Source organism: Stenotrophomonas sp. YJH_SMC_122 (assembly GCF_059369535.1).
This window is the reverse complement of the sequence record NZ_JCAFST010000002.1, coordinates 340405-395602: the sequence shown is the minus strand read 5'-3', so window position 1 is coordinate 395602 and position 55198 is coordinate 340405. Positions and strand designations below refer to the sequence as shown.

Here is a 55198-nt window from a genome sequence, read left to right as displayed (position 1 = left end):
ATTGCCGCCAGCCTGCTGCTGGCGTGGCCGCTGGGCCTGTACCTGGCCCGCGTGATGCGTGGCACGCCGATGAAGGTCGACGTGCTGTTCCACTGGATCGAGAAGCCGCTGTACAGGGTGTTCGGCGTCGATCCCTCGCGCGCGATGTCCTGGCGCGGCTACGTGCTGGCCTTCGTGCTGAGCAACGTGGTGGTCGCCGTACTGACCCAGGCGGTGTTCATGACCCAGGCCTGGCTGCCGCTGAATCCGGATCAGATCCCGAACATGCGCTGGGACACCGCGCTGCACACGATGATCTCGTTCCTGACCAACACCAACCAGCAGCACTATTCGGGCCAGGCGCAGCTGTCCTACCTCTCGCAGATGACCGGCATCACCGGCCTGCAGGTGGTGACACCGATGATGGGCCTGGCGCTGGCGGTGGCCACGCTGCGCGCGTTGTTCTCGCGTGCGCCGCAGGCTGCCGCGGCCACCGGTGCCGGCGACGACCGCCAGGTGGCGGTGGGCAACTACTACGTGGACGTGGTGCGCCTGTGCGTGCGCTTCCTGTTGCCGCTGTGCCTGGTGTGGACCCTGCTGCTGACCAGCCAGGGCGTGCCGTCGACGATGGCCGGTGGCCCGCAGGCCACGCCGATCGATGCCAGCGCCGGCATGGCCGCACAGAAGCTGCCGCTGGGCCCGGTGGCGGCGATGGTCGCGGCCAAGCAGCTGGGCGCCAACGGTGGCGGCTGGTACGGCCCGAACAGCAGCTTCCCGCTGGAAAACCCGACCCCGCTGTCGAACGCGCTGGAGATCGTCGGCATCCTGCTGGTGCCGATGGCGGTGATCTTCATGATCGGTGCGTTCACCGGCCGGCGCCGGTTCGGCGCCCTGGTGTTCAGCTGCATGCTGGGCATGTCGCTGCTGTCCACCGGCGCAATGATGTGGAGTGAAGGGCACAGTGCCAGCGCCGCCACGCCGCTGCTGATGGAAGGCAAGGAGGTGCGCTTCGGCGCCGACGGCACTGCGCTGTGGGCGGCGGTGACCACGCAGGTCTCCAACGGCTCGGTCGACGGCATGCATGACTCGCTGGCGCCGCTGAGTGGCGGCATCGCGATGGTCAACATGCTGGTCAGCGCGATCTGGGGCGGCATCGGCTGTGGCCTGCAGCAGTTCATCGTGTACCTGCTGCTGGGCGTGTTCCTGGCCGGGTTGATGACTGGGCGTACGCCGGAACTGTTCGGCCGCAAGCTGGAGACGCCACAGGTACGCCTGCTGGCCCTGCTGGTGCTGCTGCAGCCGATCACCCTGCTGGTGTTCACCGCGATCACCCTGGCCGTGCCCGGGCTGGCCGGTACCTCCAACCCTGGCTTCCATGGCATCAGCCAGGTGTTCTACGAGTACGTCTCGGCCTACGCCAACAACGGCTCGGGCTTCGAGGGGCTGGGCGACGCCACGCTGTGGTGGAACCTGAGCTGCTCGCTGGTGCTGCTGCTGGGCCGCTTCCCGCTGCTGATCATCCCGCTGGTGGTGGCCGCCCAGCTGGCCGCCAAGCGCCAGGCGCCGGAGTCTGCCGGCAGCCTGCAGATCGAAACCCCGACCTTCGCCCTGACCCTGGTCTCGGTGATCGTCATCCTGACCGTGCTGCAGTTCATGCCGGCGCTGGTACTCGGCCCGATCGCCGACCACCTCAGCCTGGGACTGCACTAAGGACACCCCGATGAGTACCCACGCAAGTTCCACCCGTAGTTCCCTTGCCCCGCGCCCTGCGCTGCTTGATGGCGCCGGCCTGCGCCGTGCGCTGGTCGAAGCAGTACGCAAGCTCTCGCCGATGCATCTGGTGCGCAGCCCGGTGATGGCGGTGGTGATGGCCGGCACGATCGTCGCCGCCATCGTCACACTGACCGGCAATGCGCCGCTGGGCTTCGGCCTGGCGGTGACCGCGATCCTGCTGGTGACTGTGTTGTTCGGCAATTTCGCCGAAGCAGTGGCCGAGGCGCGTGGCCGTGGCCAGGCCGCGTCGTTGCGCCGCGCGCGCCAGGATCTGGTGGCGCGGCGCCTGGCCGCACCGCAGCCGGGGGCTGCGGAAGCCCAGGTACCTGCCGCTGAGCTGCGCCCGGGCGACCATGTGATCGTCAGTGCCGGTGAGCTGGTGCCGGCCGATGGCGAGATCGTGCAGGGCCTGGCCACCATCAACGAGGCGGCGGTGACCGGCGAATCCGCCCCGGTGCTGCGCGAGGCCGGTACCGACCGTTCCGGCGTGATCGGCGGCACCAAGGTGCTGTCCGACCAGATCATCGTGCGGGTGACCGCCGAGCCGGGGCACAGCTTCCTGGACCGGATGATCGCGCTGGTGGAGGGTGCCAATCGTCAGAAGACGCCGAACGAGATCGCGCTGACCCTGTTGCTGGCAGCGATGACGCTGACCTTCCTGGTGGTGGTGGCGACGCTGCCGGCGATCGGTGCGGCGGTAGGCGTGCAGGTCGATCCGCTGCTGCTGATCGCGCTGCTGGTATGCCTGATCCCGACCACCATCGGCGGGCTGCTGCCGGCCATCGGCATCGCCGGCATGAACCGTGCGCTGGCCGCCAACGTGCTGGCCAAGTCGGGCAAGGCGGTGGAAGTGGCCGGCGACGTCGACGTGCTGCTGCTGGACAAGACCGGCACCATCACCTACGGCGACCGCCAGGCCAGCCACTTCCATCCGTTGGCCGGCATCGACGCCAGCCAGCTGCGTGAAGCGGCGCTGCTGTCCTCGCTGGCCGACCCGACCCCGGAAGGCAAGTCGATCGTGCGCCTGGCGCGCGAGCAGGGCTGCGCCACCGCCGAGCCGGACCATGCCGAGTACCTGGCGTTCAGTGCGCAGACCCGCATGTCCGGCGTCGATCTGGAACATGGCCGGCAGATCCGCAAGGGTGCCGCCGATGCGATCCGCGCCCATGTGCAGGCGCTGGGCGGCAACGTGCCGGCGGAACTGGCCGGTCGCGTCGAGCAGGTGGCGCGCAATGGCGCCACCCCGCTGGTGGTGGCCGAGGGTCGCCACGTGCTGGGCGTGATCGAACTGTCGGACGTGGTCAAGCACGGCATGCGCGAGAAGTTCGCGCAGCTGCGGGCGATGGGCATCCGTACGGTGATGATCACCGGCGACAACCCGCTGACGGCTGCAGCCATTGCCGCCGAGGCTGGCGTCGACGACTACATCGCCGAGGCCCGCCCGGAGGACAAGCTGGCGCGCATCCGCCAGGAACAGGCCGGTGGCCGGCTGGTGGCAATGGTCGGTGACGGCACCAACGACGCCCCGGCACTGGCCCAGGCCGACATCGGCCTGGCGATGAACTCCGGCACGCAGGCGGCGAAGGAGGCCGGCAACATGGTCGACCTCGATTCAGACCCGGCCAAGCTGCTGGCGGTGGTGGAAGTGGGCAAGCAGCAGCTGATCACCCGCGGCGCGCTGACCACCTTCTCACTGGCCAACGACGTCTCCAAGTACTTCGCGATCCTGCCGGCGCTGTTCGCCGCGGCCGTTCCGACCATGGCCGCACTGAACGTGATGCAGCTGTCGAGTCCGCGCAACGCGGTGCTGGCGGCGCTGATCTTCAACGCCCTGGTGATTCCCGCGCTGATCCCGCTCGCCCTGCGCGGCGTGCGCTTCCGCCCGGCCACCGCGACCGCGCTGCTGCGCCGGAACATGCTGGTGTACGGCCTCGGCGGCGTGCTGCTGCCGTTCGCGGCAATCAAGCTGATCGACCTCCTCCTTGTCCTGGTATTCGGCGCATGAACCGTTCTGTTCCCACCTCCACCTCCCTGCCCCGCGAAGCGAACGCCGAGGCCCGCGCGGCCAGCCTGCAGGACGACGCCCGCTGGCGCCCGGCGATCGGCCTGGGCCTGGCCACCCTGCTGCTGGCCGGCGCGGTCTATGCCGGCATCGCCACCGGCTTTGCCGGCCTGGCCTACCCGACCCAGGCCGAAGGCAGCCTGCTGCGCGATGGCAGCGGCCAGGTGCGTGGCTCGGCCTGGCTGGCGCAGCCGTTCACCGGTGACGGCTACTTCCAGGCGCGTCCGTCGGCGGCCAACTACGACCCGATGGCCGCGGCCGGTTCCAACCTGGCGCGCAGCAACCCCGCACTGGCCGAGCGCGTCGCCGCCAGCACCGCTGCGGTGGCCGCACGCGAAGGCATTGCCCCGGCGCAGGTGCCTGCGGACCTGGTCACCCAGTCCGCCGGTGGCCTGGATCCGCAGCTGTCGCCGGCGGCGGCGCAGCTGCAGGTGGTACGCGTGGCGCGTGCCCGTGGCCTGCCGGTGGAGCGCGTGCAGGCACTGGTGCAGGCGCATACCGAAGGGCGCCAGTGGGGCCTGTTCGGCCAGCCACGGGTGAACGTGGTGACGCTGAACTTCGCGCTGGACCATGCGGCCAAGACGCCGTGATGCCGGGCTGTACCCGCTGCGCGCACAATGGTGGCCATGACAGCGGCCCCCATGACTGATGCACGTACCCGCCAGGCCGATGCCCTGGTTGAAGGCCTGCAACGCGAAGCCGGCGGCAAGCTGACCGTGTTCCTCGGTGCGGCGCCGGGCGTGGGCAAGACCTACACCATGCTGACCCGTGCGCAGGAACAGCTGCGCCGCGGCGTCGACCTGGTGGTGGGCCTGGTGGAAACCCATGGACGCACCGATACCCAGGCCCTGCTGGAGGGCCTGCCGCAGCTGCCGCTGAAGGACGTGGCCTATCACGGCCATGTCCTGCAGGAGATGGACCTGGATGCCGTGCTGGCACGGCATCCTGCGCTGGTGCTGGTGGATGAACTGGCCCACCGCAATGCACCGGGCAGCCGCCATGAGCGGCGCTGGCAGGATGTGATGGAGCTGCTGGATGCCGGCATCGACGTCTGGACCACGGTCAACATCCAGCATCTGGAAAGCCTCAACGACGTGGTGATGCGGATCACCGGCGTGCGCGTCAGCGAGACCGTGCCCGACGGCGTGCTCGACCGCCTGCACGACATCGTGCTGGTCGATCTGCCGCCGCGCGAACTGATCGCTCGCCTGCAGCAGGGCAAGGTCTATGTGCCCGAACAGGCGGCACAGGCACTGCAGGCGTTCTTCTCACCGGCCAACCTGACCGCGCTGCGCGAACTGGCGATGCAGGAAGCCGCCGACCGCGTCGACAGCAGCCTGCGCGAAACCCGTGCCGCGCGCGGCGAAAGCAATCTGCCCCTGCGTCGCGGCGTTCTGGTGGCCATCGACGGGGGCGGCCAGAGCGAATACCTGGTGCGCGTGGCGCGGCGCATCGCAGAGCGCCGCGACGCACCGTGGACGGTAGTGACCGTGCAGGGCCGGCGCCAGGACGAGGCGACCCGGCGCGAGATCGATGCGGCCTTCGCGCTGGCACGGCGGCTGGGCGGCGACGCCGAACTGCTGCACGGATCGAGCATTGCCGATGCCCTGCTCGACCATGCCGCACACAACGGCGTGTCGACCCTGGTGCTGGGCCGGACCCGCGAACGGCCGCTGGCGCGGATGTTCAACCGCACCCTGACCCAGCAGCTGATCCAGCGTGGCGCGCATTACGAGATCACCATCATCAGCACGCCGCAGGCACGCGCACGCTCGCGCCGCGAGAGCCTGCTGCCGCCAATGCGCGGTATCAGTCATGAACCGGCACAAGCCCTGATCGCCACCGCGCTGGCCTGTGCGGTGGCGTGGCTGGCCGAACACTGGGTGGGCATGGCCGACCTGTCGATGGTGTTCATCGTCGCGGTGGTGCTGGTGGCTGCACGCACGCGCGCCAGCGTGGCGGTGATGGCCGCGATCCTGTGCTTCCTGGCCTACAACTTCCTGTTCATCGCGCCGCGCTTCACCTTCGCCATCGGTGCGCGCCAGGGCGTGATCACCGTGTTCCTGTTCCTGGCTGCGGCACTGGTGGCCGGGCGCCTGGCCTCGCGCCTGCGCATGCAGGTGATTGCGCTGCGTGCGGCCAACCGCCATGCGCGTGCGCGCCAGCAGCTGGGCCGTCAGCTGGCCAGTGCGGCCGGCAACGGCGAAGTGGCACAGGCGGGCCGGCATGCGCTGGAGCAGGCCCTGGACGTGCCGGCGTGGCTGCGGATCGGCACCGATACCGCCGCCGGTGGCCGCAGCCAGCCTGGCGATACCGACCTGGCGGCCGCCGACTGGGCACTGCGCCACGGCCAGCCCAGTGGGCGTTTCACCGATACCCTGGCCGGCGCGCAATGGTGGTTCCTGCCGCTGCTGGACGGCGAAGACCGTGCGATCGGCGTGGCCGGCCTGTACCTGCCTGGCGCACAGGCGCGCCTGCTGCCCGAACAGCGGCAGCTGGCCGAAGCGATGGTCGATGACATCGCACAGGCCGCGCTGCGTACGCGGCTGGTGGCGGAACTGGAGCAGGCACACGTCAGCAACGAGACCGAGCGGCTGCGTTCGGCGCTGCTCTCCTCGGTGTCGCACGACCTGCGCTCGCCACTGGCGGCGATGATTGGGTCGGCCGACAGCCTGGCCAGCTACGGTGCAGCGATGGATACGGCTGATCGCCGCGCCCTGCTGGACACCATCCTGGTCGAGGGCGAGCGCCTGGACCGCTACATCCAGAACCTGCTGGACATGACCCGGCTGGGTCATGAAGGGCTGAAGATCAACCGCGACTGGATCGGCGTGGACGAACTGATCGGCTCGGCGGCACGGCGCCTGCAGCGCTACCAGCCAAAGGTGCGGCTGGAGCTGGACATCCCAGCCACGCTGGCACCGATCTGGGTGCATCCGGCGCTGGTCGAACAGGCCGTGTTCAACGTGATGGAGAACGCGGCCAAGTTCTCGCCGCCCGACGCCGCCGTGCAGGTACAGGCGCGCGAGCTGGACGGCCAGCTGCGCATCGACGTGATCGATGCCGGCCCCGGCATTCCCGATGACGAGCGCGCGCGCATCTTCGACATGTTCTACAGCGTCGAGCGTGGCGACCGAGGCCGCCACGGCACCGGCCTGGGCCTGACCATCTGCCAGGGCATGATCGGCGCACATGGCGGCAGCGTGCAGGCGCTGCCCGGACGCGACGGTCGCGGTACCCTGATCCGCATCACCCTGCCCCTGCTCAAGCCAGCCTCCCACGATGAGCCCGACCCCGATTGATGCCAGCGTGCCGGCCGCGCGCGTGCTGGTGATCGATGATGAAACCCAGATCCGCCGGTTCCTGGACATCAGCCTGCGCGCGCAGGGCTATCAGGTGCGGGAGGCCGCCACCGGCCAGGAAGGCCTGCAGCTGGCCGCCAGCGAAGACATGGACCTGGTGATCCTGGATATCGGCCTGCCGGACATGGAAGGCCACGAAGTCCTGGAACAGCTGCGCCAGTGGAGCCAGGTGCCGGTGATCATGCTGACCGTGCGCGCCGGCGAAGCCGAGAAGGTGCGCGCACTGGATACCGGCGCCAACGACTACGTGACCAAGCCATTCGGCACGCAGGAGCTGATGGCGCGGGTGCGGGCGCTGCTGCGCACGCGCAGCGTGCCGACCGATGGCACGCCGCCGGTGTTCGACGATGGCCACCTGCACGTGGACCTGGTGCGTCGCGAAGTCGCCCTGCAGGGTGAACCGGTGGCGTTGACCCGCAAGGAATACGCGCTGCTGTCGCTGCTGCTGCGCAATGCCGGGCGGGTGGTGACCCAGCCGCAGATCCTGCAGGAGATCTGGGGGCCGACCCACCAGCACGACACCCACTACCTGCGCATCCTGGTCGGCAAGCTGCGGCACAAGCTGGGCGATTCGGCGCTGGATTCGCGCTACCTGTTCACCGAGCCGGGCGTGGGGTTGCGGTTCAAGGGGTAGTGCCGGCCGCTGGCCGGCAAGCCCAATTGCCGGCCAGCGGCCGGCACTACCCATTCTGCTGCAGCGTCCAAAGGGGTCAGAACCCCAGCGGGGTATCGCCCAGCACTGGTTGCAGCTGGCTGCGGAACAGGGCCTGGATGCGTTCCAGTGCGGCCTCGTCGTTGCCTTCGAAGCGCAGCACCAGCACCGGCGTGGTGTTGGAGGCACGCACCAGCCCCCAGCCATCGGCGAAGTCCACGCGCAGCCCGTCGATGGTCGACAGGCGGCCACCCACATACGGGTTGTCCGGCGATTGCGCCGCCGCCACCAGCATCGCCACCAGGGCATGCGGCGTCCCGTCGGCCACCGGTACCTTCAGCTCCGGCGTGGCGACCATTTCCGGCAGTTCGCCCAGCACCTCGTCCGGGGTTTCCTCGCGCTGGGCCAGGATCTCCAGCAGGCGCGCAGCGGCGTACAGACCGTCGTCGAAACCGAACCAGCGTTCCTTGAAGAAGAAGTGGCCGCTCATCTCGCCGGCCAGCTCGGCATCGGTCTCGCGCATCTTCGCCTTCATCAGCGAATGCCCGGTCTTCCACATCAGCGGGCTGCCACCGTTGCGCAGCACGTGGTCGGACAGCTTGCCGGTGCACTTCACGTCGTAGATCACCATCGCGCCCGGATTGCGCATCAACACATCGGCAGCGAACAGCATCAGCAGGCGATCGGCGTAGATGATCCGGCCTTCGCCGGTCACCACGCCCAGCCGGTCGCCGTCGCCATCGAAGGCCACGCCGAGATCGGCGCCAAAGCGCTTGACCGTCTGCACCAGGTCTTCCAGGTTGGCCGGTTCGCTCGGGTCGGGATGATGGTTGGGGAAGGTACCGTCGACATCGCAGTACAGCGGAATGACGTCGGCGCCGATCGCTTCCAGCAGCTGCGGCGCCAGTGCGCCGGCCACGCCATTGCCGGCATCGGCCACGACCTTCAGCGGGCGGTCCAGCTGCACGTCATCGGCGATGCGCTGGATGTAGTCGGCACTGACATCGCGCTGCTGGTAGTCACCGGGCTCGGCGGCCTGCACCAGGCGGCCCTCGACGATGCGCTGGTAGAGATCGGTGATGGCATCGCCGGACAGCGTCTCGCCGCCAATGACCACCTTGAAGCCGTTGTACTCGGGCGGATTGTGGCTGCCGGTGACTGCCACGCAGGTGCCGGTACGCAGATGGAAGGCGGCGTAGTACACGAGCGGGGTCGGCGCCAGGCCGATGTCGATCACCGCGCAGCCGGCACGGCGCAGGCCCTCGGCCAGCCCGGCCGTCAGCTCGGGTCCGGACAGGCGGCCATCGCGACCGATCACCACCTCGCGCAGGCCCTGCTCCAGTGCCACGGTGCCGATAGCCTGGCCGATCAGCGCCGCGGTCTTCGGTGTCAGTTCACTGCCCACCACGCCGCGGATGTCATAAGCGCGGAAGATGCCGGCGGCCAGCTCCTCGGCCGGCACCGGCGGGGGCGGCGGTGGCGTGGCATCGCCACTGCCGGTCACAGCGGCCACGGGTGGCGGCGCCTGCTGCAGGCTCTCGCTCAGGGTCGGGCCATGGTCGGCCTCGGACGCTGCGGCGCGGCGCGGCAAGGGCAGCGACTTCGGCAGTCGGTCACGTCCCACCACCAGCAACACGGCAATGAACGCCAGCAGCAACGCCACAATGGCGCTGGCCAGCGCGCCCAGGCCCAACGGACCGGCGTCGACATTCGGCACCGACGCGACCAGCCGCAGCGGCGTGCCTGCAACCGGGCGCGCCAGCGCTTCGGCACTTTCGGACAGGCCCGCGTCGCCCTGGGTGACCAGATCGAACCCACCCTGGCGCAGGCCAAGGAAGCCTGCGGACGGCGCACGCACCTGGTCCAGCGGCGAGGTCAGCCGCAGCAGCGGCTGGCGGACATAGATCACGGCCGGCCCCAGGCTGCCCAGCTGCACCGGCGCGGCCAGGCCCAGGCGATTGCCGCCACCATCGCGGACGACGCGCAGGCTGGGTTTGCCCTCAGCCACCGCCGCTTCCAGCAGAGCCAGGCGTGCATACCCGAAGGTGGCCGGATCGGCATAGGCGTTGGCCAGATCGGCCGTCAGCACCTCGACCTGCTCAACCCCGGTCCAGCTCTCGCGCACGGCCAGCGCCGCTGCAGCAGCATCGCCGGCCTGCAGCGCCTGCTGCACGCGATCGTTCTTCAACTGCTGCTGCAGCTGCTGCAACTGGCCTGCAGCGGCCTGCTGCAGGCCCTGCACGGCCTGGTCGCGCGCTTCTTCCAGCGCCTGGCCGTTGGCCTCCTGCCGCCATTGCTGCACCGCGCTCCATCCGAACCAGCCGGCCAGCAGGATCAGCAGCACCCCCAGTAGTGGTGCACTGCGACCCAACGACCGTCCCCGCTGTCCTTCCCCGATGCCGCTCATCGATGTCCCCTGTCAACGCACCCCGGTATGGCCGAATCCACCCGTGCCCCGCACGCTGTCGGTGAAAGTATCCACCACCTGCAGGCTGACGCGGGCAATCGGAACCACCACCAGCTGCGCGATGCGATCGCCGGGCTCGATGGTGAAGGCCTCGCGGCCACGGTTCCAGACGCTGATCAGCAGCGGCCCCTGGTAGTCGGCATCGATCAGGCCGGTGCCGTTGCCCAGCACGATGCCATGCCGATGGCCCAGCCCTGAACGCGGCAGGATCACCGCGCACAGGTTCGGGTCGGCAATGTGGATGGCCAGGCCGCTGGGCACCAGCGCGGTGTCGCCCGGCTGCAGGGTCAGCGCGGTATCCAGCGCGGCGCGCAGGTCCATGCCGGCGCTGGCTTCGGTGGCGTAGGCCGGCAGCGGCCAGCTGTCGCCGAAGCGCGGATCGAGCAGCTTGACCTGCAGCGGTTGGGAAAGGGATGCCTGGGTCATGCCTGGAGTCTCCGCGCGATCAGCGCCAGCAGTTGTTCGGCCAGTTCGCGCTTGGAGGTGGCCGGGAATACCTGTTCACCGTCCTGCCAGAAGGCCGTGGCGGCATTGTTGTCGCTCTCGAAACCACCGCCACTGATGCCGACCTGGTTGGCGATCACCAGGTCCAGGCGCTTGTCGATCAGCTTGCCGCGTGCATATTTCTCCACGTCGTGGGTCTCGGCGGCGAAGCCGACCACCAGCTTCAGCGACTGCGTCTGCGCGGCGACTTCGGCCAGGATGTCCGGCGTGCGCACCAGCTCGATCACCAGCGACTGGCTGTCGGCGGTCTTCTTCAGCTTCTGCGCGGCGACCTGGCGCGGGGTGTAGTCGGACACCGCGGCGGCACCGATATAGATGTCGGCGGGCAGCGACTTCAGTACGGCATCGCGCATCTGCGCGGCCGAGCGCACGTCGATGCGCTGCACGCCCGGTGGCGTCGGCAGCTGGACCGGGCCGCTGACCAGAACCACGTGCGCGCCCAGCGCGGCGGCGGCAGCGGCCAGGGCAAAGCCCATCTTGCCGCTGCTGCGGTTGCCGACGTAGCGCACCGGATCGATGTCTTCGTAGGTCGGGCCGGCACTGATCAGCAGGCGCAACCCCTGCAGGGCATGGGTTTCCGGCGCGGCAACCGTCGCAGCGGTACCGCCCTTGGCCACCAGCGCGGCCACGATGTCGCCCGGTTCGGCCAGCCGGCCGGGACCGGATTCACCTTCGGCCAGCGGGCCATCGACCGGGCCGATCACCTGCGCACCGCGCTGGCGCAGCAGGGCGATGTTGGCCTGGGTAGCCGGATGCAGCCACATCCGGTGGTTCATTGCCGGGCAGATCGTCAGCGGTGCGGTGCTGGCCAGGCACAGGGTGCTGACCAGGTCATCGGCATGGCCTTGGGCCAGCCGCGCCAGCAGATCGGCGGTACCCGGCGCGACCACGATGCGGTCGGCCCAGCGCGCCAGCTCGATGTGGCCCATGGCCTGCTCGGCGGCGCTGTCCCACAGCGTGGTGCGGGTCGGCTGCCCGGACAGGGCCTGGAAGCTGAGCGGAGTGACGAACTGCTGGGCACCGGCGGTCATCGCCACCTGCACCTGGGCACCGGCATCGCGCAGGCGCCGCACCAGCTCCAGGGCCTTGTAGGCCGCGATCCCGCCTCCGACGCACAACAGCAGTTTCTGGCCTTCCAGCGCGCGGGCCGGCGCGGGGGAAGCGTTGGGGGAGTCAGCCACCTGGAATTCCTGTGCAAACGAGGGCATTAGCTTACCCGATGGTCAGTAATGTCCCGGTACACGGCACACATAGCGGGCGGCTATCAGCAGATGGGACTTGCGCCACAACGCTTCCGGGGTTCAAGACACTGCGATTCGGAACTTTCCTATACCTGTTGCCCGGCCACGTTTGCAGAATCGTCGGTGGCCACCGCAGGTGTGCCGCTTCGCTTTTCGAGGATTCCGCGTGCACCCGCGCATCATCATCGCCGACGACCATCCCGTCGTCCTGCACGGCATCCGCATCGTGCTGCAGACCCATCTGATGGAGGTCGTCGGCAGCGCGCGTGACGGCGCCCAGCTGCTGCAGCTGGTCGAGCACCACGGCTGCGACGCGGTGCTGACCGACCTCTCCATGCCGGGCACCGGCCCGGATGGCCCGGAACTGATCGCTGAGCTGCGCGCACGCCACCCGGGCATGCCCGTGGTGGTGCTTACCGGCGCCCGTCACCCCGGCCTGCTCGATGGCCTGCTGCGTGAAGGTGTCAGTGGCCTGGTGGACAAGTGCGCCGATTTCGGCGAGTTGCCGCAGGCCCTGAACGCGGCCATGGCCGGGCAGGTGTTCGTCTCGCAGCAGCTGCGCCACCACCTGCAGGCGCGCGACCTGATGTTCGCGCGTGAGCCGGCGGCGCTGTCGGCCCGCGAACAGGAAGTGCTGGACCTGTTGGCCGCCGGGCTGAAAGTGAACGCCATCGCCGTCCACTGCGGCCGCAGCCCGAAAACGATCAGCCGGCAGAAGGCCGAAGCCAAGCGCAAGCTGGGGCTGCAGAACAATCAGGAGCTGTTCGCCTATCTGCAGTCGCGACGCGACTGAGGCAACCGCCGACCCGGGCGTGCGCCCTGCCCTGATGGGACGCATCACCCGCGCTGGCGATGATGCAGGCATGCCCATCCATGACTGGCCCGAGCAGGAACGTCCCCGCGAGAAGTTGATCGCCCGCGGCCCCGCCACGTTGTCCGACGCGGAACTGCTGGCGCTGTTCCTCGGCTCTGGCTTCGGTGGACGCGACGCGGTGCAGACCGCCCGCGACCTGCTGCAGGCGCATGGCCCCCTGCGTGTGCTGCTGGACCGCCCGGCCCGCGAGCTGGCCCGGTTGCCGGGGCTGGGGCCGGCACGAAGCTGTGCACTGGCCGCCGGCCTGGAACTGGCCCATCGCTACCTGGCCGCCGAGCTTCAGCAGGGCGAGGCGGTCGGCAACAACCCGGCCGCGGTCGGCCGCTACCTGCAGCACCGCCTGCGCGGCCAGGCCCGCGAGATCTTCATGGCGCTGTTCCTGGACAACCGCCACCGGCTGATCGCCTGCGAGGAACTGTTCCAGGGCACCATCAATGCCGCCCCGGTCTACCCCCGCGAGGTGGTGCGGCGAGCCCTGCTGCACAATGCCGCAGCGGTGATCCTCAGTCACAACCACCCCTCCGGCGACCCGGAACCCTCCGGCGCCGATACCCGGATCACCGATGAACTGCAGCAGGCGCTGGCACTGGTGGACGTACGCCTGCTGGACCACTTCGTGGTCGGCGAAGGCCGCCCCGTTTCGTTTGCTGAACGGGGCCTGCTGTCCCCGCCCCAGCCACGCCTGTTCGGCTGAGCGCGGCCCCTTCAGGCGCCATCGGCCGCCCCCACACGCATGTTCTGGTCAGCGTGGGCGCGGGTATCTGCGCTAAAATGGGCGATTCCGCCGCTCATTCTCACAGCAGGCCTCGTGAAAAATCTCCTCCGCGCCCTGATCAGCCAAGGCATCGAAGCCTTGCGCGCCAATGGCACCCTGCCCGCCGACTCCCTGCCGCCGGACTTCGTGGTCGAGCGCCCGAAGACCCGTGACCATGGCGACTTCGCCACCAACGCCGCGATGCTGCTGGCCAAGGCCGCGCGCAGCAATCCGCGCGCACTGGCTCAGGCGCTGGTCGAGGCGCTGCCGCGCAGCGAGGACGTCAGCAAGGTCGAGATCGCCGGCCCCGGCTTCATCAACTTCCACCTGGCTCCGGCTGCGTACCAGCGCGAAGCCGCGTCGGTCATCAAGGAAGCCCACGACTACGGCCGCAACCTGTCCGGCAATGGCCGCACGGTGGGCGTGGAGTACGTGTCGGCCAACCCGACCGGCCCGCTGCATGTCGGCCATGGCCGCGCGGCGGCGATCGGCGACTGCGTGGCCCGCGTGCTCGATGCCAACGGCTGGAACGCCAAGCGCGAGTTCTACTACAACGACGCCGGCGTGCAGATCGAGAACCTGGCACTGTCGGTGCAGGCCCGCGTGAAGGGCATTGCGCCGGACCAGGAAGGCTGGCCGGAAGGCGGCTACCGCGGTGAGTACATCGCCGATGTTGCCCGCGCCTACATGGCCGGCGCCAGCGTTGACCTGGAAGGCACGCTGGTAGTCGGCGCCAAGGACCCGGACGACATGCAGGCGATCCGTCGCTTTGCCGTGGCCTACCTGCGCAACGAGCAGAACCTGGACCTGGCCGCCTTCGGCGTCGACTTCGACATCTACTTCCTGGAAAGCTCGCTGTACGCCGATGGCAAGGTCGCCGAGGCCGTGGCCAGGCTGCAGGCCTCCGGGCACACCTACGAGGAAGGCGGCGCGCTGTGGCTGCGCAGCACCGATTTCGGTGACGACAAGGACCGCGTGATGCGCAAGTCCGACGGCACCTTCACCTACTTCGTGCCGGACGTGGCCTACCACCTGTCCAAGTGGCAGCGCGGCTACGAGCGCGCGATCACCGAACTGGGCGCCGACCACCACGGCTCGCTGGCGCGCGTGCGCGCCGGCCTGCAGGCGCTGGAAGTGGGCATCCCGCAGGGCTGGCCGGAATACGTGCTGCACCAGATGGTCACCGTCATGCGCGGCGGCGAGGAAGTGAAGCTGTCCAAGCGTGCCGGCAGCTACTTCACCCTGCGCGACCTGATCGAGGAGGCCGGCCGCGATGCGACCCGCTGGTTCCTGATCGCGCGCAAGCCCGATTCGCAGCTGACCTTCGACATCGACCTGGCCCGCCAGCAGAGCAACGACAATCCGGTGTTCTACGTGCAGTACGCGCACGCCCGCGTCTGCAGCCTGCTGCGCCAGGCCCAGGAAAAGGGCCTGGTGTACGAGCAGGGCAATGGCCTGGCCAATCTGGGCCGCCTGGCCGACGATGCCTCGCTGGGGTTGATGAACGAGATCTCGCGGTATCCGGAAGTGGTGGAAGCGGCTGGCGTGGCGCTGGAGCCGCACCTGGTGGCGCAGTACCTGCGTGAATTGGCGCATGCCTTCCACACGTGGTATCACGGGACGCCGGTGCTGGTGGACGACGCCACCGATCGCAACGCCAAGCTGACCCTGGCCTGCGCGGCGCGCCAGGTGCTGGCCAACGGCCTCGAACTCCTGGGCGTGAGTGCCCCGGAAAAAATGTAAGCATCAGGAGACGCAGTACACATGGCAGCACGACGCGGCAAAACCCAGGCACGACGCAACAGCAGCAGCCAGGGCACCCCCGGATGGGTGTGGCTGGTGGCCGGTGTGGCGATCGCCGCCGTGGTGTTCCTGGCGGCGCCGAACCTGTTCAAGGGCGAAGGCGATGGCTTCCTGCGTGCCGGTCCGCAGCCGAACCCGAACGCGCAGCCGGCCCCGGTCGCTGATGCCGACAGCGATGTCGGCAGCCAGCCGGCCGCGCAGCCGGCCACGCCGAAGCCGGCCGAACCGGAGAAGCCCGCCGCGACGCAGTACGACTTCTACACCCTGCTGCCGGGCAAGGAAGTGGAAATGTCCGACGCCGAACTGGCCGCCAGCGCGCGCGCCGAGGATCAGCGCCGGGCCAAGGCCGAAGCGTCGCGCGCGCAGGCCGCGCTGGAGGGCAGGCCGGTACCTCCGGCAAGCACGGCCACGCCGGCACCGACCGCAACGGCCAGCGTCGCAAGCACCGCGCCGGTAACCGCGACCAACCGTCCGCTGCCGGCACCGCTGAGCGAGCACCCGGCCGCGGCAACCCCGTCGGCCAGCACGGCGGCCGCCACTCCAGCGCCGCGCGCGGAAAGCGCGCCCGCCGCGTCGGCACCGCCGGCGTCCGCAGCTGCACCGGCGGCCGCCGACAACGCCCGCTACATCCTGCAGGCAGGAGCCTTCGGTGCTTCCGGTGACGCCGAAGCCACCAAGGCCAAGCTGGCCATGATGGGCCTGGCGGCACGCGTGGAGTCGGCGCAGATCAACGGCAAGACCGTGTACCGCGTGCGCATGGGCCCGTACGGCAGTGCCGGCGAGTTGTCCGAAGCCAAGCAGAAGCTGGATGGCACCGGCCTGCAGGCGATGGCGATCAAGGCGCAGTAAGCCTGCCGATGTGAATGAAAAAGCCGGGCAGTGCCCGGCTTTCTTGTTTCTGCAGAGTCGAGCCATGCTCGACTGCCGTTCAATGCAGTCGAGCATGGCTCGACTCCACAAAAAGCGATACGACTCCGGTCAGCCCTCGCGGGCGACCTGGAATCCGGCGAACGACTGGCTGACCGGCATCAGCTCCAGCCGGTTGATGTTCAGGTGCGGCGGCAGGCTGGCCACCCAGAAGATCTGCTCGGCGATGTCTTCGGCGGTCATCGGGTTGGCGCCGCTGTACAGCTTGTCCGAGGCGTTCTGGTCGCCATGGGTACGTACCACGGTGAATTCGGTTTCGGCCATGCCCGGCTCGATCGTGGTCACACGCACGCCGGTGCCGTGCAGGTCCGAACGCAGGCCCAGCGAGAACTGGCTGACGAAGGCCTTGGTGCCACCGTAGGCGTTGCCACCCGGGTACGGGTAGACGCCGGCCACCGACGAGATGTTGATGATCGCGCCCTTGCGCTCCACCAGCTGCGGCAGCAGGCGGTGGGTCAGGGTCACCAGCGCGGTGATGTTGGTGTCGATCATCGTGGTCCAGTCCGACAGCGTGGCGCTCTGTGCCGGCGCGGTGCCCTGCGCCAGGCCGGCGTTGTTGACCAGCAGGTCGATCTCGCCAAAGGCCGGCGGCAGCGCCAGCAGGGCCGCCTCCATCGCCACCGCATCGCGGATGTCGAAGGCGGCGGCATGCACCACGTCCTTGCCGTAGCGCTCGACCAGCGGCTGCAGGCGTTCGCCGCGGCGGCCGGTGGCGATCACTTTCCAGCCGGCCTGGGCGAAGCGGTGGACGGCGGCGGCGCCGAAGCCGGACGTGGCGCCGGTAATCAGGACAGTGCGGGTCATCAGGCAACTCCAGGGGGAAAAACCGGACGCCCATTCTGGCATTCCCGGCCCGTCCTGAGTTGCCCACCGTCCTGCCGTCCCCCCGGCTCAACGCACGCGAAACACTCTGGCCTTGGGCAGGTCTTCGTCGACCTGCAGGAACCAGCGCCCGGCAATTCCGGGAACAACGGCGATCTGCGGCGACTGCAACACCCTGCGCAGCTTCATCTGTCCCTTCATCACCTGCCATTGCTGGCCGTTATCAAGGGTGAACAGCGTGCCGGGCTGCCAGCCTGCGACCTCTCCGACCACACGGGCGCTGACCGGTTCGTCTTCCAGGCCCAGATGCATTGCTGCCGGTGCCGGCACATTGGCAGGCAGCGGCGCAGCGACCGGGGCCACCGCTGCCGTCGACGCGGCGGCCGTGCTCTCTGCCTCGCGCAGTACCCGGTTCAACGCCTGCAACTGCGCTGGGCTGAGCCCGACCTCGGCCAGTTGGGATGCACTGAGGCGCCGCTCGACGGGTACGAAGCGGTCCTGGGCGAAGGCAGCGAAGCTGCCGGCGAGCAGTAGTGCGGAAAACAGATACCGGCGCATGCGAGGGTCCCAGCGAACGAGTGCTCACGATGCTGCAGTTCGATGACAGTCCGGTGACACGCCAGAGGCCGGTACAATTGGGCCATGATCAACAATGATGTCCTGCGCAGCGTGCGCTACTCCCTGGACCTGGGTGACCAGCACGTGGTCACCCTGTGCCAGATGGCCGACCCGGCCTTTGCCGTGGATACCGGGCAGGTGAAGGCCTGGCTGCGCCGCGAGGACGAAGCCGGTTTCGAGGCGATGAACGACAGCGCGCTGGCGCACTTCCTCGACGGCCTGATCGTGCACCTGCGTGGCCGCGACGAGAGCCAGCCGCAGCGCGCAGTGGAAACCCGCATCGACAACAACCTGGTGCTGAAGAAGCTGCGCGTGGCGTTCCAGCTGCGCGACGTGGACCTGATGGAGATCTTTGCCAGCGCAGGTTTCAATGTCTCCAAGTCGGAAGTGGGCGCGCTGTTCCGCCAACCCGGGCACGCCAACTACCGGCGTTGCCTGGACCAGATGCTGCGCAACTTCCTCAAGGGCCTGAGCCTGCGCCTGCGCGGCTGAGCACGGCGTCGACGAACGCCCGCGCCGCTGGTGTCGGCAGGCGCTGCCAGACCAGGTGCACGCGCCGGGTCGGGGTCGGCTGCAGCGGAATCTGCACCACGCCCTGGAACCCATCGGCGATCAATGCCGGCACGATGCCGACCGCCAACCCATGGCGGACGAAGCGCTCGACCAGTTCCATCAGGTTGACCTCGAAACGGACCGTGTGCGGCAGTCCGGCTGCGGCAAAAGCATCATCGGTCTGCCGGCGTGCGCCGGTGCCGCGCGGGAAGTCGACCAGTGCTTCATCCTGCAGTGCGGTCAATGGCAGCCGCTTGCGCCCGGCCAGCCGGTGCGATGGCGCCAGTACCGCTACCAGATCCTCCTCCTGCAGCACCTGGTGGCAGACACCGTCCAGCGCTGCCGAAGGCGCCAGGCCGACCAGTGCCACATCCAGCGCGCGCGACTGTACCTGCGCGATCAGGTCCTCGCTCTTGTCCACGCGCAACTGGAACTCCACCTGCGGGTGCACGCGCTGGAAGGCCGCCAGCATCGCCACAACGTCGATGTCGGTCAGCGAGGAAATCTGCCCTATGGCCAGCAACCCACGCACTTCGCCACTGACGGCGGCCACGTCGGCGCGCAGGTGGCGCACGCTGGCCAGCACCTGGCGTGCGTGCACCAGCAACGCCTCGCCGGCGGCGGTGGCCCGCACCTGGCGCGGCAGGCGCTCGAACAGCGTGGCACCCAGTTCCTGTTCCAGGTAGGCGATCTGGTGGCTGAGCGCGGATTGCACCACGTGGCAGCGCTCGGCGGCACGGGTGAAATTGCCCTCTTCGGCCAGCGCCACGGCGAATTCGAGCTGCTTGAGGTTCATACAACTATCTTGTTTTCAGATGGCTCGGATGATGATGATTCATTTCCATCATGCTCGCAGCAGGCGGACACTGTGCCCCCCGTTTCCTGGAACATCGCGTGAACCCGTCCCTTCCCCCTCTGCAGCGCTGGCAGGTGCTGCTGATGTCGGTCGCCACCGGCGTGGCCGTGGCCAGCAACTACTATGCGCAACCGCTGCTGCACACCATCGCCGACGCCTTCGGCGTGCCGTTCGGCCAGGTCGGCATGGTGGTTACCGCCGCGCAGCTGAGCTATGCCGCCGGCTTGATCCTGCTGGTGCCACTGGGTGACCTGTTCGAACGCCGCCGCCTGATCGTGGTGATGAGCCTGCTGTCGGCGGGTGGACTGGTGATCAGTGCCTGCGCACCGTCGCTGACCTGGCTGCTGGTGGGCACCGCGATCACCGGCCTGTTTTCGGTGGTGGCCCAGGTGCTGGTGCCGTTCGCCGCCACGCTGGCCGCGCCGGAACACCGTGGCCGCGTGGTCGGAACATTGATGAGTGGCCTGCTGCTGGGCATCCTGCTGGCGCGCACCGTGGCCGGCCTGCTTTCCAGCCTGGGCGACTGGCGCCTGGTGTATGCGATCGCCGCTGCCACCCTGGTGCTGACCGCACTGGCATTGCAGCGCGGCCTGCCGCGCTTCCACCACAGCGCCGGCCTGGGCTATTTCGCATTGCTGCGCTCCATTGGCGAACTGTTCGTGCAGGAACCGGTGCTGCGCCAGCGCACGCTGCTGGGGGCCTGCAGCTTCGCCATGTTCGCGATCTTCTGGACCCCGCTCGCGTTCCTGCTGGCACAGCCGCCGTACGCCTACAGCGACGCCACCATCGGCCTGTTCGGGCTGGTCGGTGCGGCCGGCACGCTGGCGGCGGGGCTGGCTGGCCGCATGTCCGACCGTGGCCAGACCGGACGTGCCACCGCCATTGCACTGGCGCTGTTGCTGCTGTCGTGGCTGCCACTGGGGCTGTCGGCCCACTCGCTGCTGGCGCTGCTGGTCGGCGTGGTGGTGCTGGACCTGGCCGCGCAGCTGCTGCATGTCAGCAACCAGAACCTGATCTATGCGCTGCAGCCTGCGGCACGCAACCGCCTCAATGCCGGCTACATGACCGGCTATTTCATCGGCGGCTCGCTGGGCTCGCTGCTGTCTGCACAGGTCTACCAGCGCTTCGGCTGGACCGGCGTCTGCGTGGCCGGTGCCGCCGTGGCCGTGCTGGCCCTGCTGCTGTGGCTGCCCGGCGCGCTGCGTGCGCGCCAGGCGGCATCGTCGAATTAGAAACTGCCCTGCAGCGCCAGCTCCCAGCGCCCACCGGCGTTACCCGGGAACAGGCGCTTGGCCGCGTTGTCGGTGTCGTGCACGGTGGCACGCAGCTCCCATGCCGGGGCCAGCGTGGCAATGGCACTGAGCTGGCCATGCAGGTAGTCCGGGCCCTGCGCGGTGGCCAGCCAGTACTGGCCCACCGCCGCTTCCAGGCGGACGCGTTCGTGCAGCGGCACACGCACTCCCAGCTGGGCATAGGTGCCGCGATGGCCACCGGCCAGTGCATCGCTGGAATGGGCGACCTGCAGCCAGGCACGCTGCTTCCAGGTCAACGTGGTGTTGAGTTCGGTCCAGTCCAGCGTGCGGCCGGTGCCCGGGTACACGTAGCGGGTCAGGTTCGCATCCAGGTTCCAGGCCGGCGCCAGTGCGCCGGACCAGCCGGCCACCAGGTCGAACTCGCTGCGCGCGCCATTGTCCGGTTTGAACGAAACGTTCGAACCCCACACGCTGGCGTACCATCCCGACGGGATCGAGGCCTTCGCGCCGGCCTGCACCGCCGGGTCGCCATCGCTCTGCGAGCTGCCACGCCACACGTAGTCGCTGGTCAATGCAGCACTGCCACTGGCCTGCACCTGTGCCTGCGCGCTGCCGATCCCGAGCAGCCCTGCCAGGGCGGCCACCAGCGCCGCCATCATCCCCTTGCTGTTCACTGCACTGTGTTCCTTGTCGAAGGCGGTCGCGCCGCCGGGACGGCAGTGTCGGGCACGCCGCCGTAACGGATCGAGGGCGCTGCCCGGCCAGCGGCGCAAATTCGGCGTAAATCCCGTGGATGGAGGCTGCGCGCCAGCCGCGCGGTATCATGGCGCCTTGTTTCCAGGAACCAATCACGTGGACGCCATCCTGACCCCGGTATCGATCGGCGAGCTGATCGACAAGATCACCATTCTCGAGATCAAGGCCGAGCGCATCGATGATGCTGCCAAGCTGGCCAACGTGCGCACCGAACTGGATGGCCTGTTGCCCTTGCTGCAGCAGCAGCTGCAGGCGCAGCCGGCATTGGACGCGCTGAAGCAGCAGCTGAAGGCGATCAACGAGCGCATGTGGGACATCCAGGACCAGCTGCGCGACAAGGAAGCGGCCCAGGTATTCGACGATGCGTTCATCCAGCTGGCACGCGGTGTCTATGGCACCAATGGCGAGCGGGTGCAGGTGAAGAACGAGATCAACCGCGTGGCCGGTTCGGCGCTGGTGGAAGAGAAGCAGTACCAGGGCGAGTAAGGCCGCTCAGCCGCATTCCAGCAGGTGGCGGAAGCGGAACAGGTCGCCGTCGCCACGAATGCCGAGCTTGCGGTAGGCCGACGTCTTCTGCGAGCTGATGGTGCTGGCCGAGCGCCCTGAGCGCAGGGCCATTTCACTGGTGCTCACGCCCTTCAGCACCAAGCCGAGCACTTCACGCTCGCGCTGGCTCAGCGGCGCGAGCACCGGTGCAGATACCCGGCGTGTGCGTGGCAGCTTCAGCTCCTCACGCAGTTCCGGTGGCACGAAGCGGCCGCCACGGGCGATCACGTCAATGGCGCGCAGCAACGTCTCCGGTGGCATCGACTTGGACAGGAAGCCGCGCGCGCCGGCTCGCATCGCGGTGGTCACCGTGCTGGCGTTGCAGTGCGCCGAGAGCACCAGCACCGGCAGCGCCGGCCAGCGCTGCGACAGCACGCGCAGCAGGGCCAATCCATCGCCCAGGTCGCCCATCGGCAGCGCATCGATCAGCAGCAGGTCGACACACCTCGGGCTGCGCTCCAGCAGCTGCAGCAGGTGCGCCTCGCTGGACAGGCTCACGCGCACCTGCACACCACTGTGTTGGCGGAGCAGCACTTCCACGCCCAACCGCAGCACAGGATGCGGGTCCAGCAGCGCCAGGCGGCATGGCCGATCAGGCAGCAGGGGCGGGCGAGTGGGCGGCATCGCGGCATGTCCAGGCAACATGGGGCATCCACCGTAGGCCGGTGCCCGCAGCGGCGGAATCCAATTCCTTGCAATGCTCGGCCCGCGTGCGCCACCAGTCAGACGGCATTCTGTTTCGCGCGGCCACAAACGCAACAGGCCCGGCAAGAGCCGGGCCTGTCGAGACTTCTCCAGCGCGCAGGCGCGCGGGAACAGCAATTACCAGCTGAAGCGCGGGCCGACGGTGTATTCCTTGTCGCCGTCGCGGTTCATCTTCAGTTCGCCGTTCAGGCCCCAGTTCTGGTTCAGCTTGACCTGGCCACCCAGGCGGCCGTACCACTGGCCTTCCGGGTTGATGCCGTGCTTCTTCGAGAAATCTTCGTAGCCGACCATGCCGTAGACCTCGGCGTGGGCACCGAAGGCGGTGCGGATACCGGCTTCAGCGCTGTAGCCGTTGAAGTCCAGGCCGTGCTTCGGGTCGAACTTCTGGTAGGCGACGCGGGCAACAAAGTCGGTGGTCGGGGCGATTTCGACGTTGTAGCCGGCACCGACCTTCCACTGGTCAACCTTCAGGTTGGTGTGGTCGATTTCCTGGCGGCTGTACTCGCCGAAGGCGTGGAAGTTCGGCAGGAAGCCGTACGAACCCTTCACGCCCCAGCCGTCGGCCTTGATGCCTTCAACGTCGGTCTTGGCGTAGTCGGCTTCGGCGTAGTTGTAGGACAGGCTCTCAGCAGCCGAGGCGGTGAACGGCAGGGCAGCGGCCAGGGCCAGAGCAATCAGCGAATTCTTCATGGGGGTACACCTTTACTTTCTTATGGTGTGCAGCAGCGCCAGGGCGCCATCGCATCGGGAATGTAAATTCTCCGTTATTCGCCACAACGCTCCCTGAAAACAGCGGTCTTCGCATTGCTGAATTTTCTGGCTTGATTCAGGCTGCGTCTGGCATACGCGCGCGGCGCGCGTGCATTCTGCTTCCAGCTTTCACCCACCTTTCCCCAGATGTCGATCCGCGATGCCCGGGTTCGTCGGTTACTTGAAGGCCGTGCATGTGGCACGGTCCATCCGGAGGCAGGCAATGAGCTACATCGATGGTTTCGTCCTGGCGGTGCCCACCGCCAACAAGGAGAAGTTCCTCGCCCATGCACGCACAGGAGATCCGGTCTTCATCGAGTACGGCGCACTGCGCGTGGTCGAGTGCTGGGGCGATGACGTGCCGCACGGCAAGACCACCGACTTCTTCGGCGCGGTGAAAGCCACGCCGGACGAGACGGTGGTGTTTTCCTGGATCGAATGGCCCGACAAACCGACCCGCGACGCCGGGATGAAGAAGATGATGGAAGACCCGCGGTTTGATCCAACGAAGAATCCGATGCCGTTTGACGGCGCGCGGATGATCTACGGCGGCTTCGTGCCGATCTACGAGCTGACCCGCTGAACCCGGCGGACGTGCTCAGCGCGCGTCCGTTTCATCGCTGGCAGTGGCATGGCCGGCGCCCAGTGCGGCGCCGGCTCCGAGGCCCATGCCGCCCATGCCAGCGCCCATTCCGCCGCCCCCATCTCCGCCACCACCCGCACGGCCGCCCTTGGCATCGCCATCGTTGCGCCCCTTGCCGCCACCACTGGCCGCGGGGCGGGTCGGCCCCTGCGGCGGAATCCGCAGGTCGGGAGGAATCGGCGCCAGATCCAGCGCTTCGCGCACGAAGTCGCGCAGCGAGACCACCAGTTCGTGGATATGCACCGGCCGCCCCTGTGCCAGTTCGTTGGCGGCACGCGCCGCCAGTCGCACCTGTTCGTCGGTGCCCAGCAACAGGATGTCCGAGAGCGCGGCCTCGACCGCATCGCGGATGCGGCGCGTTCGATCCGAACGCGGTTCGGCGATGCCTTCGGCCGCTTCGCGCTGGCGCAGATCGCGGCGATGGCTGGGATCCACGCCCAGTTCACCAGTGAATGAACCGCCCAGGGTCTTGTAGGCCGCCATCAGCGTGCGCAGCCGCTCGTTGATCTGCCGGTTCTCGCGCTCGCGACGCTGCTGCAGGGTCTGCATCACCAGCAGGCGGATGCCCACGCCCAGCAGGGTGATCAGGACCAGGCCGGCCAACGTGGACAGCACGCCCTGCCAGGAACTGAAATCGATACCGCGCATGGTGGGGCTCCGGCGGGAAGAATCTGCATCTTGCCCCAGACCGCGCCCCGAAAACGCGAAAGGCCCCACCACCCGGTGGGCGGCAGGGCCTTCGGTCACGGCGCGATTACTTGCGCTTGGCGACCTTGCGCACGGCCTTGGCCGGGGCCTTCTTGGCAACAGCCTTCTTGGCCGGAGCCTTCTTGGCGGCGACCTTCTTCAGCGGTGCAGCCTTCCTGGCCACGGTCTTGCGGGTCGCGGCGACCTTCTTGCCGACAGCCTTCTTGGCAGCAGTGGTCTTCTTGGCAACGGCCTTCTTGGCGACGGCAGCCTTCTTGCCGACAACCTTCTTGGCGGCGGCGGTCTTCCTGGTGGCGACCTTCCTGGTGGCGGCAGCCTTCTTGCCGACAACCTTCTTCGCAGCCACTGCCTTCTTGGCGGCGACGGTCTTCTTGGCCACAGCCTTCTTGGCGGTGGCGACCTTCTTGCCAACCACCTTCTTGGCGGCCGCGGTCTTCTTGGCAACGGTCTTCTTCGCGACAGCAGCCTTCTTGGTGGCGGCCTTCTTCACGGTGGCGACCTTCTTGCCGGCAGCCTTGGTGGCGGCCTTGGTGGTCTTCTTGGCAGCGGCGGCCTTCTTGGTCACGGCCTTGCCCGCAGCCGCCCTCTTCTTCGCCACTTCCTTCTTCAGGGCAGCAGCTTCGGCCTTGGCGTTCTTCTTGGCCGCTTCCAGCTTCTTCTTGGCGTTGGCAACCGTCTTGCCGACCGACTTGGCAGCCTTCTCGGCCTTCTTGGCAACGGTCTTCTCGACCTTGGCCACGGCCTTCTTGGCCTTGGCAACGCGGGTACCGGCAGCCTTGCTCGCGCGCTTGACGGTCTTCTTGACCGACTTCACTGCGTCTTCGGCGGCGTGGGCGATGGTCTCGCCGACGTTGGTGGCGGTTTCTTTCACGTTCTCGACAGCGTCGGTCACGACCGACACACCATTACCGTTGCTCATGTTGCCCTCCTGCGGGCCTTAAGTATCAAAACGGGGCGATGCTATACCGACATTGACGATCGTGGAACGGGGCATATGCCAGCAATCGCATCTGTTGCGACGCCGATGGTGTACGCAGCAGTGCCCGTTGCCGCCTGCGGTTCGCAGCAAACCCCTTTTTTTCAGTGCTGCGCCACGCGAAACCAGCATTGTCTGGCCGTCGTCGCGCGCACGTGCACGGATGCCGCGTCCGGCATCCATCGTGGCGCATTGCGGCACCCGCCTGCGCGGAACTGCGCAAGTATCCGCCTGTGCCAGTGCGGCGCGCGTTGGCGTTGAGTGGCGCACCCATCACCTGCCCGGGTGTCGCCACAAGCGCGTTCCTGGCCCCTGCGCTCCCCCTTCGAGGCACCCGTTTTCATGGCGCATTTATCCAGATCGCGACACACTCATTCAGCTTGTTTTACCGTAGGCCCGAACGGCCCCACCCACGCCAGCGAACCGACTCCCATGCGACCGCTTCCCACCCTGCTCACGCTCGCAATCGCCGCCGCCTTCGGTGGCTTCGTTGCCACCGGCATCAATGCCCACCTGGACAACCGTGCCGACGCCGCGCCGCTGCCGGCGGTCCTACCGACCACCGCGGCGTTGCCGGCCTCGGTGGCCGGACAGGCGGTACCGTCACTGGCACCAATGCTGGAGAAGGCGATGCCGGCGGTGGTCAGCGTCAACACCAAGCAGGTGGTTCGCGTACGCAATCCCTTCTTCAACGACCCGTTCTTCCGCCGCCTGTTCCCGGACATCCCGCAGGAACGCATCAACGAATCGCTCGGCTCCGGCGTGATCATCGACGCCAAGGAAGGCCTGGTACTGACCAACCACCATGTGATCGAGAACGCCGATGACGTGCAGGTGACACTGGCCGACGGGCGCACGGTCAAGGCCCAGTTCCTGGGTTCGGACCGCGATACCGACATCGCCCTGATCCGCATTCCGGCGCAGAACCTCACCGACATCAAGCTCGGCAACAGCGACCAGCTGCGGGTCGGCGACTTCGTCGTGGCCATCGGCAACCCGTTCGGCTTCAGCCAGACAGTCACCTCGGGCATCGTCTCGGCCGTAGGCCGCAGCGGCATCCGCGGGCTGGGCTACCAGAACTTCATCCAGACCGATGCGTCGATCAACCCGGGCAACTCCGGTGGCGCGCTGGTCGACCTGCAGGGCCAGCTGGTCGGCATCAACACCGCCAGCTTCAACCCGCAGGGCAGCATGGCCGGCAACATCGGCCTGGGCCTGGCGATTCCATCGAACCTGGCGCGCAGCGTGGTCGACCAGCTGGTCAAGCACGGCGTGGTGGTGCGTGGCACGCTGGGGGTGGAAAGCCAGAACCTGACCGCGCAGATCGCGCAGGGTCTGGGCCTGGGCGAAACACGTGGTGCGCTGATCACCCGCGTGCTGGCCGGCTCGGCCGCGGCCGCAGCCGGGCTGAAGCCGGGCGACGTGGTGGTCTCGGCCAACGGCCAACGCGTGGACAGCGCCGAAGCCCTGCACAACGTGGAGGGCCTGGCCGCCGTCGGCAGCCCGATGACGCTGGACGTCCGCCGCGAAGGCAAGCCCGTGCAGATCAAGGCAACGCTGAAGGAACAGGCACGTGCGGTCAGCGGCGAGAGCCTGGACCCGCGGCTGACCGGCGCCACCTTCGTCGACCTGCCCGAGTCGCTGCGGCAGTCGGGGGTCGGCGGCGTGCTGGTCAGCGAGGTCAAGCGCGGCAGCCGCGCGGCCAGCAACGGCCTGCAGCAGGGTGACATCATCACCGACGCCACCGTGGGTGAATTCGCCGACCTGGCCAGCTGGCGTGCCAATTTCCAGCAACGCCCGCCGACCTTGGTCGTGCGCGTGCTGCGCAACAATGGCCAGCAGCAGGGCCAGCTCGTGATGCGCTGATCGCCCTGCCGTAACACCCCCTATACCCCGGCAATGCTATTGCTGTCAGTCCAGGTCGGCACCGCCGACGCCCGTTCCCCCATCGCAACAGGAGTGATTCGATGAGCCCCACCAATACCGAGAACCTGAAGGAACACCTGGGTGAAGCCGGTTCCCACCTGAAGCAGGCCGCCACGGCCGCCGGCGGTGCGATCAAGGGCGCAACCGGTGCCGCGACCGACGAACTGCGGATCGGCAAGGCCAACGTCAAGGCTGAACTGTCCGACAGCGCGCTGTCCGGCCTGGCCGCCGCCGAGTTCGGCGGGGCCGCTGCCAAGGAACAGGTCGATGCACTGATGGACAAGGGCAAGGACCTGATCGACAGCGCCGCCGAGCTGATCCGCGAACGTCCGCTGGCTTCGTTCGGTGTTGCCTTCGCTGCCGGCTGGATCATCGCCAAGCTGGCCCGCGGCAGCGGCGACAAGTAAGCTGCGGCGTGAGCGAAGACAACGCGCAAGCCCCTGATCCGGCGGCCACCCCGCCGCTGGATGAGAGCATCCGCCAGGTCGGCGCGGCCGGTCGCGCCGCTGCCGATTCGGCCAAGCACTCGCTGCGTTCGCTGCGCCGGCTGGCCTCGGCCGACTTCGCGCTGGCTCGCAGCGCATTCGGCCGTGCACTGGCCTGGGCCGGGGTAGCGATCGTATTCGGTGCGTCGGCCTGGCTGCTGATGGCCGCCACCCTCATCGCCCTGCTGCAAAGCTGGGGCCTGAGCTGGCTGCAGGCCCTGCTGATCACCTCGCTGCTGAGCCTGGCCGTCACCGGTTATGCGATCTGGCGGGTGTCCTACTTCTTCCACCACACCGGCATGCACGCCACCCGGCGCCAGCTGTCCCGCCTGGGCCTGTTCGACGAGCCCAGCGAAGACGACCCCGATGCCGATGTGCAGCTGCCAGAGGGCAAGCCATGAAGTTCGGTGCGCTGCAGCGGCGGGTGAAGCGCTGCGAACAGGTGGTGACCGTGCGTCTGGTCGAGACCCAGGACCACTGGTCCACGCTCAGCCAGGTCTGGCGCCAGGGCTGGTCGCCACTGCGCATCGTGCTGGTGGGCCTGGCCGGTGGCTTCATTGCCGGCAAGCTGGAAATGCCGGGCAAGGTCAACGGTGCGCGCTGGCTGCAGATGGTGGGTTCGGTCTCGAACCTGTTCGCCAGTGCGCAGGCGGCGTTCGCCACGGCGATGGCGGCGCAGGCTGCGGCCACCGCCGACGATGCGGCCGAAGAAGCCGACAACGCCAGCGAACAGGCACAGGCGGCCGCATCGGCATCAACCGCACGGCCCGCACCAGCGGCGGCGCCACGGCCCGCGGCAGAACCGGAGCCGCGCGAACCGCGCCCGGCCGAAGCCGCCACCGAACTGTCCGAACGTTGATCCATGGAATCCGCCGCGCCGATCGCGGCCGGCGGATAATGCGCTCCCCTTTCCGGCTGATGCGTCGATGAGCGAGTCCTCCCTGTCCCCGTCACCAGCCGATCCGCAGGACCCGGAGGCACCGCTGCCGCCTCCGTCTCGCCCACGCGGGCCGATGTCGCTGGTGGTGCTGGCGACCCTGGCGGTGGGCTACACGCTATGGGCTGCACAGGACATCATCCTGCCGGTGCTGCTGGCGATGTTCTTCGCACTGGTCGGCAACCCGATCCTGCGCCTGCTGCAGAAACTATGGATTCCGCGCGCGCTGGGCGCGCTGCTGATTCTCGGCGCCGGCCTGGGCGTGACCGGTTCGCTGGCGGTGCAGTTGATCGGCCCGGCGATGGAATGGGCGCAGGAAGCCCCGCAGCAGCTGCGCAAGGTCGCCCGCCAGGTGCAGGACCTGACCAAGCCGGTGCAGCAGGCCAACCAGGCGGCGGAGAACTTCGCGCGCGTCGCCGGCGGCGACAGCAACCACAAGGTGCAGGTGATCCGCACCCAGCTCGACGACCCGTACCGCATGCTGACCCGCGCGCCACGGCTTGCTGCCTCGGTGCTGGCCGTGGTGCTGCTGACCCTGTTCTTCATGATCTATGGGCAGAGCCTGCAGCGCGCGGCGATCGCGCTGTTCCCGAACCGCCAGCAGCAGCGCTTCACCGCCGACATCCTGCGGTCGATCGAACGCGAGGTCTCGCGCTATGTGCTGACCATCAGCGTGATCAACACCCTGGTCGGGCTGGTGTTCGCCGGCGTGCTGATGCTGCTCGGCATTGGCCTGCAGGAGGCGTTGCTGTGGGGCACGGTGGCCGCGCTGTTGAATTTTGCCCCGTACGTCGGCCCGCTGATCGGCGTGGCACTGATGCTGCTGATGGGCTTCGTGGAATTCCGCGACCCGCTGCAGGCGCTGCTGCCGGCGGCCGCGTACCTGGCCCTGCACACTCTGGAAGGGCAGATGGTGACCCCGATCGTGCTGGGCCGGCGCATGAAGCTGTCGCCGCTGGTGCTGATCCTGGCACTGATGGTGTTCGGCTGGGCCTGGGGCATGATCGGCCTGCTGCTGGCGGTGCCGCTGCTGGTCTGCATCAAGCTGGTGCTGGCACGGCTGGACGGCATGCAGGGCTGGGCACGGCTGCTGGAATGAAAGCCCGCGCGGGCAGGCGTAGAATGGAGGGGTGAATTTCCCCGTCCAAGCCATCACTCTCGACCTTGACGACACGCTGTGGCCGTTCGCTCCGATCGGCGCCCGCATCGACCTGGTCCTGCACGAATGGATGCGTGAACACAGCCCCGCCACCGCCGCGATGTATCCGGTGGCGGCGATGCGCGAACTGCGCGAGCGCCTGTACCACGCTCATCCGCACCTCCACCACGACCTGAGCGCGCTGCGTCGGCTGACCCTTCACGAAGCGCTGCACGCCAGCGGCGCCAGCCTCGATCTGCTGGAGCCAGCGTACGAAGTGTTCTACGCCGCGCGCAACCAGGTCGAGTGCTATCCCGATGCGATCGATGCGCTGGCGCGGATTGCCGCGCGGGTGCCGGTGGCAGCGCTGAGCAATGGCAATGCCGATCTGGAGCGGATCGGCCTGGCCCATCATTTCGCCTTCCAGCTGGGCGCGCGCGAACACGGCGCGGCCAAGCCGGAGGCAAGCATCTTCCACGCCGCCTGCACCCGCCTGGGTGTGGCGCCGGCACAGGTACTGCACGTGGGCGACCACGCCGAGATGGACGTGGCCGGGGCGATCGCCGCCGGCCTGCGCGGCTGCTGGATCAACCGCGAAGCAGCCACCTGGACCCATCCGCACCTGCAGCCGGACCTGCAGTTCGACACCCTCACCGGCCTGGCCGACTGGTTGGACGCCAACCTCGACACCGCCGCATCCCGGAGTAACTGACGCATGAGCGAGATCACTGGTTTCACCGCCGACAGCGCCGCGGCGCTGCCTCTGTACGTGCTGGACCGCGAGCAGTTCGCCGCCTGGAAGCAAGGCCAACCGGCCGCGATCCAGGCCTGGCTGGCCTCGCAGGGCTTCAGCGCCGGCGCGCACAGCGTGGCCCTGCTGCCCGGAAGCGATGGCCTGGCCGGTGCGGTGATGGGCGTGGGTGATCGCGCCGATGCCTACAGCTATGCACATGCGCCGCACGCCCTGCCGGAAGGCAGTGTCTGGCAGCTGGCCAATGAACTGCCTGCCGCCGAACAGGCGCTGCTGCAGCTGGGCTGGGGTTTGGGCAGCTACCGCTTCGACCGTTACCGCAAGCGCAACCGCGCCCCGGCGCAGCTGGTGGCCGCACCGTCCGGCGAAGTGGCCGACCTGATCGCCGCCAGCCTGCGCGTGCGCGACTGGGTCAACACCCCGACCGAAGACATGGGGCCGCAGCAGCTGGAAGACGCCGCGCGTGCACTGGCCGCTGCGCATGGTGCGCAGGTCGAGGCGATCACCGGCGATGAACTGCTGAAGCAGAACTTCCCGGCCATCCACGCCGTGGGCCGCGCTTCGCACCGCGCGCCGCGCCTGGTGGTGCTGCGCTGGGGCAAGGAAACCGACCCGGCACTGGTGCTGGTCGGCAAGGGCGTGTGCTTCGATACCGGCGGCCTGGACATCAAGCCGGCCGACGGCATGCGCAACATGAAGAAGGACATGGGCGGCGCCGCGCATGCGCTGGCCCTGGCCGGCCTGGTGATGGCGCGCGGACTGCCGGTGCGCCTGACCCTGCTGGTGCCGGCGGTGGAAAATGCGATCGGTCCGGATGCGTTCCGCCCGGGCGAAGTGATCGCCACCCGCAAGGGCCTGAGCGTGGAGATCGACAACACCGATGCCGAAGGCCGCGTGATCCTGTGCGACGCGCTGACCTTTGCCGGTGAGCAGAAGCCGGACCTGGTGCTGGACTTCGCCACCCTCACCGGTGCCGCGCGCATCGCGCTGGGTCCGGATCTGCCGGCGCTCTTCAGCAACGACGACACGGTGGCGCAGCAGTGGCTGCAGGCCGGCGACGCAACCCGTGACCCGGTCTGGCGCATGCCGCTGTGGCGCCCCTACCTGCGCTATCTGAGCAGCGGCATCGCCGACCTGGCCAATGCCGGTTCGCGCATGGCCGGCTCGGTGACCGCCGCGCTGTACCTGGAGCGCTTCCTGGAAGACGGCCAGCGCTGGGCGCACCTGGACGTGTACGCCTGGAATGATGGAGAACGCCCGGGCCGTCCGGCCGGTGGCGAAGCGCTGGCGCTGCGCTCGGCCTGGGCGATGTTGAAGCAGCGCTACAGCTGATCGAGTGGGTGCCGACCGTTGGTCGGCACGCCGTCCCCGGCAAATCTGACGAAAAATTGAATTTCGGCCCCGGCCGGGTTCTGCGAGGATGTGTGGGTCGACCACCCACACGCTCCGTGAAGGCAGGACTCCGACCATGTCGCTCTTCGGCTACACCCGTGCCGGCCAGACGCCGGGCGCACCGCGCAAGCATTCCCCCCTGCTCTGGATCGCGCTGATCGCGCTCATCCTGGGTACCGTGGCGCTGGCCTTCGCCTGGCTGGCCGGCTGGATGGGCGACCGCCTCACCGCGCAGCGCTTCACCGACACCATCGAGGCCACCGGCCCGGCCCATCCGGGCTTCCGCCGTGCACACAGCAAGGGCATCTGCGTAAGCGGCTGGTTCGAACCCAGCGCGCAGGCCCCTACCCTGTCCAGTGCCCGGGTGTTCTCGCAGACGCGCGTCCCGGTGATGGGCCGCCTGTCGATCGGTGGCGGCGACCCCTACGGCGCCGACAACACCGCACGCGTGCGCAGCCTGGCGGTGCAGATGGTCAGCGATGATGGTCAGGAATGGCGCATGGCGATGAACAGCTTCCCGTTCTTCGCGGTACCCACGGCCGAGGCGTTCTACGAGCAGACGCGCGCCTCGATTCCCGATCCAGCCACCGGCAAGCCGGACCCGCAGAAGATGGCGGTAGTGCTGGCGAAGTACCCCAGTGCGCAGGCGTTCCAGCAGTGGGCGAAGACGGCACCGTGGACCAGCAGTTGGGCCGACACTACCTTCAACAGCGTCAACAGTTTCTGGTTCACCAACGCGCAGGGCCAGAAGCGTGCGGTGCGCTGGCGCTGGCAGCCGCAGGCGCCGGTGGTGGCGATGGATGCGGAAGCGCGCAAGCAGGCCAGCGTCGATTTCCTCAGCCAGGAACTGCAGCAGCGCCTGGCCCGCGGCCCGGTGCGCTGGAACCTGGTCGTGACCACCGCCGAGCCCGGCGATGCCATCGATGATCCGTCGGTGCCGTGGCCCGAGTCGCGTGACCAGGTAGTGGCGGGCGTACTCAGCCTGGACCGCATGCAGTCACAGGAACAGGGTGCCTGCGGCCAGATCAACTTCGATCCCCTGATCCTGCCCAGTGGGGTGCGCGGCAGTAATGATCCGATCCTGGCGGCCCGCTCGGCGGTGTACTCGCAGTCCTTCAACCGCCGTGAACGCGAGCGCGCCACCGGCAACGTCGAACAACCGAAGGAGGCCGCACGATGAGCACCGGCAACGGCCACTTCAACCTGCTGGCGCGGGTGCTGCACTGGTCCATGGCGCTGATGATCGTCGCCATGCTGTTCATCGGCGTGACCATGGTCGCCTCGCTGCACCTGCGTCCCGTGCTGATCGACCTGCACCGCCCGCTGGGCATCGCCATCGGCGTACTGGTGCTGCTGCGCCTGTACAACCGGCTGCGCCATCGTCCACCGCCGCTGCCGGCGGACCTGCCCGTGTGGCAGGTGATGGCAGCCAAGGCCTCACACTGGATGCTGTACGCGCTGATGCTGGCGATGCCGTTGATCGGCTGGGCGATGCTGTCGGCCGGCGGATACCCGATCGTGCTGTGGGGAGGGCTGCACCTGCCGCCGATCGTGCCGCATACCCCGGCGTTGTATGCCGCCTTGCGCAATGCGCACAGCCTGTTGGCCTATGTGTTGTTTGCCACGGTGCTGATGCATGTGGGTGCGGCGTTGTTCCACCTGTGGGTGCGGCGGGATGGGGTGTTCCAGGCGATGGCGCGCGGGAAGGAGTGAGCGGGTTCGCCGGGCGTTCCCGGCGGATCGTTTCCGCGACCGCGGAGGGGTGTCACTTTCTTTGCGCGCAAAGAAAGTAACCAAAGAAACGCCCCGCCGGCCGCGAGCCGGCGTGCTTCGCACGCCGGTGCCCTGCGCTCCTCGGTCCGTCGAGGGACGGCGCGGGAACTCGCTGCGCTCAGACACCCGCACCTCTTCGCCCTCGCCGGACCTCCGGTGCTCGGCTCGCTTGAAGGCGGACTGGAAGGTCAAGATCAAGAGCAACAGCATCCACGCATGGCGTGGATCTACTGGGTGCAGCTGTGGCTTTTGACGTTGGGTCCGCCTTCTAGCGAGCCGAGCATCGCAGGGGAATCAGGGGCGTAGAGGCGCCGGTGTTTGAGCGAAGCGAGTTCGGCGCCGTCCCCTGATTCCCCGAGAAGCGCAGGGCACCGGTGCGTAGCACCGGCTCGCGCTCTGGCGGCGTGTTTCTTTGGTTACTTTCTTTGCACGAGCAAAGAAAGTGACACCTCTCCACAGGCGCGGAAATGATCCGCCGGGCAGCGCCCGGCGCTACCAGTGCGTCGGCGCACGCCGCTACAACCACCCCTTCTGCCGCGCCAGCCGGTACGCCTCGATCCGGTTGGCCACGCCCAGCTTGCCGATGCACTCGGACAGGTAGTTGCGCACTGTGCCGTGCGACAACCCCAGCTGCTCGGCGATCTCGCTGGCGGTGCGGCCCTCGCCCGCCAGCCGCAGCACGCGGCGCTCGCGGTCGGTCAGCGGGTCGGCCTGCGACCACGCATCCGGTGCCAGCTGCGGGTCGATCGCGCGGATGCCCTGCTTCACCTTGCGCAGTGCATCGGCCAGGTTCTCGGCCGGTGCGTCCTTCAGCAGGTAGCCCAGCACGCCGGCTTCCAGCGCGCGTCGCAGGAAACCTGCGCGGGCGAAGGTGGTCACGATCACCACCTTGATCGGCAGTTCATGGCGGGCAATGCGCTGGGCCAGTTCCAGCCCGGACAGGCCCGGCATCTCGATGTCGGTCACCAGGATGTCCGGCTGCAGCTGCTGCAGCATGCGCCACGCGGTTTCGCCGTCGGCGGCACTGCCCAGCACCTCGATATCCGGCTCCAGGCCCAGCAGCGCCGACAGTGCGCCGCGTACCATCGCCTGGTCCTCGGCCAGCAGGATGCGGATCATGCGGCACCGTCCTGTGCCAGCGACGGCGGGGTTCCCGGCGGCAACGGTGTGGTCGCGGCAGCCAGCGGCACGCGCACGGTCAGTAGCGTGCCCTCGCCCCTTGCGGACTGTACCTGCAGGCTGCCCCCCAGAGCGGCCACGCGTTCGCGCATGCCGCTCAGCCCGTTGCCCTCGGCCTGCACGCCGCCACGACCATCGTCGCGGATCTGCATCGCCAGCATGCGTCCCTCCAGCATGAACTCCACCCGTGCCTGCGTCGCTTGTGCATGGCGCACGATATTGGTCGCGGCCTCGCGCAGCACCAGCGCCAGCCCGCGTTCGACATCCACCGGCATCGCCGGCGGTGGTGCGTACTCAAGGTGGACCTGCTGGCACTCCAGCAGCAGCCGCGCCGATGCCAGCTCGCCGGCCAGGTCGCTTGCGCGGATACCGGTGACCGCGCTGCGGACCTGCGCCAGCGCCTCGCGGGCGATGGCCTCGGCCTCGCCGATCTCACGCCGCGCGCGTGCATCACCACGGTCGTGCAGCTTGCGCGCCAGTTCCAGCTTCAACGTGATCAGCGACAGGGTGTGGCCGAGCAGGTCGTGCAGGTCGCGGCCGATGCGTTCGCGCTCGGCGGTGGCGGCGAGCCGCCGCACCTCGTCCTGCGAAAGCTGCAGCGCCGCATCCTTCTGCTGGTTGAGTGCTTCCACGTTCACGACCAGGCCGACGATATAGGACACGGCGGGGATCCAGACCAGGCTCTGCCACGGGTACTGGAACAGCAGGGCGAGGCCGCAGAACAGGAGGTTCAGACCAGTGAGCTGCAGCAGATACTGCCACCAGCCTCCGCGACCGCTCACCCGCAGCAGCACGCAGCCGAACACGAAGTAGGTCAGCCCGGACGGGTACCAGGGCAGCAGCACCAGCGACATCGCGATCAGGCCCAGGGCATAGCGCGGGGCGTGATGGCGCGGCGCCACCATCACCTTGGCATACAGCAGCAGGAACACCGGATAGCTGGCCAGCGTCAGCAGCAGCCAGCGCAGGGTGAAGCCATGGCCAAGCAAGGGCGTCAGGAAGATCCACACTGACCACAGCAGGTGGATTGCCTCGCCCCAGGGGGACTTTCCCCGGCGCAGCGTATCGGCCACCGCCGAGTCCGGCGCGGGGCGCAGCAGCGAGGCAAGCCATGTCGACGGCACGGGCGGTTCCAGGCGGGGACGATCGCCGCCGATCATGCCAGTTCAGCCGCCTGCGCGCAGGCGCCACCACCGGCCGGGCGGCACCGGCGCAACCGAGCGCGGATCACGGTACGCTTGGCGGCGCCGCTGTGGCGGGCCAGCGACGGGGTGATCGGATCCATGGGCGGTACCGGTAGCGGGGACGTTGCCATCCTGTGCCGCCGTGGTCACGTTTCGCAGTTGCCGCCGTCAGTGTCATCGGGTGACAGCTGTCACTGCCGTCATCGCTGTGTCTGCCTTCATGCTGTGCCGCACGCTCCACCGCCGGAACCGCCGCCGCCCGCCCTTCCGGCCACACCCGCCCAAACGCCTGTGATGGAACGAATGAACGCTTCTGCCGAGCTGTTGAAGGAACTCCGTATCGACCGCAAATCGCCGCCGCCCGCCTCCGGCAGCAGTGGCGGTGGCCGCCGCTGGCTGTGGATCGCGATCATCGTGGTCGTGCTGCTGGTCGCCGCGGCCGTGGCCTTCCTGTTCGGTCGCGCACCGGCCGAAGAGGTGGAAACGGCTCCCGCCGTGGCCATCCAGCAGGGCAGCGCCAGCAGTTCGGTGCTCGACGCCAGTGGCTACGTGGTTGCCCGTCGCATGGCCACGGTGTCGGCCAAGATCACCGGCAAGGTGCGCGAGGTGATGATCGAGGAAGGCATGCGGGTCGAAGCCGGCCAGGTGATGGCCACGCTCGACCCGATCGATGCCGACGCGCAGCGCAGCCTGTACGCCTCGCAGCTGCAGGCTGCGCGCAGCCAGGTGGCCGGGCTGGAGGCACAGCAGAGGCAGGCCGCCGCCGAAGCCAGCCGCCTGCAGGCGCTGGTTGGCCAGCAGCTGGTCTCGCGCTCGCAGTACGACCAGGCCGTGGCCCAGCGCGACAGCCTGCGTGCGCAGCTGGATACCGCGCAGCGCAACGTCAAGGTTGCCAACGACCAGCTGGCCATCGCCGACCTGGGCGTAGACAACAACATCGTGCGCGCGCCGTTCTCCGGCGTGGTCACCGCCAAGGCGGCGCAGCCCGGCGAGATCGTTTCGCCGCTGTCGGCGGGTGGTGGGTTCACCCGTACCGGCATCGGCACCATCGTGGACATGGACTCGCTGGAGATCGAAGTCGAGGTCGGCGAGGCCTTCATCGGCCGCGTGCAGCCGAAGATGCCGGTGGAAGCCACGCTCAACGCCTACCCGGAATGGAAGATTCCCGGCGAGGTGATCGCCATCATCCCCACCGCCGACCGCGGCAAGGCCACGGTGAAGGTGCGCGTGGCGCTGAAGGTGAAGGACCCGCGCATCGTGCCGGAGATGGGCGTGCGGGTCAGCTTCCTGGAACAGGCGCAGCCGCAGGCGGCCGCCAAGCCGCAGGGTGTGCGCGTGCCGGGCGGCGCCGTGGTCCAGCGCGAGGGTGCCTCGGTGGCCTTCGTGCTGGGTGACGGGAACCGCGTGCAGCAGCGCACGGTCGAGGCCGGCCAGGCGATGGGCAAGGACCGCCAGATCCTCAAGGGCGTGAGCGCAGGTGAGACGGTGGTGGTGAACCCGCCGGACACCCTGCGCGATGGCGCCAAGGTGCAACAGAAACAAGCGCAGTAACGGCCTGGCGCCCATGGGCGCCGCCGGCAACACCGCTCGACGCACGCCTGCGGCCACCGCAGGTGCGCTTCCCCGTTTCCCGCCTTCCGTGGAGAACCACCCATGTCGACCCTGGTTTCACTGCGCAACATCACCAAGACCTACCAGCGTGGCCCCGAGAAAGTGCAGGTGCTGCACGGCATCGACCTGGACATCGCCAGCGGCGACTTCGTCGCGCTGATGGGCCCGTCCGGTTCGGGCAAGACCACCCTGCTCAACCTGATCGGCGGCCTGGACAACCCCAGCGGCGGCGAGATCAGCATCGAGGGCGAGCGCATCGACCAGATGAGCGGCGGCCAGCTGTCGACCTGGCGCAGCCACCACGTCGGCTTCGTGTTCCAGTTCTACAACCTGATGCCGATGCTGACCGCGCAGAAGAACGTGGAACTGCCGCTGCTGCTGACCCACCTCAGCGCGGCGCAGCGCCGCCGCAATGCCGAGATCGCGCTCACCCTGGTCGGCCTGGCCGACCGCCGCAGCCACCGCCCGAATGAACTGTCCGGCGGCCAGCAGCAGCGCGTGGCGATCGCCCGCGCGATCGTCTCCGACCCGACCTTCCTGATCTGCGACGAACCCACCGGCGACCTCGACCGCCAGTCCGCCGAGGAGATCCTCGGCCTGCTGCAGCAGCTCAACCGCGAGCACGGCAAGACCATCATCATGGTCACCCATGACCCGAAGGCCGCCGAGTACGCCACCCACACGGTGCACCTGGACAAGGGCGAGCTGGCCGACGCGCCGCTGGCCCACTGACGGAGGCCACGGCGATGAAATACTTCTCGTTGGTGTGGGCGCAGCTGTTCCGCAGCCGCACGCGCACGTTGCTGACCCTGCTCTCGGTGGTGGCCGCGTTCCTGCTGTTCGGCATGCTCGATTCGGTGCGCGTGGCGTTCTCGTCGGGTGGCAGCGTGGAAGGCGCCAACCGCCTGGTGGTGGCCTCGCGGCTGTCGATCACCCAGTCGCTGCCGATCCGCCTGGAAGCACAGGTCCGCCAGGTGGCCGGCGTGCGTGACGTGGCCTACGGCATGTGGTTCGGTGGCATCTACCAGGACCCGAAGAACTTCTTCCCGAACTTCTCGGTCTCGCCCAACTACTTCGACGTGTACCGCGAACTGCAGATCGACCCGGCGCAGCTGGAAGACTGGAAGCAGACCCGCACCGGCGCCATCGTCGGCGAGACCCTGGCCAAGCAGTTCGGCTGGAAGATCGGCGATACCATCCCGCTGCAGGCGACGATCTTTCCGCGTGGCGGCAGCAACGACTGGCCACTGGTGCTCAAGGGCATCTACCGCTCCAAGGACCGCGCGCTGGCCGCCAACGAAGAGCGCCAGCTGATGATGAACTGGAAGTACTTCGATGAATCCAACGACTACATCAAGAACCAGGTGAGCTGGTACACGGTGACGCTGGACAACCCGGACCACTCTTCGCGGGTCGCACAGGCGATCGATGCGATCTCGGCCAACTCCGACCACGAGACCAAGACCCAGACCGAATCCGCCTTCCAGCAGGCCTTCGTCAAGCAGTTCGCGGACATCGGCATGATCGTCACCTCGATCATGGGCGCGGTGTTCTTCACCCTGCTGCTGTTGACCGGCAACACCATGGCGCAAGCCGTGCGTGAGCGCGTGCCGGAGCTGGCCACGCTGAAAACGCTGGGCTTCAAGGACAGCACCGTGCTGACCCTGGTGATGGTGGAATCGGTGCTGCTGATCGGCCTCGGTGGCCTGATCGGCATGGGCCTGGCCGCCCTGATCCTGCCGGCGATCGGCCCGAAGAGCATGGGCATGCTGCCGCCGCACGTACCAACGCCGACCTGGCTGATGGGGCTGGGCCTGATCGTGGTGATCGGCATCATCGTCGGGTTGCTGCCCGCGCTGCGTGCCAAGCGCCTGAAGATCGTCGACGCACTGGCCGGCCGCTGAGGAGGATTGCAGATGAACAAGCTCAAGAAGTCGCTGGGCAACGGCGTAACCGTGCTGCTGCTTGCGATCGGCCTGGTGTTGTGGATCGGGCTGCCATGGTTTGGCGTGCTGGCCGTGGCCGTGCTGGTAGCGCTGTGGCTGCTGCTGACCCGCGGCGGACGGCTGGCGTTGGCCGCCACCCGCATCGGCGTGGCCAGCCTGCCGCAGCGCTGGGGCGCGTCCTCGGTGATCGTGGTCGGCATTGCCGGCGTGGTCGGCGTGCTGGTGGCGATGCTGGCGATGGGCGAAGGCTTCCAGGCCACGCTCAACAACACCGGCGATGACACCACCGCCATCGTGCTGCGCGGTGGCTCGCAGGCCGAGACCAACTCGGTGATCACCCGCGAGCAGGTACCGATGCTGTCCACCCTGCCCGGCATCAGCCGCGATGCGCAGGGCCGGCCGTTGCTGTCACCGGAACTGTCGCAGGTGGTCAATCTGGTGTCCAAGTCCGATGGCACCGACGTCAACGCGCAGTTCCGCGGCGTCGGCCCGCAGGCATGGGCCGTGCATGACAAGGTCAAGATCGTTGAGGGCCGCAAGTTCGCCACCGGGCTGCGCGAGATCGTGGTCGGCCAGGGCGCCAAGGGTCAGTTCCGCGACATGGAGGTCGGCAGGACGCTGACCCTGGGCAACCAGGCCTGGACCGTTGTGGGCGTGTTCGCCACTGGCGATGCGCATGATTCGGAACTGTGGACCGACGCCGATACGCTGGCCACCACCTACCAGCGCAGCGCCTGGCAGTCGATCAGCGTGCGCACCGAGGGCAAGGCTGGCTTCGATCAGTTCAAGGCGGCCGTCGCTGCCGACCCGCGCCTGAAGCTGGACGTGGAAACCACCCGCGTCTACTACAGCAAGCAGGGCGGCGGGCTGACCAAGCTGATCGACATCCTCGGCAAGGTGATCGGCACGATCATGGCGGTCGGTGCGGTGTTCGGCGCGCTCAACACCATGTATGCGGCCGTGGCCACGCGCGCCCGCGAAATCGCCACCATGCGTGCGATCGGCTTCCGCGGCCTGCCGGTGGTGACGGCCGTGATGCTGGAAACGATGCTGCTGGCGCTGCTCGGTGGCCTGCTCGGCTGTGCGGTTGCATGGCTGCTGTTCAATGGCTACAGCGTGTCCACCATCGGCAGCAACTTCAGTGCGGTGGTGTTCAAGTTCCACGTTTCGCCGGAACTGCTGTGGACCGGCCTGAAATGGGCACTGGGCATCGGCCTGGTCGGCGGCCTGTTCCCGGCGCTGCGCGCGGCACGTTTGCCGATCACCACGGCGCTGCGCGAAACCTGAGCCCCGGCTTCGCAGCGGCACACCCGCAAGGACGGAGCGAAGGCTCCGTCCTTTTTTCTGTCATGCGTCTGTGGATTGTTGGACACGATTCATCTTGGCGGCACGCTGCCGGACCGTTGCCAACGGAAACCCTCTAGAATCGCGCGCCCATCATCTGTATCCGCGTTCCCACCACGGCCATCTCTCTCCTGGCCATGGCTGGAAGCAGAACGGCGCCTTTCGGGGCGCCGTTCTTTTTGCGCGAAGGCGGGGTCAGAGCCCTCCGCGTTGCGGAGGGATCCGACCCCGTAGCCCCGCCTGCGCTACTGCTTGGCGCGCATCGTGCGGATGTTGTCGCCGACGAACAGGATCAGGCCGGCCCAGATCGCGGCAAAGCCGATCGCCTTGGCGGTATCGAACGCTTCGTGAAAGAAGAACACGCCCAGCAGCAGCTGCAGGCTCGGTGCGATGTACTGCAGGATGCCGACCAGCGACAGCGGAATGCGCTTCACACCGTAGGCAAAGCCGATCAGTGGCACAGCAGTCACTACGCCGCCGAAGATCAGCAGCAGGTCGTTGCGCCAGCCCCAACCATGGAAGAACGCACCGCCGTGGCCGTTCTCGGCCCAGATCGCAAACGCCAGCGCCGGCAGGAACAGGTACATGCTCTCCACCCCGAGGCCGGCCACCGGGTCGACCGAGACCAGCTTGCGCAGCAGGCCATACAGGCCGAACGAACAGGCCAGGCCCAGCGCGATCCACGGTGGCGTACCTGCATCGATGGTCAGCCAGGCCACGCCCACCGCCGCCATCGCCACCGCTACCCACTGCAGCCGGCGCAGCCGTTCCTTCAGCACCAGCACGCCCAGCAGCACGTTCACCAGCGGGTTGATGAAGTAGCCCAGGCTGGTCTCGATGACATGACCGGCGTTGACCGCCCAGATGTACAGGCCCCAGTTGAACGCGATGGTCAGGCTCGACACCAGCAGGATCGGCAGCGCGCGCGGCTGCGCGGCGATCTTCTGCCACCAGCCCAGGCGCGCACTGATCAACAGCCAGCCCAGCACCAGCACCGTGCTCCAGATGATGCGGTGGGCGATGATCTGAAACGAGGGCACCTCGTTGAGCAGGTGCCAATAGACCGGCACCAGGCCCCAGATCACGAAGGTGGATGCGGTGACCAGCAGGCCCCGGCGTTGTTCTTTCTCGTCCATGCTCACTTCTTTCTCGTCCTTGCCATTGTCAGCACCACCACACCCAGAAGAATCACCGCCATCGCCAGCAGATCGCGCCAACCGAAGCGCTCACCGTTGAGCAGCGCGCCCAGCAGCACCGCGATCACCGGATTGACATACGCGTAGCTGCCTGCGAGCGCCGGGCGCACGTTCTGCAGCAGCCACACGTAGGCAGTGAACGCGACGATGGAGCCGAACACGCACAGATAGGCCATCGCCAGCAGGCCACCGGTATCGGGCAGCGTGGTCGGGCGCTCGCCCACCGCCAGGCCGATCAGCACCAGCAGCACGCCGCCGCAGATCATCTGCCCGGCCGCGGTCATGAACGGACCCGGCAGGTCCAGGCCGCGTGCCCACACAGAACCGAACGCCCAGCCGATCGGCGCAATCAGCAGCAATACCAGCCCGGTCGGCGAGCCGGTCAGGCTGCTGCCGGCATTGAGCCAGACCACACCGAGGAAGCCGATGGCGATACCCAGCCACTCACCACGGCTGGCATGTTGCCCGCGCAGCGCCGAGAACAGCGCCATCCACAGCGGCACCGAGGCCACCGCCGTGGCGGCCAGGCCCGAAGACACCTCACGCTCGGCCAGCACCACCATGCCATTGCCCAGCACCAGCATGGTCACGCCCATCACCACCAGGTTGCGCCACTGCCGCAGCGTGGGGTTCGGCAGCTTCCAGAACAGGCGCAGCGCAAGGAACATCAGGCCGCCGGCAACGATGAAGCGGCTGCCGGAGACCATCGTCAGCGGCAGTGCGCCGCCGTGCAGGGCCTTGGCGATGCCCAGGTAGGTCGAACCCCAGACCACGTAGACCAGCAGCAGTGCCAGCGCGACAAGGCCACCCCGGGGGGCAGCCGCAGACGAAGAGGGGGGAGCCGACATGACACACCAGGGAGCCGGGGGAAGGCGGATTCTAGGACGTTTTGAGTATGGTCCGGGACCCCATACGGTGGCACGCTGTCATCCATCCATGCACCCTGCTCTGGTCTGCTACCCCGTGTTGACGGCCGATGCAGTACCAAGAGGGCTGCCCGGTCGCGCCGTCCCAAGGCCGGACGCCGTTTTCCCTGCGCACGGACGCGCCGCATCGAGGATTTCCACCCAGATGAGCACCACGTCCCAACCTGTTGTCCCCGCGAACGACCGTGCCGCCCTGCGGCGGTCGATCTCCAACACCCTCAAAGGCTCCGCCGGCAACCTGGTGGAGTGGTACGACGTCTACGTGTACTCGGTGTTCGCCGTGTACTTCGAATCGCAGTTCTTCTCGCCCGACGACAAGAACTCCACCCTGTACGTGTGGGCGATCTTCGCGGCGACCTTCCTGATGCGCCCGATCGGCGCCTGGTTCTTCGGCCGCTTCGCCGACCGCCACGGCCGCCGCCTGGCGCTGACCGTCTCGGTCACGTTGATGGCGCTGTGCTCGTTCCTCATCGCCATCACCCCCACCGCCGCCAGCATCGGCATCTGGGCCGCCGTGATTCTGTTGTTCGCACGCCTGCTGCAGGGCTTCGCCACTGGCGGCGAGTATGGTGCCAGCGCCACTTACATGTCCGAGGCCGCCATTCCGGGCCGTCGCGGCTTCCTGTCCTCGTTCCACTACGTCACCCTGGTCGGCGGCCACGTGCTGGCCCAGCTGACCCTGCTGCTGATGCTGACCTTCTGGGGCAAGCCGGAGATCTCCGAGTGGGGCTGGCGCATCGCCTTCGGTATCGGTGGCATCGCCGCGGTGGTGGTGTTCTGGCTGCGCCGGGGCATGGACGAGTCGCTGTCAGAGTCGTCGATCGAGGCCGCGCGCGAGGGCAAGGCAAAGAAGTCCGGTTCGATGTACGAGCTGTTCGTGCACCAGTGGCGGCCGCTGCTGCTGTGCTTCCTGATCACCGCTGGCGGCACCGTGGCCTTCTACACCTACTCGGTGAACGGCCCGAAGATGATCCAGAGCGCCTTCGCCGGCAACGACCCGATGACCGGCACCCTGATCAACCTGGGCGTGCTGGCCTTCCTGATGGTGCTGCAGCCGGTCGGCGGCTGGCTGTCGGACATCATCGGCCGCAAGACCCTGCTGGTGTTCTTCGGCGTCGGCGGCGTGCTGTACAGCTGGTACCTGATCACCCAGCTGCCGCACCAGCATGACGCCACCCTGGCTTTCCTGACCCTGGCGCTGGCGTTCGTCATCCTCACCGGCTACACCTCGATCAACGCGGTGGTGAAGGCTGAGCTGTTCCCCACCCACGTGCGTGCACTGGGCGTGGGCCTGGGCTATGCGCTGGCCAACTCGCTGTTCGGCGGCACCGCCCCGCTGCTGTACCAGGGCGCGCTGAAGACCGGCCACGTCGATTGGTTCGCCATCTACGTGACCGCGACGATCGCGGTATCGTTGGTGGTCTATGTGTTCTTCCTTACCAACAAGGGCCCGAACTGGCTCGACGGCACCCGCAAGTAAGCGCGTTGCCCTGATCGCGGCCACTGGTGCAATGCCGGTGGCCGCTACCTCTCCCGCCACCGCGCTGATGTGGATCGCGGTGACGCTGGCCGCAGCCACGGCAGTGGCCTGGGTGCTGCGCCGCCCCAACGCGCAGGCCACGTGGCCGCGCACGGGGTTCGGGGTCGCCCTGCTGGTGGTCTGCGCCGCGCTGGCGCTGCAGCTGGCGGTGGACCTGGGCAGTGGCCACAGCTCGCTGCAGCTGCGGCTGCATCGCGGCGTCAACGCCGGGTCGCTGGTCGGCCTGCGCACGATGGGGGCGTGCTATCTGGCCGCGCTCGCTGCCGGCGGCTGGGGCGCATGGAAGCTGCTGCGCCGGCGCCGGTAGTACCGGCCGCTGGCCGGCAAAGCCACCTTCTTTCGGTAGTGCCGGCCGCTGGCCGGCAACCTCATGAACCTCCGGGAAGAGCAGGGAGTTGCCGGCCAGCGGCCGGCACTACCTCAGCGGCGGGCCGCTTCGCTCTTGTCGCGCGCGCCGCGGAACTCCGATTCCTTTTCCCACGTCGGCCAGCGGCGGCTGTTGGCCAGCTCCGCACCCAGGTCGTAGACCAGCAGGGTGTCGGCAGCGTGGCCGCTCGGGTCCCAGCTCGGCGTCCAGGCATCACAGGCCTGGTGGTAGCAGTCGGCGAAGTACTTCTCGCGCAGCGCGCGGCCGGCTTCAACGCCACCGTCCAGCTTGTCCAGGCCCGGGCCGATGGTGATCGCCGGCACGCCCAGGCGGGCAAAGGCGAAGTGGTCGGCGCGGTAGAAGAAACCGGCTTCCAGGTTCGGATCCGGGCTGTAGCTGCGGCCGCGGGCCTTGGCCACGCGTTCCAGGTCGCGTTCCAGCGAGACCCGGCCCTTGCCCCACGAGGCGATGTCGCGGGTCGGGCCATCCGGGCTGAACATTTCGATGTTCAGCACCGCAGCGGTCTTGTCCAGCGGCGCCAGCGGATGCGCGGCGTAGTAGCTGGCGCCCAGCAGGCCCTTCTCTTCGGCGGTCAGTGCCACGAAGTACAGCGTTCGCTGCGGCTGCGGGCCAGCGGCGAACACACGGCCCAGTTCCAGCACCGTGGCCACGCCGGTGGCGTTGTCGATTGCACCACGGCGGATGCGATCACCCTTGGCGTCGGGCTGGCCGATACCGAACGCATCCCAGTGCGCGGAGAAGATCACCGCCTCGTCGCCATGCTCGCCACCGGGCAGCTTGGCCACCACGTTGCGGGTCACCACCTGCTCGCGCTTGAGCGCGAAATCCACGCTCAGCTTGGCGTTGCCCAGTGCAACCGGGCGGAAGTCGGCACGCATCGCCTTGCGCTTCTCAGCATCGAAGTCGAGGCCGGCGTCGGCGAAGATCGCCTCGGCCAGCTCGCGCTGCATCCAGCCGCGCAGCGGCGTGTGCTGCGCCATCGCTTCTGCCTGGCTGCGCTCGATGTCGAACAGCGGCGAGGTGCCCGAGCTCTTCACCGTGGCCCAGCCATAGGCGGCCGGCGCGGTCTCGTGCACGATCAGCACGCCCTCGGCACCCCGGCGTGCGGCTTCCTCGAACTTGTAGGTCCAGCGGCCGTAGTAGGTCACCGCCTTGCCATCGAACGCGCCCGGCGCATCGGCCTCGAAGTCGGCGTCGTTGATCAGCACCACGGCGATCTTGCCGTGCAGGTCCACGTCCTTGTAGTCGTTCCAGTGGCGTTCCGGCGCATCAATGCCGTAGCCGACGAACACCAGCGGCGCGTCCTTGATCTGCACGCGCTTGCGCGGCTGCAGGCTCTGCAGGGTCACGTCCACGCCGTTGGCCAGCGCACGCTTGCCCTGCTTCAGCGACAGGCTGGCCCTGGCTGCGCCATCCAACTGCGCGCGCACCAACGGGACCGGCTGCACCCAGCTGCCATCCACGCCGCCCGGCTGCAGGCCATAGCTGCGGAACTGCTCGATCAGGTACTGCACCGTGCGCTCTTCGCCCTCGGTGGCCGGTGCGCGGCCCTCGAACTCATCCGACGCCAGCACGCGCACGTGCCGCGACAGTGCCTGCGGATCGATGCCGCCACCCGGCAGGTCGTTGGCCGCATGGGCCAGGCCCCCGACGAACAGGCAGGACGACAGCAGCAACACGCGCATCGGATTCACGGCAGTACCACGGCTAGCTTGGAAGTCACCAGAGTGTAACGTGGTCGTGACATCACGGCGCAGGCTTGGGCCTGCGTCATCCACGCAGGGCGTGGATCTACCTGCTGATGCGGTCCAGCCAGCAGGCCAGGCCCTGTGCGTTGAGCTCGATGTCCATCGCCAGCACGGCGGTCACTGCCGCATCGTCCAGCGCACAACCATGCAGCTGTGCGCGTTCCAGGTACAGCGCCTGCAGTGCGGCCAGCAGGCAGCGGTGGCGGTCCGGCCGGCCATCGCACTGGCGGCCGATGGCGGCCATCGCATCGATCTGCTCGAACAGGTCCCCTGCCAGTTTTTCCACCTGCTCCACGCGCCCATAGTGGGTCAGGTACATCGCCTGCGGCGCGTAATCGAGCATGCGCCGGATCGAGGCCTTCATCGCCTCCGGGTCGAACTGCACCGGCGAGGAGGTCGGGAAGATGAAAGCGCCCTGCGCGCTGTCCAGCTCGCGGTAGGAGATGCCGAACGTATCGCCGGTGAACCAGCTGCGGCTGCGTGCATCCCACACGCAATAGTGGTGCAGGGCGTGGCCCGGCGTGTGCAGCAGCACCAGCTCGCGGCCAGCGAGATCGATGCGGTGGCCGTCTTCGGCCACCACCACGCGGTGTTCGGGAATCGGCTCGATGCGGCCGTAGCTGCGCGCGATCTCCTCGGCGCCGTACACCGCCGTCGCACCCGCAATCAGCCGGGTCGGGTCGATCATGTGCGGCGCACCGCGCGGATGCAGCACCGCCTTTGCGTTGGGCAGCTGCTGCATCAGCAGTCCGGCGCCGCCGGCGTGGTCCAGGTGCACGTGCGTGAGCAGCAGCCAGTCCACCGCGTCCACGCCCAGGCCAGCGTCCACCAGCGCCTGCAGCATGGCCGGCACTGACAGCCCGGTGCCGCAGTCGACGAAGGCCGCGCGGCCGTTTTCAACGATCAGGTAGGCCGCGTCGAAATCGGGACGCTGGAAGCCGGTATCGATGGTGTGGATGCTGGGGTCGGCGATCATCGGCACGCACCTGGCAGTCTCGGAAACAGACGCCCATGGTAGGCGCGCAGGCGGTCCAGGTTCGATGCGGCTTTGGTCGGGTAGTGCCGGCCGCTGGCCGGCAACCTCGGGCAGCCCGTTGAATGCCGTTGCCGGCCAGCGGCCGGCACTACCGGTGCAGCCAGCGCGGCCGCAGCAGCAGGGCCAGCACCAGCACCGCCAGGAATGCGCCATAGGCATACAGCACCGCCAGCACCTGCGGCCAGATCGGGCCGGCGCCGGGTTGCACCACGCCAAGGCGGTAGCCCCACAGCATCGACACGATGCTCAGCGCGAATGCCACGACCAGGGTGGTGCCATCGAACAGGCGCCGCCGCGCGCTGCGCGGCTGGCGCGGAAACAGCCAGTACAGGCTGCCCAGCAGCAGGAACCAGGGCAGGAACAGCAGCAGCGACAACCAGGCCATCGCAGACTCCATGTCATCGCGCCGGAGGCGCGCGGACATCATGCCATGACCTTGGGCGGCGGGTAGTGCCGGCCGCTGGCCGGCGTTTCCCATGCAGTTGCCGGCCAGCGGCCGGCACTACCTTTACGCTTCGCGCAGCGCGGCCAGGGCGGCCAGCACCGCGTCCACCTCGGCGTCCAGCTTGAACAGCTCGCTCTGCAGCTGGTCGCCCTGCTCGGCCTGCTTGATCACGGCAATCAGCTGGCCGGCATCACGTGGCGAATCGAAGCCTTCGCTCTGGATCAACAGCGTGCCGTCACCAGCAGTCAGCTTGAAGTAGAAACGCCCATCCTTCTCGCGGTACTGCTTGAACTGCGGCGGTGCCACACGGGCCACGCCCGCGTCCTCACTGGCGATGTCGCCGGCGCTGGACAGGTCACGCAGGCCCACCGCATGGCGCAGCTCGTCCAGCAGCGGCGCCGCCAGCTGCTCGCGCAGCTGCTGGCCACGGCGCTTGAGCAGCGCTTCGATCTTCTCCGGCTCGGCCATCAGCGCGTTGTAGCGCTCGCGCAGCGGCGACAGTTCGCTGTCGATGCGCTCGAACAGCTGCTGCTTGGCGTCACCCCAGCTGATGCCCGCAGCGAACGCCCTGGCGAATTCGGCGGTCTGTTCCGGGGTGGCGAACGCCTGGTACATCTGGAACAGCGCCGAGCCCTCGGTGTCCTTTGGCTCGCCCGGCGCGCGCGAGTCGGTCAGGATCGAGAACACCAGCTTCTTCAGCTCCTCGCGCGGCACGAACAGCGGGATGGTGTTGTGGTAGCTCTTGCTCATCTTGCGGCCATCCAGGCCCGCCAGCGTCGCCACCTGCTCGTCGATCACCACGTCCGGCAGCGGGAAATACTCCTTGCCGTACACGTGGTTGAAGCGCTGGGCGAAATCGCGCGCCATCTCGATGTGCTGGATCTGGTCACGGCCCACCGGCACCTGGTTGGCCTTGAAGATCAGGATGTCGGCCGCCATCAGCACCGGGTACATGAACAGGCCGGCGCTGACGCCTGCGTCCTCGTCCACGCCTTCCTCGCGGTTCTTGTCCACCGCTGCCTTGTAGGCGTGCGCGCGGTTGAGGATGCCCTTGCTGGCGATGGCGGTCAGGAACCACATCAGCTCGGTGGTCTCGCGGATGTCGCTCTGGCGGTAGAACCACACATGTTCCGGGTCCAGGCCGCAGGCCAGCCAGCTGGCCGCGATCTCCAGGGTCGCGCGCTGGGTGCGCTGCGGGTCCTGCGACTTGATCAGGCTGTGCAGGTCGGCCAGGAAGAAGAAGCTCTCGATCCCCGGCGCGCGGCTGGCCGCGATGGCCGGACGGATGGCACCAACGTAGTTGCCCAGGTGGGGCGTGCCGGAGGGGGTAATGCCGGTAAGGACTCGGGTGGTCATGACTGCGTGGGGTAACCTTCGATGAACGGGGCCAGTTTACCTTGCACGCCACCAACCCCGTCAGGGCCCGCGGCGCGTTCATTCACGCAACCCCGCTGGAGACGCCCGATGAAACGCCTGCTGCCCCTGCTGCTGATCCTGCCCCTGGCCGGCTTCCGCCCGGCGCCCATGCCGCCGCCGGTGTACGACGGCGGCCCCGTGCGCATGGCCCTGGTCGACCGCGACCGCGGCACCGAACTGCGCAGCTACCCCGCCGAGGGCCAGCGCTGGGTGGCTGGCGAGCGCGGCCACCGCTACGCCGTGCGCCTGTACAACGACAGCCCGCGCCGGGTGCTGGTGGTGCTGTCGGTGGACGGCGTCAATGCCATCTCCGGCGAAGATGCCGATCCCTCGCAGACCGGCTACGTGCTCAACCCCGGCCAGCGCGCCGACATCACCGGCTGGCGCAAGAGCCAGGACGAGGTGGCGCAGTTCGTGTTCAGCAGCCCCAGCGGCAGCTACGCCAGCCGCACCGGCCGTCCGGACAACATCGGCGTGGTCGGGGTGGCGGTGTTCGAGGAGGCGCGTCGCTGGTACCCGCAGCCGATCCTGCGACGTGGCGTGCCGCTGCCGGCACCGACCGCGCAAGCCGAGGCTGCCGCCGACGCCAGTGCCAGCCGCATCGAGGGCTATGCCAGCAAGTCGCAGGCGCCAGCGCTGGGCACCGGCCACGGCGCACGTGAACAATCTTCGGTGCGCGATACCGACTTCGAACGGGCCAGCCGCAGCCCGGCGCAGGTTCTGCAGCTGCGCTACGACAGCGCCCGCAACCTGCGTGCGCGCGGCATCCTGGTCGATGCGCCCTCGCGCCTGCCGCGCGAACCGCAGGCCTTCCCCAACCGTTACGTGCCGGACCCGCCGGCACGCTGAGCGGAGACAGCACAACGCCCGCAACCTCACGGTGCGGGCGTTGTGCTGTGGGGGAATCCGTCGCGCTTACTTGTAGTCCGGGTAGTCCTTGCGCACGCTGTCTTCGAAATCCCTGACTTCCTTCTCGGCACGGTCCTTGGCCCAGCCATAACGTTCCTGCAGGCGGCCGGCCAGGTATTCGGCATTGCCTTCGGCCACATCGAAATCGTCGTTGGTCAGATCGCCCCACTTGGCCTGGGCCTTGCCCTTCAGCTGCGACCACTTGCCGGAAATGATGTCTTTGTTCATTGCTGGGAGTCCTTGGTTGCAACGGCGTTCTTACCGTAGCTCCAGCTTCGCGCAGCGGCTGTTGAATACCGGTCAACCGGCAATGAAATAGATGCTCACCTGCTTGAATGGTTCACTCCGCTTGCACAGCCGTGCGTGGCAGCGGGCATAAAAAAAGGCCGGGGATGATCCCCGGCCTTTCTCTTTCCGTTCCGCACCGGGCTCAGTTGCCCTTCGCGGCATCCTCAACCTTCTCACCGGCCTTCTGCACGTCCTTGCCGGCACCGGCCACGGTGTTGCAACCGGCCAGCAGGGCCACCGAGAACATCGACAACAGCATCAGGGCAACTACGCGCTTCATGGGCTTCTCCTTGGGTTCGCCGCTATACCGCTTCATTCGCGGATGGGATTCTCTCGCTCGGCGGGAGGGCACCAATGCCCACTGCCGCCGCGTGAAGTGCAATCTGGCGGCAGCGGCGTGGAGCGGGCGTGAACGGTTCGGCTATCCGTTCAGCAGGGGGCGGTCAGTCGCGCATCAGGGTGGACTTGCCGAACAGGCTTTCCACCAGGTCCACGGCCAGTTCGGCGGTGGCATTCTGCTTGTCCAGCAAGGGGTTGAGCTCGACGATGTCCAGCGAACCCATGCGCCCGGTGTCGGCGATCATTTCCATCACCAGCTGCGCCTCGCGGTAGTTCACCCCGCCCGGCACGGTGGTGCCGACGCCCGGCGCGATGCTCGGGTCGAGGAAATCCACATCGAAGCTGACATGCAGGTGGGTGTTCTCATCGATGCCGGCCAGCGCCGCTTCCACCGCGCGTTTCATGCCGTTCTCGTCGATGTAGCGCATGTCGTACACATCGACCTTGTGGGTCTTGATCAGGCGCTTTTCCTCCGGGTCCACCGAGCGGATGCCGATCTGGTGCATCTGCGCCGGGGTGATCGCCGGTGCGCTGCCGGCCAGGTGGGTCAGCGCCTCCGGGCCGAGCCCGCACAGGCAGGCCACCGGCATGCCGTGGATGTTGCCCGACGGGGTGACATCGCTGGTATTGAAGTCCGAATGCGCGTCCAGCCACAGCACGCGCAGATTCTTCCCCTGCTCGCGGCACCACCGCGCGACGGCGGTGATCGAACCGATGCCCAGGCAATGGTCGCCGCCGAGCATGATCGGCATGCGGCCGGCCTGGAGTTCGGCGTAGCTGGCTTCCATCAATGCGTGGTTCCAGGCCACCACCTCATCCAGGTGGCGGTAGCCCTCCACCGGCGCGGTCCAGGGGTTGCGCGGGCCATCCAGGTTGCCCACGTCGCGCACGTCCACGCCGCGCGCCTCCAGCGCCTCCGGCAGGCCCGCCACGCGCAGCGCTTCCGGCCCCAGCCGTGCACCGCGATGGCCCGCACCGACATCGGTGGGAACGCCGATCAGGGATACGGAAATGGGACGGGCCATGGGTGCCTCCTGCGCGAAAAAAGAAGCACAGTCTAGCCAGAGCTGTGTGACACCACTCGCGGCGGTGCAGCAGGCCGAGGGTAAGATCGCCAGGAACGGGTGGCCCTTACCGGTCAGGCTTTCCAGCGCTGGATCGTCAGACATTCAACCTTCCGCGACCCGCTTCACATCCCGGTCGGTTTCGCCTCTTACGCAAGGCTGTTGTTGTGTCCAGGCTGCGTCGGCACCCTGAAGGTGCCGCATCACTTCCTCACTCATGGAGCACCACGCGCATGAAACATGCACTCAATGGACTTGCGGTACTGGCAATTGCCCTGGGCGGACTGTTTCCCGCCGCTGCCAGTGCACCCTCGCAACGCATCACGCATACGGTGACCACCGACGCGTACCCCATGCAGACGGCAGGCGCACGCCAGGTACTCGACTGGGTGGCGCAGCGGGTGAAGCCGTCGTTCGCCCCGCAGGGCTACGGCAGCATACAGGTGGAACGACAGGCAGTCTCCGTAGGACGTGCGTCTGCACGCTCGGATGAATCGATTCCTGGAAAGCTGCCAGACCAGGGCATTCCCGGTGAGATCTACCGGGTGGAAAACCTGCTTCCCGACGGCTCCATCCAGGCGTGGGAATTCACCTGGGTAGAACCCTCATCCGGCCATGGCGGCGGCTGGGATGTCACCGGGTACTCCTACAAGAAGGGAAATGACCCGGTGAACCAGCAATAGCCGGACTGGGGCAACGCGCACCGCGCTGCCCCCTTCGGACACGCCGCCGCAGCGCCTCAACCGCCGCGGCGGCGAACCGGCGTCAGGCTCTGCACCTGGCCGCTGTTGCGCATCATGCACAGGAAGCGGCCATCGGGATAATCGATGATCAGTTCCTGGTAATCGCTGCCCACCGGCATCTGGGTCACCAGCGTGCCCTGCGCGCCCTTGCGCATGTTGCAGGAACCCAGCGCGGTATCGCCTGCCGGCGCCGGGGTGGTCACCGAAGACACATTGCGGAACACCGCGCGGCAGCCGCCATTGACCCACACCGAGTGCCGCGACAGGCCCCAGTTCTTGCCTTCCTCGCAGCGGGTGTGGCTGAGCTGGCGCACGATTTCCACATTGCCGCGGGTATTCAGATCGCACGACACCTGCTGCTCGTCAGTGGATTCGCAGGTGACTTCGCGCGGTAGCGCGGCATCCCCGGCGGCAGCGTCGCGAGGGCGAATGCTGTTTGCGGGGGGCGCAGGCGCACCACTGCTACTGACCTGGCAGATGCCATTGGCGCCGCCACGGCCGGTGTAGCTGATCTGCGGCGTGCCGTCATCGCTGCGGCTGATCGACAGGGTGATGCCGCTGTTGGCGTCGCGGGCTTCGAAATAGCGGTCGTTGAAGCGTTTCAGCGTGGCCTCGCGGCCCTGCACGTAGACCGGCCCGCCTTCGTCAGCGTGCACATCGATGCCGCCCGGGCAGCTGGCGTTGAAGAACGGCACGGCGGCCATGGCCGGGGCCACGAACGCGGTGGACAACAGTGCGACGGTGAGCGACAGGGCATGGCGACGCATGTGCGGATCCCGAAGGGGCCCCAGGGTGGGCGTTAGCGGCAGTATGCGGTGGGCGCTGCGGGCGGTCCGTGAGGAATATCAAGATCCGGGCGGTGCGCGTGGGGATTCATGTCTGGTAGCGTGTTCTGGAAGCCCTGCCGGGGAAGTTAAGCCAGCTTTACTTCCTGGGCCATGAAGGGCTGTGCGACAGCAATGACGCACCAGGATTCGTCGTTGGTTGCAGCCCCGCGCGATATGTCGCTTCTGGCATTGCGATGCTCGAAACGGGCCAAACGCGATAATTCATTTTTCCTTTCAGATCACCCGATGCCATCGAAACAAACGACTGGCAGGCGGGGATTTCGCGTGCGCATGATGAATCGCCACCTTCAGCGAGGTGGCCGGGATTTCCAACCCGAAGACTGAAAGCTGTATACGCTTGCCAGCCGGCGTCGTCCTTCCCAGGTGCGGCGCCGGCTGGCAATCCGTTCGCCGATCGACGGCGGGCGGTGCGTGGGGGCTTCGTGCCCACCGGCTTATTCAGTCCCGGGATTGGAAACCACGTATCGCCCGCCACCCTTCTCCGGTGGCATCTCTGTTCCTGCCGAGGATGCCCGCATGTCCAGAACCCGCCACCCGTACCTGACCGCCACCCTCGGCGAGGCGGCTCTACGCCTGCCACCTGAACTGGCGCAGCCATTGGAAGCCGCTTTCGCCGCTGCGAACGAAGCGCCTGCGTCCATCAACCTGCCCAGCTGCCTGCAGCGCATCCGCGCCGGTGATGCCGCCGATGGACAGCCGTGGACGGGGCCCGCCAGCACACCCGGCCAGGCAGTGGCCGCCGCGCGCCGGGATCGCGCCGCAGTGGGCCTGGTGTCACTGCTGGAGCTGTACCACGCCGCCGAGCGCGTGCGCGTGGACGGGGAAGAGAAAGACGACATCGGTGACGGCACGCGCGAAGGACTGATGCTGGCCTGCCGGGGCCTGGCGGAGTATGTGGCGTTGCAGGTGCGTAGCTGAGGCTGCGGTGGTCGCAGTGTGTGTGCGGCGTTGATCGAAGGATCTGCCCACGTCATACATTGAGCTGACTCACCGGGTTGGGGCGAGAAAACCGGCGAAAGGCGGATTCTTCATTTTCGTTCCCCCCGCCTTTGCGACCGGCGCC

The 55198-nt window shown here is 68.0% G+C and carries 55 protein-coding genes (1 of these 55 cut by a window edge); 31 read left to right on the top strand and 24 right to left on the bottom strand.

All coding sequences use genetic code 11. From position 1 onward, the window contains the following. The 5 genes in view from kdpA to AC5P66_RS05345 are tightly spaced (at most 51 nt apart) and all read left to right on the top strand, a layout consistent with a single transcriptional unit that may run on beyond the window. Positions 1–1689, top strand: the 3' portion of a protein-coding gene (gene kdpA, locus AC5P66_RS05365) for a potassium-transporting ATPase subunit KdpA (RefSeq protein ID WP_049439094.1). The gene continues 21 nt to the left of window position 1, outside the view; 1689 of the gene's 1710 nt are visible here — the last part of the coding sequence; the start codon falls outside the window, past its left edge; its stop codon occupies positions 1687–1689. Positions 1690–1699: 10 nt separating this feature from the next. Next, positions 1700–3757: a potassium-transporting ATPase subunit KdpB gene (gene kdpB / locus AC5P66_RS05360; RefSeq protein WP_049413981.1), complete on the top strand. Its 2058-nt coding sequence runs from the start codon at positions 1700–1702 to the stop codon at positions 3755–3757. After that, positions 3754–4404 carry a potassium-transporting ATPase subunit KdpC gene (gene kdpC / locus AC5P66_RS05355; protein ID WP_099495477.1) on the top strand — a complete coding sequence of 217 codons (651 nt, stop codon included), beginning with the start codon at positions 3754–3756 and terminating at the stop codon, positions 4402–4404. The genes kdpB and kdpC overlap by 4 nt, the downstream gene beginning before the upstream one ends. Before the next feature lie 51 nt (positions 4405–4455). After that, positions 4456–7116, top strand: coding sequence for an ATP-binding protein (locus AC5P66_RS05350; protein ID WP_049439093.1), 2661 nt, complete (start codon positions 4456–4458; stop codon positions 7114–7116). Then, complete coding sequence (locus AC5P66_RS05345) at positions 7097–7810, top strand: response regulator transcription factor (RefSeq protein ID WP_262222996.1); 714 nt, start codon at positions 7097–7099, stop codon at positions 7808–7810. Before AC5P66_RS05350 ends, AC5P66_RS05345 begins: the two co-directional genes overlap by 20 nt. A gap of 76 nt (positions 7811–7886) precedes the next feature. On the opposite strand, the gene AC5P66_RS05340 is transcribed toward AC5P66_RS05345, so the two are convergent. From AC5P66_RS05340 to coaBC, 3 genes are read right to left on the bottom strand one after another with little or no spacing between them, the layout of a single operon-like run. Then, entirely contained in the window at positions 7887–10235 is a 2349-nt protein-coding gene (locus AC5P66_RS05340; protein ID WP_049414326.1) for a phosphomannomutase/phosphoglucomutase, read from the bottom strand. Positions 10236–10247: 12 nt separating this feature from the next. Beyond that, the gene (gene dut / locus AC5P66_RS05335) at positions 10248–10721 is read right to left on the bottom strand and encodes a dUTP diphosphatase (RefSeq protein ID WP_005420510.1); all 474 of its coding nucleotides are present in this window, start codon (positions 10719–10721) and stop codon (positions 10248–10250) included. Next, complete coding sequence (gene coaBC, locus AC5P66_RS05330) at positions 10718–12007, bottom strand: bifunctional phosphopantothenoylcysteine decarboxylase/phosphopantothenate--cysteine ligase CoaBC (protein WP_495216112.1); 1290 nt, start codon at positions 12005–12007, stop codon at positions 10718–10720. Before coaBC ends, dut begins: the two co-directional genes overlap by 4 nt. Positions 12008–12206: 199 nt before the next feature. Between coaBC and AC5P66_RS05325 the strand changes: the two genes are divergently transcribed. The 4 genes from AC5P66_RS05325 (at position 12207) to AC5P66_RS05310 (ending at position 16320) form a co-directional block, all read left to right on the top strand. Beyond that, the gene (locus AC5P66_RS05325; protein ID WP_049443446.1) at positions 12207–12833 is read left to right on the top strand and encodes a response regulator; all 627 of its coding nucleotides are present in this window, start codon (positions 12207–12209) and stop codon (positions 12831–12833) included. A gap of 70 nt (positions 12834–12903) precedes the next feature. Continuing rightward, positions 12904–13608 (top strand): RadC family protein, encoded by a 705-nt coding sequence (gene radC / locus AC5P66_RS05320; protein WP_014035697.1) that lies wholly within the window; start codon positions 12904–12906, stop codon positions 13606–13608. Positions 13609–13722: 114 nt separating this feature from the next. Beyond that, the gene (argS, locus tag AC5P66_RS05315) at positions 13723–15411 is read left to right on the top strand and encodes an arginine--tRNA ligase (RefSeq protein WP_262222765.1); all 1689 of its coding nucleotides are present in this window, start codon (positions 13723–13725) and stop codon (positions 15409–15411) included. A gap of 21 nt (positions 15412–15432) precedes the next feature. After that, complete coding sequence (locus tag AC5P66_RS05310; RefSeq protein WP_111096924.1) at positions 15433–16320, top strand: SPOR domain-containing protein; 888 nt, start codon at positions 15433–15435, stop codon at positions 16318–16320. A gap of 129 nt (positions 16321–16449) precedes the next feature. Here AC5P66_RS05310 and AC5P66_RS05305 read toward each other — a convergent pair whose 3' ends face one another. Both AC5P66_RS05305 and AC5P66_RS05300 read right to left on the bottom strand, forming a co-directional pair. Then, complete coding sequence (locus AC5P66_RS05305; RefSeq protein WP_049414322.1) at positions 16450–17202, bottom strand: SDR family NAD(P)-dependent oxidoreductase; 753 nt, start codon at positions 17200–17202, stop codon at positions 16450–16452. Positions 17203–17289: 87 nt separating this feature from the next. Continuing rightward, the gene (locus tag AC5P66_RS05300) at positions 17290–17778 is read right to left on the bottom strand and encodes a hypothetical protein (protein ID WP_099495475.1); all 489 of its coding nucleotides are present in this window, start codon (positions 17776–17778) and stop codon (positions 17290–17292) included. Positions 17779–17862: 84 nt separating this feature from the next. Between AC5P66_RS05300 and AC5P66_RS05295 the strand changes: the two genes are divergently transcribed. Continuing rightward, complete coding sequence (locus AC5P66_RS05295; protein WP_049414320.1) at positions 17863–18330, top strand: YehS family protein; 468 nt, start codon at positions 17863–17865, stop codon at positions 18328–18330. Here the strand turns inward: AC5P66_RS05295 and AC5P66_RS05290 are convergent. Continuing rightward, the gene (locus tag AC5P66_RS05290) at positions 18299–19186 is read right to left on the bottom strand and encodes a LysR family transcriptional regulator (protein WP_099495474.1); all 888 of its coding nucleotides are present in this window, start codon (positions 19184–19186) and stop codon (positions 18299–18301) included. The genes AC5P66_RS05295 and AC5P66_RS05290 overlap by 32 nt on opposite strands. Before the next feature lie 143 nt (positions 19187–19329). Between AC5P66_RS05290 and AC5P66_RS05285 the strand changes: the two genes are divergently transcribed. Further along, complete coding sequence (locus tag AC5P66_RS05285) at positions 19330–20478, top strand: MFS transporter (protein ID WP_342585646.1); 1149 nt, start codon at positions 19330–19332, stop codon at positions 20476–20478. Here AC5P66_RS05285 and AC5P66_RS05280 read toward each other — a convergent pair. Further along, positions 20475–21173 carry a TorF family putative porin gene (locus AC5P66_RS05280; protein ID WP_049414317.1) on the bottom strand — a complete coding sequence of 233 codons (699 nt, stop codon included), beginning with the start codon at positions 21171–21173 and terminating at the stop codon, positions 20475–20477. The two genes, AC5P66_RS05285 and AC5P66_RS05280, sit on opposite strands and share 4 nt — an antisense overlap. A gap of 178 nt (positions 21174–21351) precedes the next feature. Here AC5P66_RS05280 and AC5P66_RS05275 point away from each other — a divergent pair, with 178 nt between their 5' ends. Next, complete coding sequence (locus tag AC5P66_RS05275) at positions 21352–21741, top strand: DUF6165 family protein (RefSeq protein ID WP_049414316.1); 390 nt, start codon at positions 21352–21354, stop codon at positions 21739–21741. Between the two features lie 6 nt (positions 21742–21747). On the opposite strand, the gene AC5P66_RS05270 is transcribed toward AC5P66_RS05275, so the two are convergent. Continuing rightward, on the bottom strand, positions 21748–22425 hold the full coding sequence (locus AC5P66_RS05270; protein WP_049414314.1) for a response regulator transcription factor: 678 nt from the start codon (positions 22423–22425) through the stop codon (positions 21748–21750). A 198-nt stretch (positions 22426–22623) separates the two neighbouring features. Beyond that, a complete protein-coding gene (locus tag AC5P66_RS05265) occupies positions 22624–23196 on the bottom strand; it encodes an OmpO family porin (protein ID WP_495216111.1) in 573 nt (190 codons plus the stop codon). A gap of 283 nt (positions 23197–23479) precedes the next feature. Here AC5P66_RS05265 and AC5P66_RS05260 point away from each other — a divergent pair, with 283 nt between their 5' ends. Continuing rightward, complete coding sequence (locus AC5P66_RS05260; RefSeq protein WP_049414306.1) at positions 23480–23839, top strand: DUF1428 domain-containing protein; 360 nt, start codon at positions 23480–23482, stop codon at positions 23837–23839. A gap of 15 nt (positions 23840–23854) precedes the next feature. On the opposite strand, the gene AC5P66_RS05255 is transcribed toward AC5P66_RS05260, so the two are convergent. Together AC5P66_RS05255 and AC5P66_RS05250 are read right to left on the bottom strand one after the other, a co-directional pair. Beyond that, positions 23855–24547, bottom strand: a complete 693-nt coding sequence (locus AC5P66_RS05255) for a hypothetical protein (protein ID WP_495216110.1) — start codon at positions 24545–24547, stop codon at positions 23855–23857. Between the two features lie 106 nt (positions 24548–24653). Then, positions 24654–25526, bottom strand: coding sequence for a hypothetical protein (locus tag AC5P66_RS05250; RefSeq protein WP_049414304.1), 873 nt, complete (start codon positions 25524–25526; stop codon positions 24654–24656). Between the two features lie 489 nt (positions 25527–26015). Between AC5P66_RS05250 and AC5P66_RS05245 the strand changes: the two genes are divergently transcribed. The 9 genes from AC5P66_RS05245 to AC5P66_RS05205 all read left to right on the top strand — a co-directional run bounded on the left by AC5P66_RS05245 (position 26016) and on the right by AC5P66_RS05205 (position 33925). Further along, positions 26016–27449, top strand: a complete 1434-nt coding sequence (locus tag AC5P66_RS05245; protein WP_099488039.1) for a Do family serine endopeptidase — start codon at positions 26016–26018, stop codon at positions 27447–27449. 101 nt (positions 27450–27550) lie between these two features. Beyond that, positions 27551–27916: a hypothetical protein gene (locus tag AC5P66_RS05240; RefSeq protein ID WP_262222767.1), complete on the top strand. Its 366-nt coding sequence runs from the start codon at positions 27551–27553 to the stop codon at positions 27914–27916. An 8-nt stretch (positions 27917–27924) separates the two neighbouring features. Continuing rightward, a complete protein-coding gene (locus AC5P66_RS05235; protein ID WP_004153834.1) occupies positions 27925–28395 on the top strand; it encodes a phage holin family protein in 471 nt (156 codons plus the stop codon). Next, entirely contained in the window at positions 28392–28853 is a 462-nt protein-coding gene (locus AC5P66_RS05230; protein ID WP_100478993.1) for a protein sip-5, read from the top strand. The genes AC5P66_RS05235 and AC5P66_RS05230 overlap by 4 nt, the downstream gene beginning before the upstream one ends. Positions 28854–28920: 67 nt before the next feature. Continuing rightward, positions 28921–30030, top strand: a complete 1110-nt coding sequence (locus AC5P66_RS05225) for an AI-2E family transporter (protein WP_049439084.1) — start codon at positions 28921–28923, stop codon at positions 30028–30030. 31 nt (positions 30031–30061) lie between these two features. Further along, positions 30062–30781, top strand: coding sequence for an HAD family hydrolase (locus tag AC5P66_RS05220; RefSeq protein ID WP_049414299.1), 720 nt, complete (start codon positions 30062–30064; stop codon positions 30779–30781). A 3-nt stretch (positions 30782–30784) separates the two neighbouring features. Continuing rightward, on the top strand, positions 30785–32152 hold the full coding sequence (locus AC5P66_RS05215; protein WP_049414297.1) for a leucyl aminopeptidase family protein: 1368 nt from the start codon (positions 30785–30787) through the stop codon (positions 32150–32152). Positions 32153–32288: 136 nt separating this feature from the next. Then, on the top strand, positions 32289–33392 hold the full coding sequence (locus AC5P66_RS05210) for a catalase family peroxidase (RefSeq protein WP_262257543.1): 1104 nt from the start codon (positions 32289–32291) through the stop codon (positions 33390–33392). Continuing rightward, on the top strand, positions 33389–33925 hold the full coding sequence (locus tag AC5P66_RS05205) for a cytochrome b (protein ID WP_495216109.1): 537 nt from the start codon (positions 33389–33391) through the stop codon (positions 33923–33925). Before AC5P66_RS05210 ends, AC5P66_RS05205 begins: the two co-directional genes overlap by 4 nt. A gap of 576 nt (positions 33926–34501) precedes the next feature. Here the strand turns inward: AC5P66_RS05205 and AC5P66_RS05200 are convergent. From AC5P66_RS05200 to AC5P66_RS05190, 3 genes are read right to left on the bottom strand one after another with little or no spacing between them, the layout of a single operon-like run. Beyond that, positions 34502–35104, bottom strand: coding sequence for a response regulator transcription factor (locus AC5P66_RS05200; RefSeq protein ID WP_495216108.1), 603 nt, complete (start codon positions 35102–35104; stop codon positions 34502–34504). After that, on the bottom strand, positions 35101–36324 hold the full coding sequence (locus tag AC5P66_RS05195) for a sensor histidine kinase (protein WP_495216107.1): 1224 nt from the start codon (positions 36322–36324) through the stop codon (positions 35101–35103). The genes AC5P66_RS05200 and AC5P66_RS05195 overlap by 4 nt, the downstream gene beginning before the upstream one ends. Beyond that, complete coding sequence (locus AC5P66_RS05190; protein WP_262222774.1) at positions 36321–36449, bottom strand: hypothetical protein; 129 nt, start codon at positions 36447–36449, stop codon at positions 36321–36323. The genes AC5P66_RS05195 and AC5P66_RS05190 overlap by 4 nt, the downstream gene beginning before the upstream one ends. Before the next feature lie 202 nt (positions 36450–36651). Here AC5P66_RS05190 and AC5P66_RS05185 point away from each other — a divergent pair, with 202 nt between their 5' ends. The 4 genes from AC5P66_RS05185 to AC5P66_RS05170 all read left to right on the top strand — a co-directional run bounded on the left by AC5P66_RS05185 (position 36652) and on the right by AC5P66_RS05170 (position 41192). Then, on the top strand, positions 36652–37899 hold the full coding sequence (locus AC5P66_RS05185) for an efflux RND transporter periplasmic adaptor subunit (protein ID WP_049412546.1): 1248 nt from the start codon (positions 36652–36654) through the stop codon (positions 37897–37899). Between the two features lie 102 nt (positions 37900–38001). Next, entirely contained in the window at positions 38002–38691 is a 690-nt protein-coding gene (locus AC5P66_RS05180; RefSeq protein ID WP_049412548.1) for an ABC transporter ATP-binding protein, read from the top strand. A 14-nt stretch (positions 38692–38705) separates the two neighbouring features. Further along, positions 38706–39863 carry an ABC transporter permease gene (locus AC5P66_RS05175; protein WP_005420575.1) on the top strand — a complete coding sequence of 386 codons (1158 nt, stop codon included), beginning with the start codon at positions 38706–38708 and terminating at the stop codon, positions 39861–39863. Positions 39864–39875: 12 nt separating this feature from the next. Next, positions 39876–41192, top strand: coding sequence for an ABC transporter permease (locus AC5P66_RS05170; RefSeq protein ID WP_495216106.1), 1317 nt, complete (start codon positions 39876–39878; stop codon positions 41190–41192). 302 nt (positions 41193–41494) lie between these two features. Here the strand turns inward: AC5P66_RS05170 and rarD are convergent, their stop codons facing one another. Both rarD and yedA read right to left on the bottom strand, forming a co-directional pair. After that, a complete protein-coding gene (rarD, locus tag AC5P66_RS05165; protein WP_049412555.1) occupies positions 41495–42391 on the bottom strand; it encodes an EamA family transporter RarD in 897 nt (298 codons plus the stop codon). Continuing rightward, positions 42388–43293, bottom strand: coding sequence for a drug/metabolite exporter YedA (gene yedA / locus AC5P66_RS05160; protein WP_049412558.1), 906 nt, complete (start codon positions 43291–43293; stop codon positions 42388–42390). Before yedA ends, rarD begins: the two co-directional genes overlap by 4 nt. Before the next feature lie 223 nt (positions 43294–43516). On the opposite strand from yedA, the gene AC5P66_RS05155 reads away from it, so the two are divergent. Together AC5P66_RS05155 and AC5P66_RS05150 are read left to right on the top strand one after the other, a co-directional pair. After that, the gene (locus AC5P66_RS05155; protein WP_005420583.1) at positions 43517–44851 is read left to right on the top strand and encodes an MFS transporter; all 1335 of its coding nucleotides are present in this window, start codon (positions 43517–43519) and stop codon (positions 44849–44851) included. A 31-nt stretch (positions 44852–44882) separates the two neighbouring features. Beyond that, a complete protein-coding gene (locus AC5P66_RS05150; protein ID WP_495216105.1) occupies positions 44883–45218 on the top strand; it encodes a hypothetical protein in 336 nt (111 codons plus the stop codon). 113 nt (positions 45219–45331) lie between these two features. On the opposite strand, the gene AC5P66_RS05145 is transcribed toward AC5P66_RS05150, so the two are convergent. The 4 genes from AC5P66_RS05145 to AC5P66_RS05130 all read right to left on the bottom strand — a co-directional run bounded on the left by AC5P66_RS05145 (position 45332) and on the right by AC5P66_RS05130 (position 49884). Beyond that, complete coding sequence (locus AC5P66_RS05145) at positions 45332–46984, bottom strand: M28 family metallopeptidase (protein WP_049412562.1); 1653 nt, start codon at positions 46982–46984, stop codon at positions 45332–45334. Positions 46985–47090: 106 nt separating this feature from the next. Next, positions 47091–48023, bottom strand: a complete 933-nt coding sequence (locus AC5P66_RS05140) for an MBL fold metallo-hydrolase (RefSeq protein ID WP_049412565.1) — start codon at positions 48021–48023, stop codon at positions 47091–47093. Between the two features lie 148 nt (positions 48024–48171). Continuing rightward, positions 48172–48468, bottom strand: coding sequence for a hypothetical protein (locus AC5P66_RS05135; RefSeq protein WP_049412567.1), 297 nt, complete (start codon positions 48466–48468; stop codon positions 48172–48174). A 123-nt stretch (positions 48469–48591) separates the two neighbouring features. Then, a complete protein-coding gene (locus tag AC5P66_RS05130; RefSeq protein WP_049412569.1) occupies positions 48592–49884 on the bottom strand; it encodes a tryptophan--tRNA ligase in 1293 nt (430 codons plus the stop codon). A gap of 108 nt (positions 49885–49992) precedes the next feature. Between AC5P66_RS05130 and AC5P66_RS05125 the strand changes: the two genes are divergently transcribed. After that, positions 49993–50793, top strand: coding sequence for a hypothetical protein (locus AC5P66_RS05125; RefSeq protein ID WP_099488053.1), 801 nt, complete (start codon positions 49993–49995; stop codon positions 50791–50793). A 66-nt stretch (positions 50794–50859) separates the two neighbouring features. Here the strand turns inward: AC5P66_RS05125 and AC5P66_RS05120 are convergent, their stop codons facing one another. The 3 genes from AC5P66_RS05120 to rocF all read right to left on the bottom strand — a co-directional run bounded on the left by AC5P66_RS05120 (position 50860) and on the right by rocF (position 52505). Beyond that, positions 50860–51081 carry a CsbD family protein gene (locus AC5P66_RS05120; RefSeq protein ID WP_019661831.1) on the bottom strand — a complete coding sequence of 74 codons (222 nt, stop codon included), beginning with the start codon at positions 51079–51081 and terminating at the stop codon, positions 50860–50862. A 202-nt stretch (positions 51082–51283) separates the two neighbouring features. Further along, complete coding sequence (locus AC5P66_RS05115) at positions 51284–51421, bottom strand: entericidin A/B family lipoprotein (protein ID WP_019661832.1); 138 nt, start codon at positions 51419–51421, stop codon at positions 51284–51286. 163 nt (positions 51422–51584) lie between these two features. Continuing rightward, a complete protein-coding gene (rocF, locus tag AC5P66_RS05110) occupies positions 51585–52505 on the bottom strand; it encodes an arginase (protein WP_099495464.1) in 921 nt (306 codons plus the stop codon). A gap of 272 nt (positions 52506–52777) precedes the next feature. On the opposite strand from rocF, the gene AC5P66_RS05105 reads away from it, so the two are divergent. After that, positions 52778–53227 (top strand): hypothetical protein, encoded by a 450-nt coding sequence (locus AC5P66_RS05105; protein ID WP_495216104.1) that lies wholly within the window; start codon positions 52778–52780, stop codon positions 53225–53227. 56 nt (positions 53228–53283) lie between these two features. On the opposite strand, the gene AC5P66_RS05100 is transcribed toward AC5P66_RS05105, so the two are convergent. Then, complete coding sequence (locus AC5P66_RS05100) at positions 53284–54054, bottom strand: DUF3011 domain-containing protein (protein ID WP_099495462.1); 771 nt, start codon at positions 54052–54054, stop codon at positions 53284–53286. A gap of 597 nt (positions 54055–54651) precedes the next feature. Here AC5P66_RS05100 and AC5P66_RS05095 point away from each other — a divergent pair. Continuing rightward, positions 54652–55053, top strand: coding sequence for a hypothetical protein (locus AC5P66_RS05095; protein ID WP_099495461.1), 402 nt, complete (start codon positions 54652–54654; stop codon positions 55051–55053). Positions 55054–55198: the final 145 nt, after the last annotated feature.

Excerpts from the sequence above, each read along its gene's own strand:
- AC5P66_RS05225 (WP_049439084.1), top strand. The coding sequence starts at position 28,921 with ATGAGCGAGTCCTCCCTGTCCCCGTCACCAGCCGATCCGCAGGACCCG.
- AC5P66_RS05105 (WP_495216104.1), top strand. The coding sequence starts at position 52,778 with ATGAAACATGCACTCAATGGACTTGCGGTACTGGCAATTGCCCTGGGC.
- AC5P66_RS05135 (WP_049412567.1), bottom strand. The coding sequence starts at position 48,468 with ATGGCCTGGTTGTCGCTGCTGCTGTTCCTGCCCTGGTTCCTGCTGCTG.
- radC (WP_014035697.1), top strand. The coding sequence starts at position 12,904 with ATGCCCATCCATGACTGGCCCGAGCAGGAACGTCCCCGCGAGAAGTTG.
- AC5P66_RS05185 (WP_049412546.1), top strand. The coding sequence starts at position 36,652 with ATGAACGCTTCTGCCGAGCTGTTGAAGGAACTCCGTATCGACCGCAAA.
- AC5P66_RS05260 (WP_049414306.1), top strand. The coding sequence starts at position 23,480 with ATGAGCTACATCGATGGTTTCGTCCTGGCGGTGCCCACCGCCAACAAG.
- AC5P66_RS05170 (WP_495216106.1), top strand. The coding sequence starts at position 39,876 with ATGAACAAGCTCAAGAAGTCGCTGGGCAACGGCGTAACCGTGCTGCTG.
- AC5P66_RS05340 (WP_049414326.1), bottom strand. The coding sequence starts at position 10,235 with ATGAGCGGCATCGGGGAAGGACAGCGGGGACGGTCGTTGGGTCGCAGT.
- AC5P66_RS05100 (WP_099495462.1), bottom strand. The coding sequence starts at position 54,054 with ATGCGTCGCCATGCCCTGTCGCTCACCGTCGCACTGTTGTCCACCGCG.
- AC5P66_RS05200 (WP_495216108.1), bottom strand. The coding sequence starts at position 35,104 with ATGATCCGCATCCTGCTGGCCGAGGACCAGGCGATGGTACGCGGCGCA.
- AC5P66_RS05270 (WP_049414314.1), bottom strand. The coding sequence starts at position 22,425 with ATGCCGCCCACTCGCCCGCCCCTGCTGCCTGATCGGCCATGCCGCCTG.
- AC5P66_RS05205 (WP_495216109.1), top strand. The coding sequence starts at position 33,389 with ATGAGCACCGGCAACGGCCACTTCAACCTGCTGGCGCGGGTGCTGCAC.
- AC5P66_RS05345 (WP_262222996.1), top strand. The coding sequence starts at position 7,097 with ATGAGCCCGACCCCGATTGATGCCAGCGTGCCGGCCGCGCGCGTGCTG.
- AC5P66_RS05265 (WP_495216111.1), bottom strand. The coding sequence starts at position 23,196 with ATGAAGAATTCGCTGATTGCTCTGGCCCTGGCCGCTGCCCTGCCGTTC.
- AC5P66_RS05175 (WP_005420575.1), top strand. The coding sequence starts at position 38,706 with ATGAAATACTTCTCGTTGGTGTGGGCGCAGCTGTTCCGCAGCCGCACG.
- AC5P66_RS05350 (WP_049439093.1), top strand. The coding sequence starts at position 4,456 with ATGACTGATGCACGTACCCGCCAGGCCGATGCCCTGGTTGAAGGCCTG.
- AC5P66_RS05195 (WP_495216107.1), bottom strand. The coding sequence starts at position 36,324 with ATGATCGGCGGCGATCGTCCCCGCCTGGAACCGCCCGTGCCGTCGACA.
- AC5P66_RS05310 (WP_111096924.1), top strand. The coding sequence starts at position 15,433 with ATGGCAGCACGACGCGGCAAAACCCAGGCACGACGCAACAGCAGCAGC.
- AC5P66_RS05300 (WP_099495475.1), bottom strand. The coding sequence starts at position 17,778 with ATGCGCCGGTATCTGTTTTCCGCACTACTGCTCGCCGGCAGCTTCGCT.
- AC5P66_RS05155 (WP_005420583.1), top strand. The coding sequence starts at position 43,517 with ATGAGCACCACGTCCCAACCTGTTGTCCCCGCGAACGACCGTGCCGCC.
- AC5P66_RS05305 (WP_049414322.1), bottom strand. The coding sequence starts at position 17,202 with ATGACCCGCACTGTCCTGATTACCGGCGCCACGTCCGGCTTCGGCGCC.
- AC5P66_RS05130 (WP_049412569.1), bottom strand. The coding sequence starts at position 49,884 with ATGACCACCCGAGTCCTTACCGGCATTACCCCCTCCGGCACGCCCCAC.
- AC5P66_RS05190 (WP_262222774.1), bottom strand. The coding sequence starts at position 36,449 with ATGGATCCGATCACCCCGTCGCTGGCCCGCCACAGCGGCGCCGCCAAG.
- AC5P66_RS05245 (WP_099488039.1), top strand. The coding sequence starts at position 26,016 with ATGCGACCGCTTCCCACCCTGCTCACGCTCGCAATCGCCGCCGCCTTC.
- AC5P66_RS05285 (WP_342585646.1), top strand. The coding sequence starts at position 19,330 with ATGTCGGTCGCCACCGGCGTGGCCGTGGCCAGCAACTACTATGCGCAA.
- AC5P66_RS05150 (WP_495216105.1), top strand. The coding sequence starts at position 44,883 with ATGCCGGTGGCCGCTACCTCTCCCGCCACCGCGCTGATGTGGATCGCG.
- AC5P66_RS05140 (WP_049412565.1), bottom strand. The coding sequence starts at position 48,023 with ATGATCGCCGACCCCAGCATCCACACCATCGATACCGGCTTCCAGCGT.
- AC5P66_RS05250 (WP_049414304.1), bottom strand. The coding sequence starts at position 25,526 with ATGAGCAACGGTAATGGTGTGTCGGTCGTGACCGACGCTGTCGAGAAC.
- AC5P66_RS05255 (WP_495216110.1), bottom strand. The coding sequence starts at position 24,547 with ATGCGCGGTATCGATTTCAGTTCCTGGCAGGGCGTGCTGTCCACGTTG.
- AC5P66_RS05115 (WP_019661832.1), bottom strand. The coding sequence starts at position 51,421 with ATGAAGCGCGTAGTTGCCCTGATGCTGTTGTCGATGTTCTCGGTGGCC.
- AC5P66_RS05180 (WP_049412548.1), top strand. The coding sequence starts at position 38,002 with ATGTCGACCCTGGTTTCACTGCGCAACATCACCAAGACCTACCAGCGT.
- AC5P66_RS05240 (WP_262222767.1), top strand. The coding sequence starts at position 27,551 with ATGAGCCCCACCAATACCGAGAACCTGAAGGAACACCTGGGTGAAGCC.
- yedA (WP_049412558.1), bottom strand. The coding sequence starts at position 43,293 with ATGTCGGCTCCCCCCTCTTCGTCTGCGGCTGCCCCCCGGGGTGGCCTT.
- AC5P66_RS05210 (WP_262257543.1), top strand. The coding sequence starts at position 32,289 with ATGTCGCTCTTCGGCTACACCCGTGCCGGCCAGACGCCGGGCGCACCG.
- rocF (WP_099495464.1), bottom strand. The coding sequence starts at position 52,505 with ATGGCCCGTCCCATTTCCGTATCCCTGATCGGCGTTCCCACCGATGTC.
- AC5P66_RS05120 (WP_019661831.1), bottom strand. The coding sequence starts at position 51,081 with ATGAACAAAGACATCATTTCCGGCAAGTGGTCGCAGCTGAAGGGCAAG.
- AC5P66_RS05215 (WP_049414297.1), top strand. The coding sequence starts at position 30,785 with ATGAGCGAGATCACTGGTTTCACCGCCGACAGCGCCGCGGCGCTGCCT.
- dut (WP_005420510.1), bottom strand. The coding sequence starts at position 10,721 with ATGACCCAGGCATCCCTTTCCCAACCGCTGCAGGTCAAGCTGCTCGAT.
- AC5P66_RS05125 (WP_099488053.1), top strand. The coding sequence starts at position 49,993 with ATGAAACGCCTGCTGCCCCTGCTGCTGATCCTGCCCCTGGCCGGCTTC.
- AC5P66_RS05145 (WP_049412562.1), bottom strand. The coding sequence starts at position 46,984 with ATGCGCGTGTTGCTGCTGTCGTCCTGCCTGTTCGTCGGGGGCCTGGCC.
- AC5P66_RS05230 (WP_100478993.1), top strand. The coding sequence starts at position 28,392 with ATGAAGTTCGGTGCGCTGCAGCGGCGGGTGAAGCGCTGCGAACAGGTG.
- kdpB (WP_049413981.1), top strand. The coding sequence starts at position 1,700 with ATGAGTACCCACGCAAGTTCCACCCGTAGTTCCCTTGCCCCGCGCCCT.
- kdpC (WP_099495477.1), top strand. The coding sequence starts at position 3,754 with ATGAACCGTTCTGTTCCCACCTCCACCTCCCTGCCCCGCGAAGCGAAC.
- AC5P66_RS05095 (WP_099495461.1), top strand. The coding sequence starts at position 54,652 with ATGTCCAGAACCCGCCACCCGTACCTGACCGCCACCCTCGGCGAGGCG.
- AC5P66_RS05290 (WP_099495474.1), bottom strand. The coding sequence starts at position 19,186 with ATGAACCTCAAGCAGCTCGAATTCGCCGTGGCGCTGGCCGAAGAGGGC.
- coaBC (WP_495216112.1), bottom strand. The coding sequence starts at position 12,007 with ATGCCCTCGTTTGCACAGGAATTCCAGGTGGCTGACTCCCCCAACGCT.
- AC5P66_RS05295 (WP_049414320.1), top strand. The coding sequence starts at position 17,863 with ATGATCAACAATGATGTCCTGCGCAGCGTGCGCTACTCCCTGGACCTG.